42 protein-coding genes and 5 pseudogenes (2 of these 47 cut by a window edge) are annotated in these 57671 nt (G+C 67.8%); 22 read left to right on the plus strand and 25 right to left on the minus strand.

All coding sequences use genetic code 11. From position 1 onward, the window contains the following. From AB0H93_RS16510 to eccD, 9 genes are all read right to left on the minus strand, one after another. Positions 1-1306 carry the 5' portion of a hypothetical protein gene (locus AB0H93_RS16510; RefSeq protein ID WP_358573072.1) on the minus strand. 21584 nt of this gene lie to the left of the window's left edge, so 1306 of the gene's 22890 nt are visible here — the first part of the coding sequence; its start codon is at positions 1304-1306; its stop codon lies beyond the left edge, outside the window. Positions 1307-1471: 165 nt separating this feature from the next. Continuing rightward, on the minus strand, positions 1472-1828 hold the full coding sequence (locus AB0H93_RS16515; protein ID WP_358573074.1) for a hypothetical protein: 357 nt from the start codon (positions 1826-1828) through the stop codon (positions 1472-1474). Positions 1829-1890: 62 nt separating this feature from the next. Then, positions 1891-2364: a YbaB/EbfC family nucleoid-associated protein gene (locus AB0H93_RS16520; RefSeq protein ID WP_358573076.1), complete on the minus strand. Its 474-nt coding sequence runs from the start codon at positions 2362-2364 to the stop codon at positions 1891-1893. After that, entirely contained in the window at positions 2364-3872 is a 1509-nt protein-coding gene (locus tag AB0H93_RS16525; RefSeq protein WP_358573078.1) for a hypothetical protein, read from the minus strand. The genes AB0H93_RS16520 and AB0H93_RS16525 overlap by 1 nt, the downstream gene beginning before the upstream one ends. A 33-nt stretch (positions 3873-3905) precedes the next feature. Next, complete coding sequence (locus AB0H93_RS16530; RefSeq protein WP_358573080.1) at positions 3906-4280, minus strand: hypothetical protein; 375 nt, start codon at positions 4278-4280, stop codon at positions 3906-3908. Positions 4281-4287: 7 nt separating this feature from the next. Further along, positions 4288-4578, minus strand: coding sequence for a WXG100 family type VII secretion target (locus tag AB0H93_RS16535; protein ID WP_358573082.1), 291 nt, complete (start codon positions 4576-4578; stop codon positions 4288-4290). 40 nt (positions 4579-4618) lie between these two features. Further along, positions 4619-5011, minus strand: coding sequence for a hypothetical protein (locus AB0H93_RS16540; protein WP_358573084.1), 393 nt, complete (start codon positions 5009-5011; stop codon positions 4619-4621). A 143-nt stretch (positions 5012-5154) separates the two neighbouring features. Continuing rightward, entirely contained in the window at positions 5155-6585 is a 1431-nt protein-coding gene (gene eccB / locus AB0H93_RS16545) for a type VII secretion protein EccB (RefSeq protein ID WP_358573086.1), read from the minus strand. A gap of 53 nt (positions 6586-6638) precedes the next feature. Beyond that, complete coding sequence (gene eccD, locus AB0H93_RS16550; protein WP_358573088.1) at positions 6639-8036, minus strand: type VII secretion integral membrane protein EccD; 1398 nt, start codon at positions 8034-8036, stop codon at positions 6639-6641. A 139-nt stretch (positions 8037-8175) separates the two neighbouring features. Here eccD and eccCa point away from each other — a divergent pair, with 139 nt between their 5' ends. After that, positions 8176-12180 (plus strand): type VII secretion protein EccCa, encoded by a 4005-nt coding sequence (gene eccCa / locus AB0H93_RS16555; RefSeq protein ID WP_358573090.1) that lies wholly within the window; start codon positions 8176-8178, stop codon positions 12178-12180. Here eccCa and mycP read toward each other — a convergent pair whose 3' ends face one another. The 4 genes from mycP to AB0H93_RS16575 all read right to left on the minus strand — a co-directional run bounded on the left by mycP (position 12181) and on the right by AB0H93_RS16575 (position 18668). Further along, positions 12181-13404 (minus strand): type VII secretion-associated serine protease mycosin, encoded by a 1224-nt coding sequence (gene mycP / locus AB0H93_RS16560; protein WP_358573092.1) that lies wholly within the window; start codon positions 13402-13404, stop codon positions 12181-12183. Between the two features lie 38 nt (positions 13405-13442). Then, positions 13443-15605, minus strand: coding sequence for a hypothetical protein (locus AB0H93_RS16565; protein WP_358573094.1), 2163 nt, complete (start codon positions 15603-15605; stop codon positions 13443-13445). 440 nt (positions 15606-16045) lie between these two features. Continuing rightward, positions 16046-16336 carry an SAM-dependent methyltransferase gene (locus AB0H93_RS16570; RefSeq protein ID WP_358573098.1) on the minus strand — a complete coding sequence of 97 codons (291 nt, stop codon included), beginning with the start codon at positions 16334-16336 and terminating at the stop codon, positions 16046-16048. A gap of 1678 nt (positions 16337-18014) precedes the next feature. Continuing rightward, positions 18015-18668 carry a GntR family transcriptional regulator gene (locus tag AB0H93_RS16575; protein WP_358573100.1) on the minus strand — a complete coding sequence of 218 codons (654 nt, stop codon included), beginning with the start codon at positions 18666-18668 and terminating at the stop codon, positions 18015-18017. Positions 18669-18775: 107 nt separating this feature from the next. On the opposite strand from AB0H93_RS16575, the gene AB0H93_RS16580 reads away from it, so the two are divergent. From AB0H93_RS16580 to AB0H93_RS16595, 4 genes and pseudogenes are all read left to right on the plus strand, one after another. Further along, the gene (locus tag AB0H93_RS16580; protein ID WP_358573102.1) at positions 18776-22141 is read left to right on the plus strand and encodes a molybdopterin-dependent oxidoreductase; all 3366 of its coding nucleotides are present in this window, start codon (positions 18776-18778) and stop codon (positions 22139-22141) included. Between the two features lie 16 nt (positions 22142-22157). Continuing rightward, positions 22158-23117 (plus strand): ornithine cyclodeaminase family protein, encoded by a 960-nt coding sequence (locus tag AB0H93_RS16585; RefSeq protein WP_358573104.1) that lies wholly within the window; start codon positions 22158-22160, stop codon positions 23115-23117. After that, entirely contained in the window at positions 23117-24553 is a 1437-nt protein-coding gene (locus AB0H93_RS16590; protein WP_358573106.1) for a TIGR00366 family protein, read from the plus strand. Before AB0H93_RS16585 ends, AB0H93_RS16590 begins: the two co-directional genes overlap by 1 nt. A gap of 13 nt (positions 24554-24566) precedes the next feature. Further along, a pseudogene (locus AB0H93_RS16595) lies at positions 24567-25100 on the plus strand (Glu/Leu/Phe/Val dehydrogenase dimerization domain-containing protein); the annotation flags it as partial. 537 nt (positions 25101-25637) lie between these two features. Here the strand turns inward: AB0H93_RS16595 and AB0H93_RS16600 are convergent. Continuing rightward, complete coding sequence (locus tag AB0H93_RS16600) at positions 25638-26195, minus strand: TetR/AcrR family transcriptional regulator (RefSeq protein ID WP_358573108.1); 558 nt, start codon at positions 26193-26195, stop codon at positions 25638-25640. A 125-nt stretch (positions 26196-26320) separates the two neighbouring features. Here AB0H93_RS16600 and AB0H93_RS16605 point away from each other — a divergent pair, with 125 nt between their 5' ends. From AB0H93_RS16605 to kdgD, 13 genes and pseudogenes are all read left to right on the plus strand, one after another. Next, positions 26321-26794 carry a nuclear transport factor 2 family protein gene (locus AB0H93_RS16605; protein WP_358573110.1) on the plus strand — a complete coding sequence of 158 codons (474 nt, stop codon included), beginning with the start codon at positions 26321-26323 and terminating at the stop codon, positions 26792-26794. A gap of 197 nt (positions 26795-26991) precedes the next feature. Beyond that, positions 26992-27876, plus strand: a complete 885-nt coding sequence (locus tag AB0H93_RS16610) for a transposase (RefSeq protein WP_358573112.1) — start codon at positions 26992-26994, stop codon at positions 27874-27876. Positions 27877-28078: 202 nt separating this feature from the next. Continuing rightward, entirely contained in the window at positions 28079-28921 is an 843-nt protein-coding gene (locus AB0H93_RS16615) for an IS110 family transposase (RefSeq protein ID WP_358573114.1), read from the plus strand. Positions 28922-28931: 10 nt separating this feature from the next. Then, a complete protein-coding gene (locus AB0H93_RS16620; RefSeq protein WP_358573426.1) occupies positions 28932-29321 on the plus strand; it encodes a transposase in 390 nt (129 codons plus the stop codon). Positions 29322-29635: 314 nt separating this feature from the next. Beyond that, on the plus strand, positions 29636-31909 hold the full coding sequence (locus AB0H93_RS16625) for a LuxR C-terminal-related transcriptional regulator (protein WP_358573116.1): 2274 nt from the start codon (positions 29636-29638) through the stop codon (positions 31907-31909). A gap of 609 nt (positions 31910-32518) precedes the next feature. Then, entirely contained in the window at positions 32519-33208 is a 690-nt protein-coding gene (locus AB0H93_RS16630) for a helix-turn-helix domain-containing protein (RefSeq protein WP_358573118.1), read from the plus strand. Between the two features lie 169 nt (positions 33209-33377). Further along, positions 33378-34265, plus strand: a complete 888-nt coding sequence (locus AB0H93_RS16635; protein ID WP_358573120.1) for a LysR substrate-binding domain-containing protein — start codon at positions 33378-33380, stop codon at positions 34263-34265. A 222-nt stretch (positions 34266-34487) separates the two neighbouring features. Beyond that, entirely contained in the window at positions 34488-36056 is a 1569-nt protein-coding gene (locus AB0H93_RS16640; RefSeq protein ID WP_358573122.1) for a Xaa-Pro aminopeptidase, read from the plus strand. Positions 36057-36091: 35 nt separating this feature from the next. Next, entirely contained in the window at positions 36092-37270 is a 1179-nt protein-coding gene (locus tag AB0H93_RS16645; RefSeq protein ID WP_358573124.1) for an alanine--glyoxylate aminotransferase family protein, read from the plus strand. Positions 37271-37314: 44 nt separating this feature from the next. After that, a complete protein-coding gene (locus tag AB0H93_RS16650) occupies positions 37315-37494 on the plus strand; it encodes a hypothetical protein (RefSeq protein WP_358573126.1) in 180 nt (59 codons plus the stop codon). A 46-nt stretch (positions 37495-37540) separates the two neighbouring features. Further along, positions 37541-38248, plus strand: a pseudogene (locus tag AB0H93_RS16655) (MFS transporter); the annotation flags it as partial. Between the two features lie 103 nt (positions 38249-38351). Continuing rightward, positions 38352-38603 (plus strand): MFS transporter, encoded by a 252-nt coding sequence (locus AB0H93_RS16660; RefSeq protein WP_358573428.1) that lies wholly within the window; start codon positions 38352-38354, stop codon positions 38601-38603. Between the two features lie 26 nt (positions 38604-38629). Continuing rightward, positions 38630-39542, plus strand: a pseudogene (kdgD, locus tag AB0H93_RS16665) (5-dehydro-4-deoxyglucarate dehydratase). Positions 39543-39600: 58 nt separating this feature from the next. Here kdgD and AB0H93_RS16670 read toward each other — a convergent pair. The 6 genes and pseudogenes from AB0H93_RS16670 to AB0H93_RS16695 all read right to left on the minus strand — a co-directional run. Further along, a pseudogene (locus AB0H93_RS16670) lies at positions 39601-39893 on the minus strand (integrase core domain-containing protein); the annotation flags it as partial. A 728-nt stretch (positions 39894-40621) separates the two neighbouring features. Continuing rightward, positions 40622-41416 (minus strand): acetoin reductase, encoded by a 795-nt coding sequence (locus AB0H93_RS16675; RefSeq protein WP_132493965.1) that lies wholly within the window; start codon positions 41414-41416, stop codon positions 40622-40624. Positions 41417-41490: 74 nt separating this feature from the next. After that, positions 41491-42633, minus strand: coding sequence for a glycerol dehydrogenase (locus AB0H93_RS16680; protein ID WP_132493964.1), 1143 nt, complete (start codon positions 42631-42633; stop codon positions 41491-41493). A gap of 43 nt (positions 42634-42676) precedes the next feature. After that, positions 42677-43702 carry an NAD(P)-dependent alcohol dehydrogenase gene (locus tag AB0H93_RS16685; protein ID WP_358573129.1) on the minus strand — a complete coding sequence of 342 codons (1026 nt, stop codon included), beginning with the start codon at positions 43700-43702 and terminating at the stop codon, positions 42677-42679. Further along, positions 43699-44454: an iron-sulfur cluster assembly protein gene (locus tag AB0H93_RS16690; RefSeq protein ID WP_358573131.1), complete on the minus strand. Its 756-nt coding sequence runs from the start codon at positions 44452-44454 to the stop codon at positions 43699-43701. The genes AB0H93_RS16685 and AB0H93_RS16690 overlap by 4 nt, the downstream gene beginning before the upstream one ends. Before the next feature lies 1 nt (position 44455). Continuing rightward, positions 44456-45454 (minus strand): amidohydrolase family protein, encoded by a 999-nt coding sequence (locus AB0H93_RS16695; protein WP_358573133.1) that lies wholly within the window; start codon positions 45452-45454, stop codon positions 44456-44458. A gap of 180 nt (positions 45455-45634) precedes the next feature. Here AB0H93_RS16695 and AB0H93_RS16700 point away from each other — a divergent pair, with 180 nt between their 5' ends. Then, positions 45635-47134 (plus strand): helix-turn-helix domain-containing protein, encoded by a 1500-nt coding sequence (locus AB0H93_RS16700; protein ID WP_358573135.1) that lies wholly within the window; start codon positions 45635-45637, stop codon positions 47132-47134. A gap of 48 nt (positions 47135-47182) precedes the next feature. Here AB0H93_RS16700 and AB0H93_RS16705 read toward each other — a convergent pair whose 3' ends face one another. From AB0H93_RS16705 to AB0H93_RS16725, 5 genes are all read right to left on the minus strand, one after another. Then, positions 47183-47479 (minus strand): hypothetical protein, encoded by a 297-nt coding sequence (locus AB0H93_RS16705; protein WP_358573137.1) that lies wholly within the window; start codon positions 47477-47479, stop codon positions 47183-47185. A gap of 128 nt (positions 47480-47607) precedes the next feature. Further along, a complete protein-coding gene (locus AB0H93_RS16710; RefSeq protein WP_358573139.1) occupies positions 47608-48405 on the minus strand; it encodes an enoyl-CoA hydratase/isomerase family protein in 798 nt (265 codons plus the stop codon). Continuing rightward, entirely contained in the window at positions 48405-49682 is a 1278-nt protein-coding gene (locus tag AB0H93_RS16715) for a CoA transferase (RefSeq protein WP_358573141.1), read from the minus strand. Before AB0H93_RS16715 ends, AB0H93_RS16710 begins: the two co-directional genes overlap by 1 nt. A gap of 27 nt (positions 49683-49709) precedes the next feature. Then, positions 49710-51860 carry a hydantoinase B/oxoprolinase family protein gene (locus AB0H93_RS16720; protein ID WP_358573143.1) on the minus strand — a complete coding sequence of 717 codons (2151 nt, stop codon included), beginning with the start codon at positions 51858-51860 and terminating at the stop codon, positions 49710-49712. A 25-nt stretch (positions 51861-51885) separates the two neighbouring features. Then, the gene (locus AB0H93_RS16725) at positions 51886-53943 is read right to left on the minus strand and encodes a hydantoinase/oxoprolinase family protein (RefSeq protein ID WP_358573145.1); all 2058 of its coding nucleotides are present in this window, start codon (positions 53941-53943) and stop codon (positions 51886-51888) included. 200 nt (positions 53944-54143) lie between these two features. Here AB0H93_RS16725 and AB0H93_RS16730 point away from each other — a divergent pair, with 200 nt between their 5' ends. From AB0H93_RS16730 to AB0H93_RS16740, 3 genes and pseudogenes are all read left to right on the plus strand, one after another. After that, the gene (locus AB0H93_RS16730) at positions 54144-55979 is read left to right on the plus strand and encodes a GAF domain-containing protein (RefSeq protein WP_358573147.1); all 1836 of its coding nucleotides are present in this window, start codon (positions 54144-54146) and stop codon (positions 55977-55979) included. A 100-nt stretch (positions 55980-56079) separates the two neighbouring features. Continuing rightward, entirely contained in the window at positions 56080-57354 is a 1275-nt protein-coding gene (locus tag AB0H93_RS16735; RefSeq protein ID WP_132493955.1) for a hydroxymethylglutaryl-CoA reductase, degradative, read from the plus strand. Then, positions 57351-57671: pseudogene (locus AB0H93_RS16740) on the plus strand (hydroxymethylglutaryl-CoA lyase) (its annotated part continues 76 nt past the right edge of the window); the annotation flags it as partial. The gene AB0H93_RS16735 and the pseudogene AB0H93_RS16740, both read left to right, overlap by 4 nt.

A 57671-nucleotide genomic window follows, 5' to 3' on the forward strand; every position in this document is an offset into this window, starting at 1 on the left:
GCTGCTGGCCGGTCGTCTCCGTGGTACCGGAGGTCTGCTGCTGCGCCTCCAATCCCGTGTGGTTCCCGGCTCCCTGCTCGCCATAACCCGGCAACGTCGACCCGGAGTAGGCGGGCAGTTCCTCGCCCTTGCCGGTTGTCGGCGAGCCGCCGGTGGCGTTCGCCAGACCTGACGACTCGGTCTTCAGCGAGTTCGTCTCGGTGTTCGAGACCGGGCCGAGGGATTCGGTCTTCACCGAGCCGACCGCCGTCGCGTCGGCCGCCTTGCCCGCCGCCTCCCCGGCCTTGGCCAGGTCGTTGGCCTTCTGCTCGCTGATGTGCGCCCCACCGCCGAGCTTGGCGAAACCGCCGGCCATCGCGGAGGTGAACGAATAGCTGTTGGCCGCATCGTGCCCCTGCACCGCATCGGCGGCCTTCTCGCCTGCGTAGCCGCCGACGCCCTGCAGGCCCGCGTTGATCGTCGCGCCGGTCACCTGACCTGTGGCGGACTTCATGCCCTCCTTCACCGCCTCGCCGAGCGCTCCCTGCGCGGCGGCCTTGCCCAGTCCGTCCGCCGCCGACTGTGCCACCCCGCCGCCGACACCACCGAAGGCCCCGCTGATCGCCGCGCCCTTGAGCCGGTCCTCGTTCCAGTCGGTGCGCTGGCCACTCGCGATCTGGCCCAGCTGGGTCCCACCCTCGATCGCCATGGCGAGACCTTCACCGATAACGCCATTCACAGCGACGTTCTTGGCGACGTTCTTGGCCGCGGCCTTGGCGGACGACACGGTGACGTTCTTGACGACACTCGCTGCGATGTTCTTGGCGGCATACGTGGCGGCGCTCTTGACGCCGTTCTTGGCGATGTTCATGACGACGCCCTTGATGATCTGACCGATCGCGAACCGGACCGTCGCCACGATGCCGCCCGAGATCAGCCCACCGATGATCGGGATGAACGTCGTCGCGATCGCCAGCGCGACGAAGCCGAGTTGGACGCAGATCGAGATCTTCGCCGCCTGGATGTCCGCTGCCGTGTTGCGCGCCAGGTCAGACTGCTCCTGCGCGTACTGCTTCAACTTGAAGAGGCTGTCCTCGACCTTGGTCTCGGCGTAGTTGCGGTAGGCGTTCGCGAAGTCCCCGCGCATGTCGCGCGAGACATCGGCGGCCGAAGCCCGCATGGCGGCGTCGAGGACTTCGATTTCCGAAGCCATCTTCTTCCAGGCGTCCGCGATCCGGTTGAGCCCGTCCTCGTCGCCTTCGGGCCAAGCCTGTCCGCCGACCACGCGGAGGGCTTCCTGCAACCCGGCGGGGAGTTCTGTGGGCATGACCGCGTTCCTTCGATGTCGGAGGTCATTGCGGAATGGCTTGCGCAGCGGTGCGAACAGCGGAACCTCGGACGCCGTCCGGACTCCGATATCCCCCGGCTCATGCATGTACGGGCCCAACCCGGGCCGCGGGAGTCCTAGCTCAGCCGACCGGTGAAGTGCCGATCAGGATTTGGTATCCGGCGGCGGTGCCTGGTAGAGATCGGCCGCGGCAGCGCGGATACCCTCGGCGTTGCAGTCGTCCTGCTCCTGCAACAACCGGGCGGAGTCGGGCAGCGTCTTCTCGGCCACGCTCAGCAGGTTCTTGCCGGTTTTCTCCAGCGAGTCGGTCACCTTGTCGGCCGCCGGCTTGTAGTTCTTCTCGAACTCCGCGCCGATCTCGTCGTCGCTCCAGCACTTGTCGTCGGCCTGGAGCACGGCCTTGAGCTCGTCCAACGATCCCTGGAAACGCCGCACCGCCTCCGCGAGCTTCTGGGCGTCGGCCTTGACGCCGGGGGCGTTGACATACGTCTCGTCCGCCACGATCTACTCCTTGAAGTCATTGCGGAAGGGTTGACGGCTCCTTGCCTCCCGCGGCCGCACGGTCATCCGGACCTGGTGCGGTCCCAGTCGTCGTCGGCTTCGCCCTGCTCGCGCCGCCGGCCCGGGAAGCCTCCGAGGGGATCCTCCAGCGCCGGGCGCATGATCTGCCCGAGCATCTCGCCCAGGTCCGCCTCGCCGCTGGCCAGGCCGTGCAGATCGACATCGCCGAAGGCTTCGGCGGGCAGCAGTTCCTGCACCTTCGCGGCCGCCTTCGCCCGACCCTGCTGGATGGTGCGCAGCAGGAGCTCGCCCAGCTCGGCGGGGGCCATCGTGCGGTAGTCGGTCTTGAGGAACTTGATCTCGCGGAGTTCCGCCTGGCCGTCGAGCACGATCGCGACCACGCGGTCCGGTGACTCGACCCGCGTGGTGGTCTCGGCCAGCTCGCGCTGGAACTCGACCAGCTTCGCCTGCTGCTCTTCCAATGCCTGCAACGCCGAGCTCATGTCCAGCGGCGGGCGCGGCGCATCGGAGCTCATCAGGTGTCCTCCTTCTCTCGTTCCGGGTGCGCTCGACCGAGCGCACCCGGAAATCCGGCGCCGACCTGCCAGGTGCTCGGGTCCTCGCGCTCCGCGACGTTCCGCTCGCGTTCCTGGTGGCCGGGTTCTTGTTGCTCCTTCTGTCCCGGGCCGCCCATCGTGCGCGGGTTCATCGGCGGCATCCCGCCCTGCGGTCCGCCCGCTCCCTGGGTCGCGGGCCCGGTGCCTGGTTGTCCGGCCAGCCCGGGCCCGGTCTCCACCGGAGCGGTCAACGCACTGCCGTCGCTGCGCAGCCCGGTCGGCGACGGTGGCGGCGGAGCCGTCGCCGAACCGGGGAAGAATCGCGATGCCCCCAGTGCCGACGCAGCTGTCCCGGACGCCGGGGGATGTGCGGTCTGCGCGGCCGAGGGCAGGGCTACGGCGGTGTCGGTACGGGCCGACGGTGCCGCTTCAGGCATTCGATCGACACCGTCGCGCGCCGAATCGCGCTGCGAGCCGGGTTCGCCGCGCAAGTCCGATGTGGACATCTCGGGTCGCGTCCGGCTATTCGGGGCGTTGTTGACTGCTATTTCTTCTTCCTGAACGGAGTCATGGCTTGGGCGCTCACCGTCCTTATCCTCGCGATAGTCGGCCGAACCGTGCTTGTCGTCCCTTTCCTCACTCCTGTTGCGACTCTCGTCGGACTCGTCGCTGCGTTCCTGCCGTCCCTGCTTCTTCCGGCTCCGCCTGCTCTTCCCGAGCACCCCAGCAGCGGGCAGCGCCGCGGCCGGCAGCACCGAACTCCAGATGGAACCGGCCGAGCCCTCGCCCGGCCCCTCGACGGCCAAAGTCCCGTCCGAACCGGCGGCCGAATCGACCCCGGAGTCGCCCGCGCCGCCCGGTCGAAGTTGTCCCGGCTCGGCGAGTTGGTTCTCTCCTCCCGACCCCGCTCCCCCGCCGTCAGCGGAAGTCGGTCCGACCGTTCCGTCTCCGCCGTGGAAGCTCGCGTTGACGGCCTGCCCCGAGCCGCCGGGCACGTGGGACTGTTGTGCCGGTGGCGCGCGGAACCGGCGCCCCGTGCTCTGGTAGAAGCCGGCCAGCCGCCGCAGCACCTCCTGCGCCCTGGCATCCTGCTCGGCACGGACCCCGGGATCTGCGGGGAGACCGTCTCCGGTGCGTTGCGACCGGGCGTCCTCCACCTCCCGCTTGGCCTCCGCCAGCGCATCGCCGAGCTCGTTGAGCAGGCCCGCGTAGCTCGGCTCCGCGAGCACCCCGACGACCTGCTCGACCCGGTTCAGCAGCCGGTCCGCCGATTGCGCGAACATCTCGAAACCGGGCCCCTGCCAAGCCTGCTCCAGGTGCCGGAGCCGGCTGCGGAACTGCTCGGCCACCGAACGCAGGCGCGCGTCGGTGCGCTCGAACCGCTGCGCCGCGTCGTAGAAGCTGTGCGGATCGGCACCGGACAACGCCCGCACGGCCGCGTCCACATCGCCCGGGACATCGTCCGCGTCGGCAGCCGAGCTGGTCATCGCACCTCCTCCCATGGTCCAAAGTGGTCGAGTTCAGACTTGTTGAACGCCCGGCATGCCGGAGAAGCCCCGCACCGAACCATCGAACGCTTCGGCCAACCCGTCGCCGAGGGACTTCACCGCTGAGCCGTTGTGCTGGTCGAGCGCCTGGACGTCGGTGGCGAACTGCGCCATCCGGTCGGCGAGTTCCCGGAAGACCCGTTCCAGCCGCGCGCAGTGCGCGGCGATCTCGTCGCGTCGTTCGGCGAGCAGGTCCTGCAACCATTTCCCCGCCGGCAGGTCGCCCGGGCTGGGTGCGACCCCTGCCAGTTCGGCGCATCCGGCGCACTCGCCGGCGATGCCGGCGACCACCGACGCGGCCTTGCCCAGCTCGACGACGTCGACCCGCATGGCTGTGTCGTCGGTCATCGCGCGCTCAGTCGAAGCTCGACGCGAGCTTGCCGTCCATCTGCCGCATGTGGTCCTGCCCGGTGTCCACCGCGGAGGTGACGCGGTTCAGCGTCTCGTTCATGGCGGTGAACGCGGCGCTGATGTTGCCGGCCTTCGTCTGGTAGGTCTGCGACGCTTGGGCGTCCCAGGACTGCAGCAGGTTGCCCGTCTGGTTCTTCAGGTCGTCGATCTTCTGCGACAGCGCCTTGGTCGCCCCTCGCATCTTGTCGACGCCCGCCCTCAGCGCCGCGTACTGGTACTGGATCTCGTCGTCCACTGGTGTGCGTCCTTCCGTGCTTCGGGGCTGGTCCAGCCGACTAGTTGAGGAAGCGGTTCATGTCGGAGGGAGCCACGGGATCCACCCGCCCGGCGTCCTGCGGCGCCACGGGATCCACCCGCCCGGCGTCCTGCGTCCCGACCCGGCGGACCTGCTCCGCGATGTCCTGGTCCTGCGACTGGTACTTGGCGCTGGCGTCGCGGATCGCCTGCGCCATCGCGTGGAGCTCGTTCTCCACCGTCAGGCACTGGCGGTCCCACTCCATGTGCACGTCGTTGAGGGCCTGGATCATCGCGCCCTTGTTCTGCGACGCCACGGTCGCGATCTCCACGCCGAGCGACGTCCGCGTGCTCTTCACCTCCTCACCGGTGTTGTCGTGCTGGGTCGAGTACGCGTTGAGCCGCTCCGCGACCAACCGGGTCTGGTCAGACATTCGCCCGAACTCCTGTTCTCTCAGTCGCATCAACGGGTTTCACGTCGATTCGGGTGCTCCAGCACCCTGTTCAGGACAGCACCCCCGCGACACCGGTGGTGTTGGTGAGGGCATGTCGCCGTTGCCGGTAGGGGGATTACTCATCAGCTCCCGGGACGCACCTCGGTCGCGGTCCCCGGAGCCAACTCGGGGCCGTTGGGCAGCAACGCCAACAGCTCGCTGGGCACCGGCAGCGGATCGACTCCCGCGTAGCCCAGCGCCCCGACCGCGTCCGGGCCGGGCAGCGGGTACTTGATCCCGAGATCGGTGATCACGTAGTGGGCCCCCGTCGGGGCCCCCGGCGCCGGCAGGTCTCGGGCCAGCACCCCGAATGTCGGCGGGACCGAGACCTGGCAGGCCAGTGCCCCCGTCGGCTGCGGCGACCGGACGATGCCGGAGAAGCGTGCGTCGTCGCGCCGCACCATGACCACCTCGACCGGGACCTCGCCCCCTGACCCGACGGCGAACCGCGCGCACGGCACGTCGCGGTCGTTGCGGTCCACCGGGGTGATCTTCGGCGGGTCCACCGGCAGTTCCGGCGGCACCGCCGCCAGTGCGGACCGCGGCACCGAGCCCACCGCCGCCGCGTCGATCGCCACCGCGCCCGGCTTCGAGCCGGGATAGGCGGCGGCGAGGTCCGGGTCCGCCAGCAGCAGTCCCGCCCCGGTGCGGCTCAACGGCGCCAATCCGTCCGGCAGCAACACGTAGAACCGATCGTCCCCGAGGACTGGGTTGTGCACTTCGTAGACCTGCCCGACCCGCCCGGCCTCCCCCTTCACCGAGAGCGCCGGCTTGCCCAACTCGGGCACGTCAGGCGCGGTCAGGTCCGGCCCGCTCGGCAGCGCCTGCACCCACGACGAGGCCACCGGGAGCGGGCGAACGGCACCGTAACCGAGCGCGTCGATCACTGCTTGCTGCGGTATCCGGAACCGGCTTCCCCGCCACACCAAGTACTTCGAACCGTCCGGTGTGGACACCAGCAGGCCCGAATCCGGGCCCAGCGGGACACCCGCGATCTCGCGGACCTGCAACGCCGTCACCGGTGACGGCGTGTTCGACTTGTCGTAGCTGGTGTCAGCGCAGACGAACCACGGCGCGCGCGTCAGCGCGTCGGGTCCGGGCAGCGAATCGGGCGCGTTCGGGATGCCGACCGGAAGCCCGCGCGGCACGTCCCGCAACGAGTTGCTCGACACCGACACCACGTTCGCCTGCGGGCTGTTGACCATCAGCCGCGCCGACGCGAAGTTGAGCACCGGATGCAGGCTCCCGGCCAGGAAGAGGTACTTCGCGCCGGTCTCCTTCTCGACGATGATGCTTCCGGGCGCGCGCCACGACTTGTTCGCGCCCGGGGAGATGATCCCGGAGATGCCGAAGACGACGACCACCAGCGCCGCGACGAGGCACCCGATGATCGCGTTCACGGTGAATCGCCGGGTGGGTGGGTTCGGGTCGTCCGGGCGTCCGGACAACAGTGCGGAGATCAGTCTGCCCACGACGAAGAAGTAGGCCTGGACCTGGTCACGTCGGGATCGCATGAACGCTCGCCTCAGAACCGGTTCGGATGGAAGGAATGCGCTGCCCGCGGCCGCTAGCCGGCGAGCCCACGCACGAGGACGTAGACGTCGAGGACCGCCAGCAGCAACGGGATCAGCGTCACCGCCACCAAGCCCTCCAAGATGTCGATCGCACGCCCCCAGTACGGCTTGGGCCGCCGTCCTGGCATGGTCCGCGCGCACAGCAGGAGCACCAGCACCAGCACCAGCGCGACCGGGAACAGCACTGCCAACCGCAGCACGGGATCCGCACCGACCAGCAGCCACGCCCAGAAGGCCGCGACCCCGTAACCACCGGCGATCAGCACCGGCCACCGCGACCAGGCGCCTTCCAGCGAACGGGCCCGCAGCAGCAACAACCCGGCGGTGACGATGGCCAGCACCGCTTGCCACAGCTGCCACGTGGAGACGACCAGGGTGAACAGCACCACCTCGGTCACGGTGAGCGCGATGCTGAGGGCTACCAGGTACTGCGCCGCCACCGCCGAACGCTCGACCACGGTCTCGTGCGGAACCGGCTCGACGTCCTCGTCCAGTTCGTCGGCGCTGTTGGGCAACGCGGGGAGCGTCAGCCCCGCGAACCGGAACGACATGGTCGGCACGAAGCTCATGACGACCATGCAGAGCGCGAGCCCGAACGCCGCGGCTTGGTCGGCGCGCCACGCCAAGGCGGCGCCCAGCAGCAGCACCACGGTGATCAGGGCACCCGGCAACAGGATTCCCACGAACAGCAGCGCGGCGTCGGAGATCGCGAGCAGCGCGAGGACGGCCAGCAGCATGCCGAGGACCGCCGCGCACACCAAACCCATTGCCGGTGGCGCCGCGGGGTAGATCGCGACCGGCAGGAACCACCCGGACTGCACGGCGTAGGCCACGGCCAGGACGCCGAGGACAGATCCCGTGACGGTTGCGGACTTCGCCCGGGCAAGCGCTCCCCCCGCCACCAGCAGGCCGACGGCGCCGGCTCCGGCGAGCACGGTGGACAGCAGCGGGTTCTCCGCGACGGCGAGCGTCATCCAGCCCAGCACCAGCGCGAACCCCGCGAACGCCAACAACATCCATCGCGTCAACCGGTCGTTCCAGCGGTCGCGGCGGGCACGCATCTCCGCTGCGATCCCGTCCACGAGGTCGTCGAAATCCATCTCCGGCAAGGCTGCCGACCTCGGTCTGAGGAAGATGGTCTCGCCGTCGGCGAGCCCGAGTTCGGCGGTCGTCCGGTTCTCGTCCAGCGGGGGCTGCCCGAAGCGTTGCAACACCCACCCCTCGTGCTCCACCCCCTGGTCGGCCAGGTCTCGGCCCGCGTGCCGCAGGATCGCCGGCAGCAGATCCGCCAGCGGAACCTCGGTGGGGACCGCGAGTTCGACCGATCTGGATCCGATCGTCAGCCGTAGCCGGACGAGTCGGCTTGTGACATCCTTGGCAGTGCCTTTCATTTCGGTGTCCGGTTCCTCTCTGGCTGGCTGGCCGCAACCGCGACACGGCGAAAAGTAGCCGCGTCGAACCGCTCGCGAACCCGTTGTCCGGGCGCGCGGGGAATCCGTAGGGGAACGTTTCACCAGAAGGGCGATCACGTTGACCACGACGTTGTTCAACCGGCCCGCGCGCCGCGTGGGACCGAAGATGCCGGAGGGCGAACTCGCCCTCCAGGAGCCGCCGCCGGTACCGGAGTCGAAGAGCAACAGCCTGAGCACGGTGCTCACCTACCTGCCCATGGTGCTCATGTCGGGCAGCATGACGTTGACGTTCCTGCAACGCCCCGGCCCGATGACCTACGTCGCGGGCGGTGTCATGGTGGTCGCCATGGTGGGCATGGTCGTCAGCCAGCTCATCCGCGCGGCCAGCGAGCGCAAGCACAAGATGGGCGGCGACCGCCGGGACTACCTGCGCTACCTCTCGCAGCAGCGCCAGAAGGTGCGTCGTTCGCTGGCCGAGCAGCAGGCCTCGGCGGCCTGGACGCACCCGCACCCGGGGTCGCTGTGGTCGCTGGCGCTGAGCTACCGGCTCTGGGAACGTCGCGGCACCCACGAGGACTTCGGCGAGGTACGCATCGGCGTCGGACCGCAGCACTCCGCGCTGAAACTGGTGCCCCCGGAGACCAAACCGGTCGAAGACCTGGAACCGCTGTCGGCGCACGGGCTTCGCCGATTCCTGCGCGCCTACAGCAGGCTGCCCGCCGCACCGGTGCCGGTCTACCTGCGCGGGTTGGCGCGGATCCAGCTGCGCGGCCACGCCGAAGCGGCGCGCGCGATGACCCGCGCGATGGTCGCCCAGCTCGCCACCTTCCACTCCCCCGACGACCTGGTGATCGCGGTCTGCGCCGGTGATCGCGAGCGCCCGGCCTGGGACTGGGTCAAGTGGTTGCCGCACGCCCAGGACGCGCAGCGCCGCGATGGCGCCGGGCCGGTCCGGCTGATGGCCGACAACGTGACCGAGGTCGAGGATCTGCTGGGCGAGGACTTCACCGAACGGCCGCGCTTCGAGGGCGCCAGTCCCATCACCGCCCGCGAGCCGCTCGTCGTCGTCGTGCTCGACGGCGTCACCGTCCCCACCGGACACCGGTTCGCCGACGAGGGCTACCGCAACACCGTGGTCATCGACGTCGGAGGCGGGCTTCCCTGGCGGCCCGAACGCGACACCCTGCACCTGGACGTCGCGGAGGACGAGCTGAGCAGCGTCACCTTCAACCGCGCGGGCAAGGAGTCGGCCACCCGGCTCGGCGTCCCCGACGCGCTCGGGGGTGCGGCAGCGGCGGCGCTGGCGCGCACGCTCTCCCCGCTCCGCATCGGCGCGGCCACCGACACCAGCGAACCGCTGGCGACCGACTACGAGCTGACCACGCTGCTGGGCATCGGTGACGCGCACGGGTTCGACCGTGACGAGCTGCGACAGGGCCGGCCCGCGCGGCAGCGGCTGCGGGTGCCGATCGGCATCGACACCTCCGGTGTCCCGATCGAGCTGGACATCAAGGAGTCCGCCGAGGACGGCATGGGCCCGCACGGCATGCTCATCGGCGCCACCGGCTCCGGCAAGAGCGAGCTCCTGCGCACCCTCGTGCTCGGGTTGGCGGTGACGCACTCCTCCGAAGAACTCAACTTCGTGCTCGTGGACTTCAAGGGCGGCGCGGCCTTCCTGGGTTTCGACCGGCTGCCGCACACCTCCGCCGTGATCACCAACCTGGTCGACGAGATCGAACTCGTCGACCGCATGCAGGACGCCCTGACCGGGGAGATGAACCGCCGGCAGGAACTGCTGCGCTCGGCCGGGAACTACGCGTCGCGGCGCGACTACGAGAAGGCCCGCCGATCCGGCGCGCCGCTGGAGCCGATGCCCGCGTTGTTCGTCGTCGTCGACGAGTTCAGCGAAATGCTGGTCACCAAACCGGAATTCATCGACGTGTTCGCGATGATCGGCCGCCTCGGCCGCAGCCTCGGCGTGCACCTGCTGCTGGCGTCGCAACGGCTGGACGAGGGCCGCATCAGCAAGGTCGAGACGCACCTGTCCTACCGCATCGGGCTGCGCACCTTCTCCGCGATGGAGAGCCGCAGCGTCATCGGCGTACCCGACGCCTACGAACTGCCCACCGCACCGGGCAACGGCTACCTCCGCTCGGACACCCAGACCCTGACCCGCTTCAAGGCCGCCTACGTCTCCGGCCCCTACCGCGCCCCGCGCAGACGCGCCGGCCAGAAGGTCGTCGCGGAGCAGCTGGCCGAATTCACCGGCGAGCACGTGGCCCAGCGCCGGCTCGACGTCGAAGAACCTGTTGTGGCACAACCGCAAACCGGCGAGGAACGGCTGTCCACGATGGACGTGATCCTCGACCGGCTGGCAGGCCACGGCCCGGCGGCGCGCCGAGTGTGGCTACCGCCGCTGCGGGAACCCGCAGCGCTGGACGACCTGCTGCCCGCTCTGCAGGAGGACCCCGAGCTGGGTCTGCACGCGGTGGACCGGGATCCGGCGCGCACGCTGGTCGTCCCGGTGGGCTTGGTCGACCTTCCCGCTCAGCAACGCCGCGAGCTGCTCGCCGCCGACCTGTCCGGCGCGAAGGGGCACGTGGCGATCGTCGGTGCGCCCCAGAGCGGCAAATCCACGTTGCTGCGCACCCTGATCTGCGCCTTCGCACTGACCCACACCTCCACCGAGGTGCAGTTCTACTGCCTGGACTTCGGCGGCGGGTCGCTGGCCGCGCTGTCCGGCCTGCCGCACGTCGGCAGCGTCGCGAACCGGCTGGACCGGGACCGCATCACCCGCACCGTGCAGGAGATCACCAACCTGCTGCAACGCCGGGAGCAGCTGTTCGCCTCGCACAACCTCGACTCGATGGCCGCGTACCGGCGGGCTCGCGCCCAGGGCCGGTTCCTCGACGAGGACCCCTGCGGCGACGTCTTCCTGGTCATCGACGGCTGGTACACGCTGCGCAACGAGTTCGACGACCTGGAGACCCGGTTGCAGGACATCGCCGCACGAGGCCTCGGCTTCGGCATCCACCTGGTGGTGTGCTCCGCGCGGTGGTCCGACATGCGCCCGTGGCTGCGGGACGTGCTGGGCACGCGGTTCGAGCTGCGCCTCGGCGACCCGGTCGAGTCCGAGGTCAACGGCAGGCTGGCGGCCACCGTTCCGGCCGCGCCCGGCCGGGGCATCACCACGAGCAGGCGGCACTTCCTCGCCGCCCTCCCGCGGATCGACGGCCGTTCGTCCACCGAGGACCTCGCCGATGCGGTGGCCGACCTGGTGCAGGCCGTCGGCGGCCCCGGCGCGGTGCCCGCGCCCCCGGTTCGAATGCTGCCGCCGGAGGTCCCGGCGCGGCAGCTCCCCGAACTCCGCGTGGCGCACGAGAACGCGGTGTTCCAGGTGCCGCTCGGCCTCGACGACGTCGAGCTCGGGCCGCTGTGGCACGACTTCGACCAGACCCCGCACCTGGTCGTGTTCGGCGACACCGAGAGCGGGAAGACGAACATGCTCCGCTACCTCACCGAGGCGGTGACCCGCCGGTATTCGCCGGAGCAGGCCCGGGTGCTGTTCGCCGACCCCAGGCGGGAGATGCACGACGCAGTGCCCGCCGAGTACCAGATCGGGTACTCGGTGACCGCCGAGAGCCTCGCGAAGCAGATCGCGGAGGCGGCGGAAGCGCTGGCCGCACGGGTGCCCGGCCCGGAGGTCGGACCGGACCGGCTGCCGAAGCGCGACTGGTGGTCCGGTGGCCGGCTGTTCATCGTCGTCGACGACGCCGAGCTGGTGGAGAACGGCCTGACCAATCCGCTGCAGCCGCTGATCTCGTTGCTCCCGCAGGGCCACGACATCGGGTTGCACCTGATCATCGCGCGCAGCACCTCCGGTGGCGGCCGGGCGATGATGGACCCGGTGATGCGCCGGCTGTGGGAGCTCGGCACGCCGGTGCTGCTGTTCTCGTGCCCCAAGGACGAAGGCAGCTTCGTGGGCAACCTGCGGCCCAGGCAACTTCCGCCCGGGCGTGCCCAGTTCGTCAACCGCCGACGCGTGGTCCGGCTGGTGCAGACGCCGCTGCTCGACGGTGATCGATCTGGGAACGCTCCGGTGGCGGGCCCGGCGCGGAGCTGATCAGCGGTGTTCGGAGGCCCCGTCCGCGACGACGACCTTGCGGGCGGGCCGCCAGCCCCGGCGACGCCCGGCCGGGACGAGCATGGAAATCAGCCACGTGACGACGCCGAGCACGACCGCCGAGGCGGCGGTGACAACGACGATGCGTCCGGGCGTCGGGTCGGGCGCGGGCACGACCGGGTGCTCGACCCGTTCGGCGGTCCCACCGCCCGGTCGCGCATCGGCGCCCGCGGCGACCGCGGCGGTCACCGCCGCGTACGGGTTCACCATGCCCCAACCGGTGTTCGGGTCCGGAACGGTTCCTCCCGACGGATTCGCGGTCGCCAGCAGGCGTTGCGCGACCTGGTCGGCGTTGAGCTCCGGGCGGTACGCGCGGACGAGCGCCGCCGTGGCGGAGACGAAAGGAGTCGCGTAAGCGGTCCCCGAGCCCTGCCAATGCCCCGGCCCGCCGGGGCCGATGCTGACGACGCCCTCGCCGGGCGCGACGAGTTCGACCGACGCACCGGTCTCCGCATAAGCGCCGGGTTGCCCGGTTTCGTTGACAGCTCCCACCGCGAGCACCCCCGGGTAGGCCGCCGGGTAGGTTACCGAGCCGTCGTCGCCGCCCTTCGCCGCGGCGACGACCAGCGCGTCGCGGGATCGCGCGTATGCGACCGCGGATTCGAGGTCGGCGCTGGGCTGCGAGGTGGTGGTGGAGACGTTGATGACGCGGGCTCCCGAATCCGCCGCGATGCGGATCCCCTTCGCCAGCGTGCCGGGATCCCCGTTCGCCGGGCCGTCCAGGACGCGCACCGGCAGGACGCGTGCCTCCGGCGCGATCCCGGCGAAGCCGATGCCGTGCACCTGCTTCGCGGCGATGATCCCGGCGACGAACGTGCCCTGCCCCGAACAATCGGAGTCGGCCGCACCCGCAACGGCCTTGCCCGCCAACACGGAACCGGCCAGCTGCGGCGAGTTGGGGTCGACACCCGAGTCGACGACGGCGACGACGACCCCCTGCCCGCGCGTGACCTTCCAAACGCGCTGCGGGGCGAGTTGCAACTGCGCCCACGGGATGGCCCCGTCGGTGACGGTCGGCGGCGGGGCGCAGCCCTGGATCGACGACCTGTCGGGCGGTCCCGCGTTCGGCGCCGCAAGCGCCGGTTGCACCGCACCTCCCAACATCGCGCACGCCAAGCACACCACGGCGGCGGTGCGAGCGGAACGGCTGGCGAAAGCGTTCATCGGTTCGCTCCGAAGGAGTTGACGGAATTCTGCGGTGCTCACGAGGCCGTTGCGGAAATGGACTGCCCCGCCACGGCACCTGCGACGAGCCCCACGGGGCGCTGGAAGCGAGACGCCTGCACCTCACCCATCTCAGACGGCTCGGTGGCACGGTGAAGCCGCAACGCGTCACGAAGCTTCTCCGCTACGGCAAGATCGTGGTCGGTCAGCTCGCCGGCACCGCCTTTCTCGTCTGCGGCGAGTTCTCCCAGCAGCACGGCCGGACGAGCGTCTGCGCTGTCGTCAACGGCCAGCACCTTGAACCGACTGCGCTGGCAGAACACCAGCTCCTCGTTCTCTCCGGGGGTAGCGAGAGCCGACGTGCGGCGCGCGGTCCTGGACCAGATGCCGAAATCGACGGCCATGTCCACGGCGACGCGCTCGCCCGTGGGCACGGCGCTGAGCAAGCCCGGCTCCGACAGCAGCTCGCCGGGCGTGTAAGCATCCCGCACGTCCTGCTGCCACGACCAACTTGCCTGGCGGAAGACCGGCCCGCGCCGCACCGGCAGTCGCCGGAGCCCGGAGGTCAGGCACGCCAGGTATTCGGGGCAAGGCAGCACCCGATCCTCCCTGAGTGCCTCGTTGATCGCCGCACCGCCACGCGCACCGGCACCGAGGTAGAGGCGCACCGCGACGAGGTCGACGCGCGCGGCGGTCTCATCGTCGCCCCGCAGCGCCGGCGTGAGCGCGAGTGCTGCGTTCACAACACCCACCGCGTCGTTGAACTCGTCGACCGCCCATGCAAGGAATGCCGCCCGCTCGCCTTCGCGGCTCTTATGTCCGCTGGGGACCAGAGGAGGAACATGCGGAGCTGAGCGGACACCGGTGATTCGTGCGTCCAACCGCGCGGTCGTCGGCTCGGTACGCTCCGAAGACGGCGAAGCCGATGGTCCGGAACTCAGTGTGACCGGCCGAGCCTTCGCCGCAGTCGGGATCACCACGGTGGACTCTTCACCGGACTTGGTCTTCGCACGCGGTGGCTCCACGGCCAGCGCGCCGCGCACATCGAGTTCTACACCGGATTCTCTTGCTATGCAGCGGAGTTCATCGCGCAAGCGCTCCTCCTGCGCACCCATCGCGAGGATCCGAACACAGCCGCCGCACCGTTGCGCCAACCAGCCGAGCAGATCCCGCAGCAGGTCCATCCCCTCAGCCGCAGCGGATGGTGTCACCGCGATCGTCATCCGATGCGGCTCGAATGGTCCGTCCAGGGGGCCGGCGGTGTCATCGGGGCCCGTCATGACCAGGCCGGCCGGCACCACGCGAAGCCCAACCCGCTGTCCCGCCGCCGGGCGGTAGCGCAGCGCACCATCCGCGACCCATCCTAGGGGCGGTGGTGCGGCGGCCAGGACTTCAGCGGGCGCTCCAGGCGAATACCGGAGCAGGGTGGGCATCGTGGGCCACGTTCTTCCGCCAGGCACCTCTCGGACGACGACCGAGCCATCGGCCATCGGGACCCCGGGGGTTACGACGACACCGCGCCCCAGCGACTCGGCAAGTCCCTGCGACCAAGCCGCAACCTGGGTACCTGCTGCGCCCGGCACGAACCAAGCCGCGTCAGACAATTGCGGTGGCAGCCGGCGCAATCCGGCCACGAGCTGCTCGTGAGGGATTTCGTCCTCCCCGGGCCGTCCCAGCACCACGCGCGGTCGGCGCGCGTCCACCGGTACGTCCCACGCGGGATCGCCCAGGCAGGAAGGCCGCGAGCGCACGTTCCGCACCAGCAGCCCGGCGGGAACGTGTTCGAATACTAGGTCCTTCTCGACCAGGGGAAGACCGGGGAGCACCGCCTCCCAGCTCGGCGGCGGCAGCCGATACCCGAAGGGAGCGCTCGGCGCGCCTCGGCGGAAGCGGTTCCAACCCGCCGCGCCAGCAGCGCCGACCACGAACGCGGACCCGGGCGGAATGACAGCGAGCTGACCGGCGGGCGCGATGACCTCAACCCCGAAGGAGTCCGCCAGCACCTGCGCACAAACGTTCCCGAACGCGTCGGGACGCCCCGCCCCCGGCATGACCAACCAGAGCATCCGATGCGGCACGGGGCCGCCGAAGAGCTTCCCGCATGCCTGCCGCAAAGCCGTCGTCAGCCCCGGATCACTGGCAGCAGCCCCGGAAATCACCAGTGCAGCGACGCCCGGGGCCTGCGGCAACGCGTCGAACACGCCCCTTTCGCACGTATCGGCCGCCTCGCCGCGCTGACCGACCAGGCCGATCGATCCCCGCCACCGGAACACCAGGCTGCTGCCCTCGGTGTTCTCAACCGCATCGCGCGGAACGGCCGCCCATCGTTTCGAAGATGGTCCAGGTACTGACATGAGCCTCTGTTCCCCTGCAGCAGCGCGCTCCAGGCCGCCCCAACCGCCGGGACGCCTGCCGACATTGTTGGCGGAAGATGCCACCGCGATTCTGGACATCCACGCCCAGCCGCAACCACTGCCTGGGCAGACCATTCCCCAAGCCAGGGTTTTTCCTCACCGGCCATCGACAGCACGACCGCGACGATGCCGCGAAAAAGGGCGGAGTTACTCCTGCCACGGTACGAAAAGGCAGGCCTGTTCCAACATTTTGCCCGCCCAGTCCACTAGAGTCGACGGACCGGCATCTAGTTCAATTCCCTGCCCGGTCTGCAAACTCGGCATCGCTGATCATCCCGGGTACCTTGCTCGGCTGGCACCACCGATTCATCGCTGCGGGCGATGGCGCCGTACATGGCGATGTCCGCATCCGGGATGTTCAGGGCGATACCGTCGTCAGGGCGCCACCTGTCAATCTGGACGATCCCGGGCTCGACCTGTTCGAGGCCGTCGAAGAACCGGGCCGACCTAGGCCCGGGAGCGCCAGCGCAGGATCTCGCGATGCCCGTGGTACCCCTCCCCGATCGCAACACCTCCACGCTTCCAGATCAACATCGCCGCACCCCACCGAACCATGTCCCAACCGGTGGCGACATCCCCGGGTGCGCGGGCCGACTTCAGGCAGCAAGGTGTACTGAATCGGCGCCAGCTCAGTGACGACGAGCACTGCGAGCCGTCTTGGCATCCTGTACAGGACTTGGCAGCTAGCGCGTCCGTTCCGCCAGCCGGGCGCGGAACGGCTCTTGGTCGTGACCGGGGAAGAGCTCGGGGAAGAGCTGAAGCATGTTCGGGATGCGGGCGACGAGTAGGGATGTGGTCAACCTAGTCGAAGCCAGGAGTGAAGTTGACTGGACGGGGAACCGGAGCGGGCGAACCCGACGACGAACCAGACTTCGCTGAGGAACATACGAGCATGACCTTCGAAGAAGAACAGGCCGATCAGCCTGCTGTGAGCGGAGACGAATCGGCGAGGGGGAGCGGTCGACCAGGAGGAGGAACCAAAGAGGCCCTTGTGACGACTGATCACAGCCGTATAGCACCGTGGGGCTAGCGGCAGACAACGACCTGGTCTCCGCTCGATCAACACCAAGCGCACGGCACACCAGAACCACCCGCGCGGGTGAACGGCGGCACCTCCCACTACGCGACCCCATTTCGCACCCGCGAAACCGATCCTCCCGAAATCCTCCCAAAAATGCCGAAAAATCGAGACGGCACCCATCGGGACGATCACTCAAGATCCACACCGGCACACGAAAAAGCCCGCTGACCTGCACTTATGTGCAGGTCAGCGGGCTCTCTTCACGGTCGGGCTGACAGGATTTGAACCTGCGACCCCTTGACCCCCAGACATGTCCACAAGAGACACTCAACAGCGAAAACCCAGAAACCGCAGGATAAATAGGCGCAGATCGCTGACGTTGAGCGCAGTACAACGCAGTCCAGGACAGGACAATCCTCCCACTTTCCTCCCATCCACCAGCGTCAAAACGGATCACCTGAAGACGACTCCCATCCCCTTGACAAGAGCCGACCTTCACGCCTACCCATGCTGGGCATCGGGGCGCATACGTCACGCCAATTCGACCAGCAAAACAGAGATGAGCGACGACAACTGCGCTCAACCCATCACCGCACGCTCAAAACCAGCCTCCGACTCGGCCGAACGCGCTCGCGGTCGCCGATCGGTGCCTGCATGCCGTCGTGGTGTGTGCGTCGGGTGTCGCTGACTTCACGGGCGATGTCGGGGAAGTGGTGGCGAAACGTGGTGTTGGACAGGCCGAGCTGTCGCGCGACCGCGAGAACGCTGGGGCGGCGACCGGCGGCCTGGGCTTGCGCCAAGACGTGGTCGCGGGCGCTTCGAGCCGATAGCTCGCCGGATGACCGGCGCTCGTCGAGCCGGCGGGCCTGCTTCGTCGGCGGCCGGCCCGTTCAGATGGCCGTGTCCGTGGGCGTCGATCATGGCGAGGAGGTGTCCGCCGCGGGCGAGGGCCTGCTCGGATTCGACCTCCGCGCGGAACTCGGATTCGGAGGTCCCGACGTAGCCCTCGAACAGATGAAGCGCCCGTTTCCGGGTGTTCGAGGAACTGTTGGTGCCTGGCATCGGTGAGTCGACGCCAGCCACCGAGCGCACTGCAAGATGGATGAGATCGCATGGGCATGCGGCCAGCCTCAGGCCGAACGGCACCGTCGGCGACGGCCTGGAACCGGTATGAGTCAGTTGTCCGCGTCCACACCCGCCCAGTCGGCCCGGACATGACGCAGGTGACGTTGCACAATGGTCTCGAGTCGTCGAGTGTCGCGTTCGGCTATGGCGGCCAGGAAATCGCGGTGCTCACCGGCCGAATCGACCAACCGCCCGGCATCCGCGAGGCTTTCCAGCCCGTACAGGCGGGTCTGGTCACGCAAGGCCGCTACGGTGTTGACCAGACGCTGGTTCCCGCAGAGTGCGAGCAAGTCGAGGTGGAAGCGGCGGTCGGCATCGAGGAAGCGCACAATGTCGCCCTCCTTCGCCGCCTCCTCGATCTCGGCGGCCACGGCGGCCAGCCGGCTGAGATCCTCTTGAGTGGCGTTCTCGGCAGCCCGCAACGTGCCCGGCACCTCGACCAGCAGGCGCATTTCGTAGACCTCGTCGAGATCATGCTCACTCATCGCCACGACCCGGTAGCCACGATTGCGCACCGGCTCCATCAGCCCCTGGTTCACCAGGGTCAACATGGCCTCTCGCACCGGGCTGCTGGACACTCCGAGCTGGTTGGCCAGCGCGGCCGCGGAGTAGATGTCTCCCGGACGTATCTCACCCGACACGAGTGCCTGCCGGATCACCTCTAGCGCTTGGTCGCGCAGGTTCGTGTACTGCAGTCCCGCCAACTCAGCTCCCCTTCACCGGTTATGAGCCCTTGACTTCTCTCTCAACGAGATGCATCTTACTCGCTAACCGGTGATGGGTAACCGGTTACCGGCCACAGGAGTAGCTGATGGGTGAAGTACGGGGTTACTGCACGTTGTGCCGCTCGCGATGCGGCGCGATCTACACGGTGGAAGGCGGCTCACTGCTCGCGGTCCGCCCCGACGCCGAACACCCGACCGGCGCAGCGATGTGCCCGAAGGGTCGTGCTGCTGGCGAGATCGTGCACAGCCCTGGGCGGCTCACCCGTCCCCTGCGCCGGACCACCCCGAAATCCGATCCCGACCCGCGTTGGCGCGAGATCAGCTGGGATGAGGCGCTCAGTGAGGTCGCCGACCGCTTGGGGCAAATCCGAGACGAAAGCGGGCCTGAGGCCGTGGCCTTCTCCGTCACCTCCCCAAGCGGCACCCCGATGTCGGACTCGATCGACTGGGTCGAGCGGTTCATTCGGCTGTTCGGCAGCCCCAACACGTGCTACTCGACCGAGATCTGCAACTGGCACAAGGACTTCGCGCACGCATTCACCTTCGGCAGCGGGCTGCCCGCGGCCGACTACGCGGGCACCGACCTGGCTGTGCTCTGGGGGCACAACCCGGCCAAGTCCTGGCTGGCACAGTCCGCAGCACTGGCTGAGGCCCGCAGCCGGGGTGCCCGCCTGGCCGTGGTCGACCCGCGCCGGTCCACCAGTGCGATGCAGGCCGATCACTGGCTGCGGGTGCGGCCGGGTACGGACGCGGCGCTGGCGCTTGGCGTAGCCGGGCGACTGCTTGCGACTGAAGGTTACGACGAGGCGTTCGTCCGTACATGGAGCAATGCTCCGCTGCTCGTGCGGCTCGACAACGGCCGGTTCCTACGAGCGGGAGAACTAGATCCGGAGCTGACCGGCTACGTGGTGTGGAACGAGCAGTCCGGACGCGCCGAGCCATATGACCCGGCAAGAGCCGCCGTGTCGCCGGAGCGGTTCGCGCTGCGCGGAAAGCAGCGTGTTCTGACCTACACCGGCCAGGTCGACTGCGTGCCGGCGTTTGAGCGCTATACCGAAGCGTGCAAAGCCTGGCCGCTGGACCGCGCTGCGGCCGTCACCGGCGTCGAGTCAGGCCAGATCGCCGCCTTCGCCGACGACTTGGCACACGCGTCTTCTGTGGCATACGCGGCGTGGTCCGGCGTCGGGCAGCACGCCAACGCCACCCAGACCGAACGCGCTATCGCTACTTTGTACGCCCTGACCGGCAGTTATGACGTCCCCGGCGGCAACGTTGTCCTGCCGCGCCATCCGGTCAACCAGGTGACCACGCCCGACCAACTGTCGGCCGATCAGCGCGCTAAAGCCCTTGGCGCGAAACGGTTCCCGCTCGGTCCGCCTAATCAGGGCTGGGTGAACATGCGCGATCTGCGTCAAGCCATGCTCACCGGTCACCCTTACCCGATCCGGGCGCTGTTCTCCTTCGGTGGGAACCTCCTGCTCTCCCAGCCCGATCCCGTGCGCACCGCGGCCGCGCTAAGGGCTCTCGAGTTCTGCGTCCACCTGGACCTGTTCGAAAACCCCACTGCCGCCCGCTTCGCCGACATCCTGTTGCCTGTCAACAGCCCCTGGGAACATGAGGCGATCAAGGTGGGCTTCGAGATCACCCCACGGGCGCAGGAACAAGTGCAGCTCCGGCCCCGGATGGTCGAGCCCATCGGTGAGTCACGTTCGGATACCGAGGTCGTGTTCGACCTCGCGCGACGGCTGGGCATGGGGAAACAGTTCTTTGGCGGCGACATCGAAGCCGCATGGGATCACCAGCTGGCCCCGCTCGGAGTTCGTGTCGCGGACTTGCGCCTGCATCCCGGCGGGATTCGCATCCCACTGCGCACCCGGTATCGCAAGTATGCCGACCGCGACGCCGGTGGTGGGGTGACCGGTTTCGCGACCCCGACCCGGCGAGTCGAGTTCTATTCCGAGCGGCTGGTCGAACACGGCTACTCACCGGTCCCCGTGCACCGCCCGGCCGCCTCGGACCCGCGTTTCCCGCTTGTCCTCACTTGCGCCAAGAACGGCTATTTCTGCCACAGCCAGCATCGAGGGCTGGCCTCGCTGCGCAAGCGCTTTCCGGAGCCGACGGCCGACATCAGCGCCGGACTTGCCGCCGCGCGTGGCATCGAGAACGGCGATTGGATCGAGATCAGGACCCGCAACGACACCGTGCGGATGCGCGCCCGCATCGACGACTCACTGCACTCCGATGTGGTGGTCGCCGAGTACGGATGGTGGCAGGAGACACCCGATCTCGGTCTGCCCGGGTCGGATCCGCTGCACTCCGGCGGAACGAACTACAACCTGCTCATCGACGATGACAGCCATGACCCGGTCAGCGGTTCGGTGCCGATGCGTTCGACCCCATGCGAGGTGCGGCGGGTACCCGCGGCTGACTGGCACGGTCAGCGCGAGTTCGTCGTCGACACAGCGTTGCCGGTGACCCCAGAAGTCGTCTCGCTGCGCCTTCGCCCGGCGAAGGGCTTCCCGCTGCCGGACTATAGGCCTGGCCAGCACGTCACGGTCGCCGCCGACGACGACCCCGCGACTGCCCGCAGCTACTCCCTCACCGGCCCGGCCCGCGAACAACAGCGCACCGGCTACTCCATCGCGGTGCGCCGAGTCACCGACGGCCAACTGTCCACAGTGATCCACGAACGGTTCCGGCCCGGTACTCGGGTACTGGTCACATCGCCCGGCGGTCTTTTCACCCTCCCGCTTACGCACTCCCAGCCGATCGTGCTGCTGGCCGCGGGAATCGGGGTCACGCCTTTCCTCGGTTACCTGGAGACGCTGGCCATCTCGGACGCAGACATACCCGAGGTCGTTCTGCACCACGGCAGCCGTGACAAGGCGAGCCACGTGTTCGCGCACCGCATCCACGCCCTGGCTCAGTCGATACCCACCCTGCGCGTGGTCGACCACTACAGCAGGCCCGCTCCCGGCGACCTCGTCGGCAGAGACTACGCGGTGCGCGGCCGAATCACCGCCGCAGCAGTCGATCCCGACCTGATCTGCCGCCGCGCCCGGTTTTACCTGTGCGGACCCGAGGCGATGCTCGACGAAATCACCAACGGACTGCTCGCCCACGGAGTCCCCCGGTTCGACATCTTCGCCGAGAAGTTCCACTCGGCGGCGCGCGACGTCGTCGTTCCCGACGATGCCACCGCGACCGTCCGCTTCGCCCGCTCGAACCAGGAACTGCGCTGGCGCAAGGCCGACGGCACCCTGCTGCAACTGGCCGAACGGGAAGGAATCTCCCTGCCCAGCGGATGCCGGCTGGGGCAGTGCGAAAGCTGCGCCGTTCCCGTACTGAGCGGCAGTGTCGCCCACCTCGTCGCCCCGGCTGACGACCTGCCCGACGACCACTGCCTGACGTGCCAGTCGGTGCCGGCATCCGACCTCGTCCTCGACGCCTGACCAGAAGAGAGAGCCCATGCTGACCGTGAACGCCGAGCACACCGCCCGAGCCCTCACCTTCGACGCACTCATTCCCGCGCTGCGGGACGGGTTCGCAAGAGGCGCGCATACCCCCGACCGCCACCACCACACCATCGACGCCACAACCGACGCCACCCTGCTGCTGATGCCGTCGTGGAGCGACGGAGAGTACCTCGGCGTCAAACTCGTGAACGTCTTTCCCGCCAACAGCACCTCCGGCCTGCCGGCCCTGTCCTCGGCGTTCGTCCTGGCCAGCGCCACCACCGGCAAGCACCTAGCGGTGATCGACGGCAACGAGCTCACGCGCCGACGTACCGTGGCGACCTCGGCGCTGGCCGCGTCCTACCTCGCTCGCAAGGACAGCAGCGTCCACCTGATCGTCGGCGCCGGCCACATCGGCAGCCTTGCCGCCGCGGCCTACTCGGCCGTGTTCGACCTTCAAAAGGTCCTGGTGTACGACCAGAATCCCGCGGCCGTCGAGCGGCTGATCAACCAGCTGACCAACGACGGGATCAACGCGCGCCCGGCCACCGTCCTGTCCGCCTCCGTCGCGCAAGCCGACATCATCACCTGCGCCACCCTTGCCACGAGCCCGGTCATCCGTGGCGACTGGCTCCGCCCTGGCACCCACCTGGACCTCATCGGGAGCTTCCGCCCCACCATGCGCGAAGCCGACGACGAGTGCGTCCGCCGCGGCACCGTCTACCTCGACTCCCCGGTCGCACTCGAGGAGTCCGGCGACCTCACCCAGCCCATCGCCGCAGGCGTCCTCGATCCCGCCTCGGTCGCCGGCACCCTGCCCGAGCTCTGCCGCGGCGAGCTCCCCGCCCGCGCTGATGACGAGCAGGTCACCGTGTTCAAAACCGTCGGCACCGCCCTGGCTGACCTCACCGCCGCGGCACTCGTCTACCGCGCCTCGCGCCAGCCCGTGCAAAGAACCCACCAGGAGTCGTGATGACCGATACCACTCCCACCTCACGCAGCAACGAATCCGGCCTGCTGGCCAGGATCGCCACCCACAGCGCCGCCTGGTCTGAACGATGGTTCCCCAACACCCTGGTATTCGCACTGCTCACCGTCGCGGTCGTGGCCATCGCAGCACTGTGCATCGGGTCGTCGCCCACCACGGTCTCCTCGGTTTTCGGCAACGGGTTCTGGGACCTGATCCCATTCACGATGCAAATGGCCATGGTCGCCATCGGCGGGTACGTAGTGGCTACCTCTCGCCCGATCAGCCGCGTCATCACCAAATTCGCCCAGCTGCCGAAGACACCCCGCGGCGCCGTGGCCATGGTGGCCACCGTCAGTTTGCTCACGGCCCTGTTGAACTGGGGCTTCAGCCTGATCTTCAGCGCCCTGCTGGTGCGGCGGCTGGCCGAACGTAACTCACTGCGCGTGGACTACCGCGCCGCGTCCGCGGCGGCCTACCTCGGCCTCGGTGGCAGTTGGGCGCTCGGTCTGAGCTCCTCGGCAGCCCAGCTCCAGGCCAACCCGGCCAGCATCCCCAAGTCACTACTGCCGATCACAGGCGTGATTCCCTTCCGAGAGACCATCTTCACCTGGCAGTCACTGCTGGTCGCCACAGTGATCGTGGTCGTCTGTGTGATCATCGCCTTCTTGTCCGCACCGCGGGGTGAGCTTGTGCGCACCGCCACTGATCTCGGCATCGACCCGCGTGACCCGATCGAGGACGACACGCCACGGTCGCGGCCTGGCGAATGGCTCGAATACAGCCCGATCCTCACCGTGGTCGTCGTCGCGCTCGTCGGCGGGTGGGCGGTGCAGCAATTCGCCGGCCAGGACCCGATCGTCGCGATCTCCGGGCTCAACACCTACAACCTGCTGTTCCTCGCTCTCGGCCTACTGCTGCACTGGCGGCCCCGCCGGTTCCTCGCCGCGGTCACCAAAGCAGTACCTGCCACTGGCGGTGTCCTCATCCAGTTCCCCTTCTATGCCGGTATCGCCGCGATCATGACCAAGGCCGACGACGGCAGCGGTCACACCCTCTCCCACTACCTCGCGTCGGCCTTCACCAGCGTCGGTTCACCCGGGTTGTTCCCGCTCCTAATCGGCGGCTACTCGGTGGTCCTCGGCTTCCTCATCCCATCCGGCGGCGGCAAGTGGATCATCGAAGCGCCCTACGTCATGCAGTCGGCCTCCGACGTGGGTGTGAACCTTGGCTGGACTGTGCAGATCTACAACGCCGCAGAAGCACTGCCCAACCTGATCAACCCGTTCTGGATGCTGCCACTGCTCGGCGTGCTCTCGCTCAAGGCGCGCGACATCGTCGGCTACACCTTCCTCTACCTGCTGGTCCTGCTCCCAGTTGTGCTCGGCCTACTCACGCTGCTCTCACCCACTCTCGCGTACCACCCGCCCGTCCAGCCCTGAAAGGACCGAGACGATGACCCTCGACACCGAATCCTCATCGCTGTACAGCGAGATAGCCCGGCGCAACCCCCGCCGAGCCGGAGTTCCATCAAGCCGTCTTCGAGGTACTCGACGCCATCCAACCCGCGCTGCGCCGGGATCCCCGGCTGCGTAACGCCGCCCTGCTCGAACGGCTCTGCGAGCCCGAACGCCAGGTGATGTTCCGCGTCGTGTGGACCGATGACACCGGTAAGCCCCAGGTCAACCACGGTTTCCGGGTGGGGTTCAGCTCGGCGCTGGGCCCGTACAAGGGCGGGCTGCGTTTCCACCCCAGCGTCACCCTCGGCGTCGTGAAGTTCCTCGCCTTCGAGCAGGTCTTCAAGAATGCGCTCACCGGCCTGAGGATCGGCGGAGGCAAGGACGGTTCCGATTTCGACCCGGCCGGCCGGTCGGACGGCGAATCATGCGGTTCTGCCAGGCGTTCATGACCGAGCTGCACCGGCACATCGACCCGCACACCGACGTCCCCGCAGGAGATATCGGCGTCGGAGGCCGCGAGATCGACTACCCCCGCTCGATCATCCAGCGCCTCGTGGCGCACGGTGACGTCCACGATCAGCACCGTCTCCGGGCTGTGCTTGCGCGTGGTCGCAGACAACGCGGGATAGGGGTCGAGGTGGTCCACGACCCGCCCGGCCGCGGACTTGGAGACATCGAAGAGCAACGCGACCTGCCGCAAGGTCAGGTTGGTGCGTTAATACACCGCGACCAGCAGCACCCGGTCGTCCAGCGACAGGCCCCACCGACGACCGGCGCCGGTCTGCTCGGCGCCACGACCTCGCACGATGCCCACCAGTTTGCTGAACTGCCGCACCGACAGCCCCGTGAACGTCGGTATCCACGTCGGCTGGTCAACCCCGATCACCTGCACCCGTACATGATCCGCTACCACCCAGAGCCACGATTACGGGACAGGCTTTAGGAATCGGGCTGCCACTGTGTACCAACATCGCCTCTGCCCTCGATCTGAGTGCCTTTGCGATCGCCGTCGCCGCCTGCCCGCGCCTGGTACTTCTGCTGGCGGTCGAACTGACCCTGACATCGCCTATCCGGGCGCGTGCATGAGGAGGCGGGCGGCGTCTCGTGCCTGGTGCGCTGGTCCGGGGGTGCCGGAGATCGCCGCGGTGGTGATCGCTCCTTCGGCGAGCAGCGCGAGGTGCTCTGCTAGCTCGACGGGCCGGCCAGATGCCGTCACCAGTCCGGCGAGGTATTCGTGGAAGGCCTTCTTGTGGTGCCGGGCCTGCTCGGCGACCTCGGCCGAGACCGCGCCCAGTTCACCGAAGGAGTTGATGAAGGCGCACCCGCGGTAGTCCGGCTCGGAGAACCACTTGTACAGCCAGTCGAACACCGCGAAGATCCGTTCGTCGGGCGTTGCCAGTGCGTCGACGTAGTCGGCGAGGGATCGCCGCCACCGAGCATCGCGCTGCTTCAGGAACTCCAGCACGAGCGCCTCCTTGGACGGGAACAGCTGGTAGAGACGCTTCAGCGACACCCCGGAGGCGTTGCGCACCGCATCCATCCCCACCGACTGGATGCCCCGCGCGTAGAACAGCTCCTCGGCCGCCTCGAGTACCCGCTCCTGCGCCGTTTCCTGATCCAGCATCTACGCCCCCTTGCATGGAGAACCATCGTTCTCTACTCTAGCAGGCATGGTGAGAACGATCGTTCTCCCTGTCTTTTCGGACTCGCCGGACCTGCGGCGAGTCCCAGGACTCAACGGGAGTTGACATGACCGACACGACCCGTCCGCCGGTGCCGCCGTTCACCCGGGAGACCGCCATCGAGAAGGTTCGACTGGCCGAGGACGCCTGGAACACCCGCGACCCGCACAAGGTGTCATTGGGCTACACGGTGGATTCCCGGTGGCGCAACCGTTCGGAGTTCGCCACCGGCCGCGACGAGATCGTCGCACTGCTGACCCGCAAGTGGAACACCGAGTTGGACTACCGGCTGATCAAGGAACTGTGGGCTTACGACGGCAGCCGCATCGCCGTGCGCTTCGCCTACGAACACCGCGACGACGCCGGCAACTGGTACCGCTCCTACGGCAACGAGAACTGGGAGTTCGACGAGCTCGGCTTGATGCACACCCGCCACGCCTCCATCAACACCCTCCCGATCGCCGAATCCGAGCGCAAGTTCTTCTGGCCGCTGGGCCGACGCCCCGACGACCACCCCAGCCTCAGCGACTTCGGATTCTGAGAAACACTCCTCGAAAACGGTGACGGTCTTCGGGTAACCGCAACCCTTGGCGCCCAGCGTTCCCGGTGAAGTTCTGCGGGGCTGGTCAAACTCCTCGGGCGGAAATCCGGTCCGCGGACAGCCTCGTAGTCCGCGGTAGAGCCTAGTCGTGCGGGCGTTTTCGGCGCCAGCACGACCAGGCTCGCGCGTACGCCTCGATGCGCACGCCGGCTCGGAGGCTTTTCGCCGGCCGATCAGCGGTTGTCGAGCGCCATCCGGAGCCCGAGGGCCACCAGGACCGTGCCGGCAACCCGCTCGGCAACCAGATTCGGTCGCTGCTCAAAGAATTCTTCCCCGCCGCGATCGAAGCCTTCGCCAAACTCCCCGACGGCGGCCTGGCCCGCCCTGATGCCCGCACCGTCCTGGCCGCGACCCCCAGCCCGGCCGCCGCGGCCAAGCTGACCCGAACACAACTGCGCCGCCTGCTGGTCAAGGCCGGCCGCCGCCGCAATGTCGAGTCCGATATGGACCGGCTTCACAGCATCTTCCGCACTGAACAGCTGCGCCAGCCGGGCATAATCGAAGAGGCGATGGGGATCCAGCTCACCGCGTTGCTGGCCCAGTTCACCGCCGCCTGCAATGCCACCGACGAGCTTGCAGAGGCCGCCCGAGCCCATTTTGAACAGCACCCGGACGCCCAGATCATCACCAGCTTCCCCGGCCTGGGGCTGCTGGCCGGCGCCCGGGTGCTCGCCGAGATCGGAGACGACCGCTCCCGCTTCCCCGACGCACGCGGCCTGAAGGCCTACGCCGGATCGGCGCCCATCACCCGCGCCAGCGGCAAGAAAACCGTGGTCATGCACCGGCACATCAAAAACCGGCGCCTGGCCGCCGTCGGCAGCATCTGGGCACTGGCCTCCCTCAAAGCCAGCCCCGGCGCACGCCGCCACTTCGACGCCCGCCGCGCCACCGGCGACTGGAACCACCAAGCCCAGCGCCACCTGTTCAACAAGTTCCTCGGCCAACTCCACCACTGCCTCCAGACCGGTCAACTCTTCGACGAACACCGCGCGCTTCCACCTCCCCTCGCCGCTGCGGCTTGACTTCTAACCACCGTGAGATGTCTTTCTGGTGTGCCCCCGGTCGTCCGGAAAGATCGGGGTGTGCAGGCGGGGCAGAGATGGCTTTCATGCTGGCTGCCCGTGATGGTTCAGGATGCTGGGCCCTCTGCCCCGCCCCCTTGTTCTGACCGCTGATTAGGCACTGCGATCGATCGCTATGTAGGGCGTTGACGGCGGAACGGGGATGCATCGCACCGTCCGACACATCGGAGGATCGGTGGCAGTAAAGGTGGGAATCGATGTCGCCAAAGAATTCCACTGGGTCGCGATCGTGGTGGCCGAGAGCGGGAAAGTCCTTGTCGCCCAACGCATCGATAACGATCCCGACAGTATCGACGTCCTGATCGGCCAGCTGCGGCAGGCCGAGGCCGACCACGGCGAGCTCACTGTCGCGATCGATTTGATGGGCGGTGTGGCCAGCCTGCTGACCGCCATGCTCCTCGATGCCGGTATCCACCTGGTGCACGTGCCGGGCCTGGTGGTCAACCGAGCCCGCCGCGCCACCAAGGGCGGCGAGGCCAAATCCGACCCCCGCGACGCCCAGACCATCGCCGACCAGCTGCGGCTGCGCAGCGACTGGCGCGAGGTCACCACCAGCGACGACATCACGCTGGACCTGCGCATGCTGGTGAGCCGCCGCCGTGAACTCGTGGTGGACCAAACCCGCCGCCTGGCGCGGTTGCGGGAGACCCTCGCCGGCTTCTTCCCCGGCCTGGAACGCGCCGTGGACGTCACCAACCTCGGCGACCTGCGGCTTGTGCCCCGCTATGTCACCCCGGCCGAGATCCGCAGGGCCGGTCGGCGCCGCATCACCGAGCACCTGCTGCACGCTGGTGTCCGCCGCCCCTACGCCGAAGCCCTGGCCGACAAGACACTGGCAGCCGCCAAAACCCAGCAGACAGTCGTGCCCGGCGAGGCGCGGATGGCCGAGTTCGCCCGCGAGTTCGCCACCGAGGCCATCGCGGTCCGGCGCCGTATCGGGGAGCTGGACGCCCAGATCGCCGAGGACCTCGACCGCCACCCTTGACGCGGCCCTCATCCGCAGCCTGCCGGGGATGGGGGCCACCCTGACCGCGGAATTCCTCGCGGAGGCAGGAAATCTCACCCGATTCACCACCGCCGACCAACTCGCCTCGGCCGCCGGCCTGGCTCCGGTGCTGCAGCAGTCCGGCAAGATGCACTACCTGCGCCGGGCCACCGCCGGCAACAAGACCCTGAAGTTCGTCTTCTACCAGTCCGCGTTCTGCGCCATCCGCACCGACCCCGCCAGCAAAGCCTTCTACCGGCGCAAACGCACCGAGGGCAAACGACACCACCAAGCCCTCATCGCACTCGCCCGACGCCGCATCAACGTCCTGTTCGCCCTGCTGCGCACCCGCCAGCCCTACCAACCCGACTACAAGACCAACACGGCTACCGCTGCTTGACAAAAACATCAGGCAGCGCCCTGTGGCGGGTATCGACGGTGAGCCAGTGGAGCTCATCGCAGCGTGGCGGGCGAACGACGACAACCCCGCTTTGCACGCCGTCCGAGACCTGGTGGTCGAGGTGACCGACGGCTCCCGTCAGACGTCGCAGCCTGCAACGGCAGTGAATGTGCGGAATGGAATGCCACGTGATGGTTGAGAGGCGCACACGCTGGTTGGCGCATGTACCATTTAGATACTGTTGCGTCAAGTCAAATCAGCGTGGATGGGCATCCATGGCACTCGTCTCAGCAGAGGGCCTGCAAGCAGTCGCAGTGACGTCGTTCGTCGGGCGACGCGCGGAGCTGAGCGAGATCAGGCGCGGGTTGTCGGCTTCCCGGATGTTGACCCTCACCGGTGTGGGCGGGGTGGGCAAGACACGGCTGGCCATGCGCGCCGCATGGGAATTGCGGCGTTCGTTTCCCGACGGCGTCTACTGGGCGGAGCTTGCGAGCTTGGACGACGGACGCCTGCTGCCTCAGACCGTCGCTACGGCGATGGAGATTCGGGACCCGTTCACGGCATGGACCACGGACACGCTGGTGGACCGGTTAAGGGAGCGCCGAGTGCTGCTGGTGCTGGATAATTTCGAACACCTGTTGGATTCGTGTGCCGAACTCGTGGCGACGCTGCTGCCCCGGTGCCCCGGACTGCGGATTCTCGGCACCAGCCGCGAACCGTTGCGCACCCAGGGAGAGCGCGTGCTGCCCGTACTGGCTCTTGGTGTGCCCCCCGACGACATGCGATGTCCCGTCCAGGAACTGCGTCGATTCGAGGCCATCCGGCTCTTCGAGGACCGCGCGGCGGCAGCAGTACCGCACTTCGAAGTTGATGACCGCAACGGGCCAGCAGTGGCAAGGCTGTGCCGGCGGCTGGATGGGATCCCGCTGGCCGTCGAACTTGCCGCGGCGAGTCTGCGGGTGCTCTCGCCTGACGAGCTCCTGCGGCGTCTCGACGACCGGTTCCGTGTGTTGATCTCGGGCAATCGGGCCGCGCTGCCGCGGCACCAGACCCTACGAGCGTCGATCGATTGGAGTTTTGCTCTTTGCACCGAGCACGAACGAGCTCTCTGGGCTCGGATGTCGATCTTTCCGGGGAGTTGTGACGTGGCTGCGGTGGAAGCCGTGTGCGCGGATGCCGCATTGCCGCACAGCGAGATACTGACAGCACTGACCGGGTTGGTGGACAAGTCCGTCGTCATCCGCGATGCGCGGGAAACCGGTGTTTGTTATCGGTTGCTGGAAACGATCCGGCAATATGGCCGCGAGGTGCTGCACACGGCTGGGCAAGAGCAGGAGCTCCGGAAGCGGCATCGGGATTGGTACGTGAAAATCGCGGAGGAAACGCGGCGCCAGTGGTTCGGTCCCGCCCAACTGGATTTGGCCCAACAGGCACGTCTGAATGACGCCAACGTTCGCACTGCGCTTGACTTCTGCCTCTCCGTATCCGATGAATCCCACCAAGGGCTGCGCCTGGCCGACGCCTACCGCGACTTGTGGCGGGTCGGTGGACTCACCAGTGAGGGGCGACGCTGGTTCGCCCGCCTGCTGGACAAGGATGTCGAACCCAGCGTGCCGAGGATCCGCGCGCTCGCCAGCGCCAGCTACCTCGCGCTGATGCAAAACGACCTGGCGACGGCGAAGGGCAGTCTTGAAGAAAGCCGGAAGCTGGCCGCGGACTTTGGCCAGGAGCAGTCCGCGACTCTGTACCAGGTGTGCGAAGCAGTCGCGGCTATGCAGCAACACGACTTTTCCAAGGCTATTGTGCTGCTTGAGGAATTCGTGGCGCGGCACCAGGACACCGAAGAGCTCGACTGGCTCGCCTCTGCTCTGCTAAACCTCGGCATCTGTCACTCGGTCCTCAGCGACGGCGAACGCGCAATGGCCAACTGGACCAAGATGCTGGATCTGTGCGTGCACCACGGCGAGACTTGGCGCCGGACCTGGGCCCTGTGGGGCCTCGGATTCGCGGCATGGCGCGAAGGCGATTGGGACCGGGCAGAAGCTTTTGAGCTCCAGTGCATGGACGCGCAACGCGTCTTCGACGACACGACCTGCGCGGCCAACTGCCTTGAGACGATGAGCTGGATCGCGGCGAGTACGGAGCGGAGTGAGCAAGCCGCCCAGCTGGCTGGAGCCGCCCACACCCTCCGCCGGGACCGCAGCGGCCCACGTTCACAATTCCCCTTCCTCACCGAGTACCAGGACCGCACGCAAGCACAGGTGCGGCAATCCCTCGGCGAGGAGAGATACGCCCGGGCCTTCAAGAAAGGTACCCAGCTGACGTTCGATCAGGTAGCGACCCAATTCCTCGGAGAACCCGCCGCACGCAGGAAATCCGACCGAGAGGAAACGGCTGAACACCTACTGACGAAACGCGAACAGGAAGTCGCCAACCTCGTGGCGCAGGGAATGAGCAACAAGCAGATCGCGGAAACGCTCTTCATCTCGCAGCGCACCGCCGAAACCCACGTCGAACATATCCTCACCAAGCTCGGCTTCACCTCGCGCAGCCAGATCGCCGCGCTGGTAGCACAAGGCAAAAAATAAGGAGCGCGTAAGAACTACCGGCGTGCGGCACGCATATTCGTGGAGCGCGCCCGCACCACCCGTCCCGGCACTGCAGCGGCGCCAGGCAGCAAAGGAACCGCGCGATGAACCACCCGGTCTTCGACGTCAGTGGCCGGGTCGCGATCGTCACGGGTTCCAGCAAAGGCATCGGAAACGCACTGGCAAGGGGCCTGCTCGAAGCAGGTTGCACGGCCGTCCTCAATAGACGGAAACCTCCGCACTGAACAAGGCTAGTGCGGAGCTGGGCGAGATCACCGACGCGACCGTGCACGCCCAGCCCTTCAACGTGACCGAACCCGCGGCCGTCGCCGAAGGAATCGCCCAAGCAAGGAACAAGTGGGCCCGATCGACGTCCTCGCCGAAGGATCCGATGTGGACGCTCCAGTTGTTGGCACCCGGTCGCAGTGCACCCCGTAACCCCGTGCGGAGCGTGCCCCAAATGCGCGGGGGACCACCGCAACGTCTGCACCCAGACCCGGTCGGCCAGCTGGCAACGTGCTAATATCGCAAATATCAACCTAATATCGGATCAAAATGACATCTTTAGATCACCACCAAGCAATTCCTAGCACAAGGAGAACGGGCGGTTTGCTGGAGAAAAGCGAGCTCTCGAAAACGCTGGACCGAGGCCTCTCACTCCTCGAACTCCTCGGCGACGCAGGTCTCCCGCTGACCCTGACCGAGGTAGCGGAGCGAGCGGACTTGCACCGCACGATCGTCCACCGCCTTCTCCGCACTCTCGAGGCACACGGCCTCGTCGCACGGGACAAGCACCTTCGCTGGGCGCCGGGAATCGGCTTGGTTCGGCTCGCTGCCACGGTGCAACAGGACCTGCGCGTGGTGGCACAGCCCGTCATGGAGGCCCTCACCGATGAGATCGGCGCGTCGGTCAACTTGGCCGTCGTGGACGGCAGCGACATCGTCGTACTAGCCGCCATGAGTCCCCAGCTCTCGGACGCACACATTTCCTACCGAGTCGGACAGCGTCATCCGCTGTCGCGGGGCGCGGCCGGGTTGGCCGTACTGGCGGCAGGCCCGCCACTGGATGCCGAGCGCGCGGAGGTGGGCCGCGCTCGCACCGCCGGATACGCCGTGACCAAGGGCGAGATCGCCCCGGGCACGGTCGGAATCTCCTCAGCCGTGTGCGCCCACGGGGCTCCCGTAGCCAGCCTGGGCGTGTCCCTGTTCGACGATTCTGGACGCGCAGAGAAGGAGATCGAGCGAGTCGGGGCGCGCGTCGCCGCCGCCGCCGCGACCGTATCCGCCAGACTTCCCTGAAATCGCCACTGTTTGCTATTGTCATATAACGCACGGCATGTGCGATATTAGCACGCAAGCAAGGTCATCCGGAGGGGCGAAGAGAACGGCCCGTCGAAGCCCCACGCGCTGCTGCTCTCGCCAATCCGTCTTCAGCAGGCGCCTCCGTCGGCGGGCGGCGGAGGAAGACATGTTCTCGCTATTCCAGTTGAACGGTTTCGTCGCCGTGGCGGAGGAATTGCACTTCGGGCGTGCCGCCGAGCGACTCCGCATGACCCAGCCACCGCTGAGCCGCCAGATCCAGCTGCTGGAAAACGAGCTCGGCGTCACGCTCCTCGCGCGAGGCCACCGCGCCGTCCGGCTGACCAGGGCGGGCCGGGCCTTCCTGGTGGAGGCGCGGCGCCTGCTCCACCAGGCCGAGCAGGCCGCGCGGACGGCGCAGTCCGCGTCCACTGGGGAGATCGGCAGCCTGGCGCTCGGATTCACCGCGGCCAGCGCCTACCGCACCCTGGGCGCGGTGCTGGAAGTGGTCCGGAAGAACCTACCCGGCGTCGAGATCATCCTGCGGGAAATGAGGAAGAACGAACAGCTGGACGCACTCTCCGACGGCAGCCTCGACCTCGGAATGATGGTCCGCCCACCTATCAGGCGGGACGATCTCGAATCCCGAATCTACGTGCGAGAACCTCTGATAGCCGCTATTCCGATGGGGCATGCGCTCGCGAAGTCACCGGGACCGATCACGGTCGCCGATTTCGACGGAGAAAGCGTCATCATGTATCGCCCAGCGGAATCCAGATACTTCCACGACCTACTCACCAGCATTTTTCGAAATGCTGGATCCACTCCGGTCTTCTCGCACTACTTGAGCCAGATCCACTCCGTTCTTGCGCTGGTCAATGCCGGTTTCGGACTGTCGCTGGTCCCGGCCGCGGCCACGCAGCTCCGCTATCCTGACGTCGTCTTCAGAACCATCGAGCTACCCGGGTCTAACCAGGTCGAACTCAGCCTCGTCTGGCGACGCAACAACGACAACCCCGCGCTTGCGGCGCTGCTCGATAATTTGCCACGCAGATAGTGGATTCAAGCGTTGAATCCGATCATCCAAATGAAGTATTGGACACCTCGGAATCGACTCGCCTAACGTGTTTCCACACCGTTCGGACATCGACAGTTCCACCAAGAACATCTTCCGCAGCAAAGCGAGGAGTGCCAGGTGAGACTCATCAGTGATTGCGATCAAATCGCGAGCGAGTTCGAATTCCATCCGATCAGGCAGTTGCTCACCCCCGGTATCCGGATGGACGCGCCGAAAATGGTCACGCCCGTCATCGCAGACCGCAACGGCGAGCGGTTCCTGCTGGCCCGTGAGCAGGAGACCGGCAACCTCCGCGCCCACGGTGTACCGGCCGAGCGCCTTCGCTTCTTCGACCGGTACGTCAGCTTCGACAACATCGTGAACGGATCGTCCGCGGTCGAGTCGCTGGCCGATGCGGTCGCGCAACTGGCCGGATCCGACCCGATCGTTGTCGGTGGAGATCTGCCCTACAGCCGCTACCTGCACCTGCACCAGCGGTTCGGCGACCGGCTGCGCGTCGAACCATCCGCCTCAAGCGGTCCGGTGGTGCTCTACCGGCTCGCCGTACGCGACGTACAGGACCGCTTTGCGCGGCTGCGCTCGGGTGGCGCCGAAGCGGCGGCGCGGGTGCTCCGCGACCGCCCGCATCTACGCGCTCTGGTCACCGAGGTCGATCGTGCCCCGGCGGATACCCGCTTCGACCTGCTGACGGACAAGCTGGCCGAGCTGAACGCGGATGCGGTGCTTTCCGCCGCGCCACCGAACGTCAGTGAGCTGACCGGCCTGGCGCCACGAACGGGTCTCGCCGTCCTGTGGACCCGCTCCGCCGAGCATCTGCACTGCGTGGCACCTGCCGACGACCACACGATCCCCGGCGACGTGGTGGGCATCCACACCTCGGCAACGGAGGCCGTCCGCTCGGTCACGGACGGTGGCCGGCTCGCCATCGAGGAGCAATGGCTCGACACCAGCGCCGCCTTGTCCTTGCGCGACGCGGGATTCGAGCTCGCCCCCGCGTCCCTGGCCGCGTCTTTGTGGCGCGAGGAGCGGAACCGCACTGACCTGGCGTTCATGGTGATCGCCGCCCAGGCCAGTCGGTACTGCATCGAAGGCGCGCTCCAGCACGCGCAGCAGGCCCTCGACGACGGCGCCGTGCTCACCGAACGCGACGTATACCGGCGGTACCTCGAGCTGATCCCGGAATTCCGCGCCGCTTTCGACATCCCGTTCGCCATCGCGCCGTACTTCGCGAACTGCCATGCCGCCGACCGCACGATTTACCCGGCCATCCCGACGGAGCACCCGCTGACCGCGGACACCAAAACGCTCAAGTTCGACGCTGGCCTGAAGATCACTGTGGACGGCGTCGTCCTGGCCACTTCGGACATCGCTCGTTCCCTGGTCCGCTCCGCCGAAGGGCAGGAGGCGTACCGGATCTTCACCGACGTGATCCGCAATGGCGTCATTCCGGGCATACGTCCGGGCACGGTGTGCGAGAAGGTGCACCACGGCTGCGTGGAACTGGTGCTCGAGCACGAGGCGGAGCTCGTCGAGTCGGGGATCATGCCCGCGGGCATCGACCTGCACGCCGATTACGGGCGCCGCAACGTCGGCCACCTCATGGGCAAGCAGGAGTCCTTCCTGACCGAGCTGCGCCCCGGCCACACCTACATGCTGGGCGAGGGATCGTTCGGTGCCTGCGAGATCCAGTGGCCCTATCACGACCACTCCATCGCTTCCGAGGACCTCTGGTACATCGGCCGCGACGCGACGTACGCCATCAGCTCCTGATCCATCCGCCCACCCTCGAAAGCACGGGATTTCCCATGACCGCAGTGGCATTGCAGATGGAGCCAGGCCCGACCCTGGTGGACGACCGGGTCATCCAGGCGCTAGCCGCGCCACCGATGTACCACCAGAGCGCCGACTTCGCCGATGCGTTGGACGAGACCTGTGCCCTGCTCAAGCAGCTCTACGGCACCACAGACGAAGTCGTGGTGCTGCCGACGAGCGGCAGAGGAGCCGTCGAGTCCGCACTGGCCAGCGTGGACCCCATCGACAGACCCCTCATCGTCCCGACCAACGGCACGTTCGGCCGCATGATGGCCACTGTCGGGCAGTCGCTCGGGATGCAGGTCGTGGAGCTCAAGCACGATTCCGGCGCCCGGTTCGCGCTGAGTGACATCAAGGCCGAACTCGAACGACACGACAGGCCCATTCTCGGCATCGTGCACAACGAGACGTCCACAGGCATGGTCAACGACCTGGCCGAGTACGTCGATCTGGTGCACCGACGGGACGGGCTGATGCTGGTCGACGCGGTGTCCTCGCTCGGCGGCACCGCGATCGACTTCGACGACCTCGGCGTCGACCTCTGCGCCTCCGCTGCCCAGAAGTCGGTCGGCGCGCCACCAGGAGTGGCCTTCGTCGCCGTCAGCGAGCGCGCCCTCGGCGAAATCGGAGGCCGCACGCGGCCGCCGGTCGGCTACTACCTCGACCTCCTCCGGTGGTGGGACCAGTGGGTTCCCCGGGAGAAGGGCGGCAAGCTGAAGTCCGGATACCGCAGGCTGCCGTGGACCATGCCGACGAACCTGGTGGTCGCGCTGCGCCGGGCGCTCGAACTGACCGCCGAGGAAGGCGTCAAGGAACGCTGGGAGCGCCACCGGCGTAGCGGTGCAGGTCTGCGGGCGGCGATGGCCACACTCGGCATGCACCCGGTGGCGCCGTCAGGAACGGAGTCGAACACCGTGGGCGCATTCCGGCTACCTGGAGTGGCCTCCCCGACACTGCGCCGCCGGCTGGCGCAGCGGCACCGCGTGTACATCGCGGGAGGACTGGACGGCGACGCCTCCACCGTGATCCGGATCGCGCACATGGCGGAGTCCGCCCGGCCTGGGCCGCTCCTGCACACCATCGCCGCGATCGCCTACGAGCTCAACGATCTCGGCATCCAAGCCGCAGCCGACCCAACGCAGGAATTCCTCAAGGTCTGGCACGCCGAGTAACCGCCACCCCAGCCGCGCGATACCGGATGAACGGAGTCCCCAGCGTGAGCCAGCCAGTTGCCGACCCCGAGATCAGATACGTCGCCTCGGCGACCACGAACAAATCGTCTCTGCGCCGAGTCATGGCCGGCACCGCCGCCGGCCAGTTCGTCGAGTGGTACGACTACGGGATCTACGGATTTCTCGCCGTCCCCGGTCGCGGCCAACTTCTTCCATGGCGATGACACGAGCGGGCTGATCAGCACTTTCGCAGTGTTCGCTGTGACGTTCGTGTTCCGACCGTTCGGCGGCATCGTCGGCGGGGTCTTCGCCGACCGGTTCGGTCGCCGCAAGGTGCTGATCACCTCGCTGCTGGCCATGTCGCTGGCCACTGCGGCCGCCGGGTTGCTGCCCACCGCGGCAGCGATCGGCATCGCGGCGCCGCTGCTGCTGGTGCTGTTGCGCGTCGTTCAGGGCCTGTCCGCGGGCGGCGAACTCGGCAGCGTGATGTCGTTCGCCGGCGAGCACGCACCGGCAAATCGACGCGCCTTCGTAGTGTCTTTCGCGCAAATCGGCTCGTTTTCCTCGCTGCTCACCGGAAGTCTGATAGGCCTGCTGCTCACGGAAGCGCTGGCCAAAGAGCAACTGTACGGCTGGGGCTGGCGCATCCCGTTCCTCGTCGCACTCCCACTGGGCATCGTCGGCCTCTACATCCGTAAGAAGGTGGAGGAATCCCCGGCGTACAAGGAGATCTCCGAAGCCGGTGAGATCGCCAGCCAGCCGCTGCGCGAGGCACTGACCTCTCAGGTCGGCCGCCGAGCGATCCTGATTTGCGCAACGCTGTCGCTGCTCAACAGCTCCGGCTACTACGTGCTCACCAGCTACATGCCGTCATACCTGCAGAAGTCGCTGCGCTTCGATCCCACGACTTCGTTCGGCACCACAGCGGTCGGCATCATCGTGCTGCTGTGCACCGTGCCATTGGCGTCCCGCTGGTCGGACAAAGTCGGCCGCAAACCGGTACTGCTGACCTCGTCGATCGCGACGTGCATCGCGGTGTACCCCTGCTTCCGGCATGGCAATCATGTTCGCCTGCTTCGCCATGTACACCTCGATCATCCAATGTGTACTCGTCGAGCTGTTCCCAACTCGGATCCGGGTGACCGCCTACTCCATCGGATACAACATCTCGACCGCGATCTTCGGCGGCGCCGCTCCGCTGTTCCTCACCTACTTCATCGACATGACCGGCGACAACCGCGTCCCGGCCTACTACATCATCGCCACCGCGATCGGGACCCTGATCGCAACACTCACCATCCCCGAAACCGCCAACAAGAAGCTGCAACGCTGAAACACCGCGCAAAGGAACGTAATCACATGATGACGGGGTCTCCCGAGGACGTCATGCTGCGACTGGGCAGCGGTCTGCTGTGCTTCCCTGTCACGACGTTCCACAACGACTTTTCGTTCGACGAGAGGTCCTACTGGGACAACATCGGCTGGCTCTCCGAACAAGGCGCGACAGGGCTGTTCGCAGCCGGCGGCACCGGAGAGTTCTTCTCACTCACCTCGGACGAGGTCGATCAGGTGATCGCCGCCGCAGTGGCGGAAGCCCCGGACGACATCCCCGTGACCGGGGCTGCTGGCTACGGCACCGCGACCGCAGCGGAGATGGCGAAGGCCTGCGCCCGAGCGGGAGCGGCCGGGATCCTGCTGCTGCCGCGATACCTCACCGGCAGCCCGCAGGAAGGGCTCGCCGCGCACGTCCGCGCAGTATGCGAGGCCACTGATCTGGGTGTCATCGTGTACAGCCGGGCCAACGCCGTCTACCGCGAGAACACCCTGGCCGAACTCACCGAAACCTGCCCGAACTGGTCGGGATCAACGACGGCGTCGACGATCTGGAACTGATGACCCGGATCCACACCCGGCTCGGCGACCGCCCCACCTACCTTGACGGATTGCCCACCGCCGAGACCTTCGCCCTGCCCTACACAGAGCTGGGCGTCACCACGTACTCCTCGGCAATTTTCAACTTCGCTCCACGATTCGCCGTGGAGTTCTACGAGGCAGTCCGCGCCGAGGACCGGAAACGCATCCACCACGATCTCAACGAATTCGTTTTCCCTACCGCAATATCCGCGACAGCGGTGACGGTTACGCGGTCAGCATCGTCAAGGCGGGAGTCCGCGCGATCGGCCGACCCGCCGGCCCTGTCCGCACCCCGCCGCGGAACCTTACCCCAGCCGAATCCAACAAACTGACCGAACTCATCGCCAAAGGCAGCTGACCCGACGCCCCAGGGGTGAGGTGTGTCAAGGGTCTTGGACGGTCCTCAGTGGGTTTCCTCAGGCCGCGGTCGCGGTGCGGTGGTCTCGGTGGGCCTCGGCTGGGGTGCGGTAGCCGAGGCTGCTGTGGAGTTGTTTCCGGTTGTAGAACACTTTGATGTAGTCGGCGAAGCGGGCGCGGGCCCGGGTGGGGAACGGTTCGCGGTGGTACATCTCATTTTCAGCGAAGCGAAGACCGATTCGGCGGCGGCGTTGTCCCAACACAACCCGGTTCGCCCGACGCTGGCACGAACACGATTTTCCTTGCAAATTGGGGAAAACTCGGCGGAGGTGTATTGCGTGCCGCGGTCGGCTTCGCAGTTGAGCTGGGCCGCGACCCGGCGGCAGCCGTACGCGCCGCGCCCCTCGGTGAACACCCGGAACACGTGGTCACTGAGCCGACGGCGCCGAGCCTGGGTCGCCGCCTCGGTGGTAACCCGTTGCCGTCAACCGCCCGTCCGGGACGCAGCAGGATCGACGGCGCAGGATCACCGAGCTGCTCATGGCCGAGGGCACCCTGCGGATCGACGATCTCGTGGACTCAGTGGGCGCCAGCGCCATGACCGTGTAGAACTGGGACTGTCAGGGGAAACGGTGCAGCTGCGATGCGTGCGTGGGGCGTGGGGTAACTGATCGTTGGCGGGGAGGGTACGTCCTTCGAAGGTGACGACGAAGTGGTCGAGACCTGGCCCGTCGACCTCCGCCGGGCTGGCGACCTCCCGGCACTTCAGCGGCAGTCGTTGCAGCCGCACCCTTGACGCCCACTTCGGATAAGCGCTTCAGCTCCCCGGAGCGGAAAGCCACATCCAGGCGATCTGAGCTCGCTGGACCTCATACTTGGGACTGGGTTTGTTGGCGATGGCCGGGGCCGCAGTGCTCATGGCAGTGAGAGCCGAAGAAGAAACGGCGCGGATCGTGGGACAGCAACAACGGCGACGATGGAGGCGATTGAACGACCGGCTTCGCCGACCGGGGAATCCGGCCGCCCTGGGTGCGGGCTTGTCGGCGGTCTTTTCGCCGACAAGCCCGCCTACGCCAGCGATCAGGAGAACTGAATGCCGCCGTCGATCATCACCGACTGGCCGGTCATGTAGTCGGAGTCCGGTGAGGCCAGGTAGGACACGAAGCTCGCGACGTCCTCCGGCACCGAGACCCGGCCAAGGTGGATCAGCTCGGAGTACTTCTCGATGGCCGCGCCCTTGCGGAGGCCCTCGTTCTCCGCAAGCTTCTCGTCGATGTAGTCCCACATCGCGGTACCCACGATCCCGGGGCAGTAGGCGTTCACGGTGATACCGTGCTGCGCCCACTCCATCGCGGCGGCCTGGGTCAGCCCGCGTACCGCCCACTTGGAGGCCGAGTACGGGCCGAGCAGCGGGAACGGCCGGTAGGCCACGATCGAGGCCGCTCCGATGATCTTTCCGCCATCTCCTTGCTTGATCATCTGCTTGGCCGCCGCGGTGTAGCAGAGGTACACGCCGCGGAGGTTGATCGACATCAGGTGGTCGAACTCCTCGGGCGTGCTTTCCAGCAGTGGCTTGACGTTGGCGATCCCGGCGTTGGCGACCATGACGTTGAGCTGCCCGAGCTCAGCGGCCACCTGCTCCACCATGGACTGCACCGCGTCCGGGTCGGACACGTCAGCCACGACCGTCGTTGCCCGCCGGCCCGTCGCCGCGATCTCGTCGGCGACGCCCTTGAGCTGGTCGGTGTTGGCCTCGATGTCGTTGACAGCGACGTCCAGGCCGTCAGCGGCCAGGCGCAGCGCGATGCCCTTGCCGATGCCTCGCGCGGCACCCGTGACCAGTGCGACGCGCGGCGATTTACCTTGTTCGGACATTGCTTTCTCCAACCTGTAGTGGAATTGCGAGGTCAGGACTCCTGGGCACGGCCACCTCGCCGAGCCAGGGCCAGTCAGTGGCATGTCGTGTAGGGCACTGGGCTTGGCAACTTCGCGGCTTCGCGGACCTGCACGGAGAACCGGTCGAGGGATGCCAGTGCACTGGCGACATCGTCGCTGGTCACGTCGAAGGGCATCGAGTGGATGGTCTCGCCTTCCACCGTCGACGCGGCTGCGACGGTGCGCAGCGACTCCGTGTCATCAGACTTGAGGCCGACCTCGATGAGTGTCGTCGGCAGCCCGACTTGCGTTGTGAACTCAATAAAGTCACGGATGTCACTGGTCCGGGCGCCCTCGAGAACCAACTGGGTCAACGACCCGATGTTCACCTTCTGACCGTGGGCGAGTCCGTGCGTCGCACCGACCGCCGTGAGGCCATTGTGGATCGCGTGGGCCGCGGCAAGACCTCCCGACTCGAAGCCAAGCCCGGAAAGAAGTGTGTTCGCCTCAATCACCTTTTCGACCGCTGGCGTCACCTGGTTGTCCATGACAGCGTCGATGGCGGGAAGCGCGTTCTCCCAGAGAACATCCCAGCTCAACTTCGCCAATGCGGTGCCGGTGACGGTGGGCAGACCGCCGGCCATCGTCTTCGAGCCGGATTGCGCGGTCGCCCGGGCTTCGAGCCAGGTGGCCAAGGCATCACCCACCCCGGCGACCAGGAAGGACGCGGGTGCGTTCGCGACCACCTGCGAGTCGATCAACACGAGGTCCGGGTTGCGGGGGAAGAACCGGTACTCCTCGAACTCGCCGTTCTCGGTGTAAATTACTGACAGCGCGCTGCAGGGTGCATCCGTCGACGCGACCGTCGGACAGTTGGCCCAGCGAACACCTGCCAGGAAGCCTGCGGCCTTGACCGCGTCAATGGTGCTCCCACCGCCTACCGCCACGGCGACGTCAGCGCCGGTCTGCTTGATGACATCGACGAGACGGTCCACTTCAAGAGCGCTGGGAATGCCATTGAATTTCTCGCGCACCAGCGGCAGGCCCGCTTTCCGAAGCGATGATTCGATGTCGTGCCCGACGAATCCCCAAACCAGGTCATCCGCCACGAAAAGTGGTGACGAGCCAAGCTGCTCGAGGTAGTCCCCGACGCGGTGGAGAGCGCCTTTGCCCTGCACGTAACGGCCTGGGCTGATCATTGTTCGCATGCGTTCCATTGCGGCTCCCGGTGCGTGCGGCTTTCCTGTCGTTTCTGCTGGGTCAGGGCGTGAGGATGGCGCGGCCGCGGATGCGGGCGGCGTCGAGATCGTCGAGGGCGTCTTGGAAGCGGTCGAGCGGGTACTTGCTGGTGTGCAGCCGGACACGGCCCTGCGCGGCGAGGACCATCAGTTCGCACAGGTCGTTGTAGGAGCCGACGAGGTTGCCGATGAAGTTGATCTCGGCCGAGATGATGTCGATGGTCGGGACGTCGATGTTCTCGCCGTAGCCGACCACGTGGTAGTCGCCGGCGCGGCGGAGCATGCGGACGCCGTCGCGGGTGGCGCCGCCTTCGCCGACGAAGTCGATGACGGCTTCCGCGCCGTGCCCGCCGGTCAGGTCGAGCACCTGCTGGACGTGGTCGCCGTCAGCGACGACGCTGTGGTCGGCACCGATGGACACGGCAAGCTTCACCGCGTCCGGGTTGCGGTCCACGACGACGAGTTCTGCCGGGGTCAGCGCTTTCAGCACCTGGATCCCGATGTGCCCGAGCCCGCCCGCGCCGATCACCACGCAGCGGTCTCCGGGCCGCAGGGTTCTGGCTGCCTTCGCGGCGGCGTGGTAGGCGGTCAGGCCCGCGTCGGCCAGCGCCGCTACGTCGGCGGGTTCGAGGGAGTCGTCGATGCGGACGACGCTGCGGGCGGAGGTCTTGAGGTACTCGGCGTATCCGCCGGCGGTGTCGATACCGGGGAACAGCGACTGCTCGCAGTGCACGTCGTCGCCGAACCGGCACGCGCGGCAGAGACCGCAGGTGATCAGGGGGTGCACGATCACCTTGTCGCCTTCGGTGACGTTGGTGACGGCGCTGCCGACTGCGTGCACCCAGCCCGCGTTCTCGTGCCCGATCGTGTAGGGCAGCGCGACGCCGGTCTTCTCGGCCCACTGGCCTTCGAGGATGTGGAGGTCGGTCCGGCACACACCGGCGCCACCGATCCGGACGATCACGTCGTAGGGGCCGGTGACCTCGGGGGTAGGGACTTCGGTCAGGCGGAGCGGCTGGTCGTAGCCGACGACCTGGACTGCCTTCATGATCCGTTCTCCTTCAGCTGCAGGTGCTCGGCCGCGTGCGCGTGGGGAGCCTGGTCGGCGGCCGACTCCGGGTAGCGGGTGCGCAGCAGGCCGCGGCAGAAGTGCGCGTTGCCCTCGATCGAGATCCGGATCGCGCGGGCGAAGCGCAGGCGCAGCGGAGCTTCCGCGCGCGAGCAGGGGTGCCCGTGGTCATTCACAAGCACGGGAGCCGACGCAGCGATGCTCAGGCCGAGCGCTTCCCGCCGTTGCAGCAACGACCTCGTCGTGGGCGCGTCGGGGAGTAGATCAGCGATCGTGACGTCGTGCAGGTCCTCCTCGGTGAGCTCGGGATCCACCTTGAGCAGCAGGCCCAGCGAGCGCTCCATCGCCGCGGCGTGCGCCTTGCGGCGAAACGTCAGGCGCAGCTGCTCGAGGTCGTCCTTCGCCTCACGCGGGAACGTGCCGCGATATCCCGCGTCCGCGGCGAGACCGCGGTTGATCAGCTCCGAGTCGTGGTGTTCGTCGAGCACCACCACCACGTCGGTGACACCCGGCAGCGCCCGGAGCACGTCCTTGGCGTCGGATGCCATCAGGTAGGCGAAGTTCGGTGCGCAGAACGACGTCGGCAGTCGCAGGTGCGCGGTGACCACCCCGTCTGCCGTCGCCCCCAGCGACCGCACGAAACCGAGGTCGGTGATCGGTTCGTCCAGCTCCGGGTCGATAACCGTGTCCAGCGCCGCCCGCGCCGCCCGCTCCAGCAGTACCGGGTGCATCTCAGGCCACCGCCTGCTCTGCCAGGCCGAGGCCTTCCGGGACCTCGATGCCATACATGGCCGCCGCGTTGAGCCCCAGGATTTTCTTCTTCTGCGACACGGTGATCGGCGCGTACTCGACCATGTCCTCGGGGATCTGGAACTCCACGAACCGCTCTACCAACCACTTCGGCGTCCACAGCGCGTAGTCGCTGGAGAACTGGATCCGGTCCTCGTCGAGCCAGTACAGGAGCTCGCCGATGATCTGCGCGAAGTACCGCGGCCGGGTGTGGATGAACGGCATCGCCACGGCCAGCCCGGCGTGCACGTTCGGTTCCTGCGTCGCGATCCAGCAGAAGTCCTCCAACCTCGGAAGACCGCAGTGCTCGACGACGAAGTTCAGCTCCGGGAAATCCGTGGCGGCCTTGTCGACGTCGGCGACGTCGAAGGCGTCCCGGTCCAGCGGCCGGATCGTCGGTCCCTTGTGGATGTGGATGTTGCGGATTTCCAGTTCCTGGCAGGCTTCCAGGTATCGGTAGGTCCACGGGTCGTCCAGCTTGTAGCCGCGGGAGTCGCCGTGCCACTCCGCGGTGTAGAGCTTGACGCCCTTGAGCGAGAACCGCTCGGCGTCGCGCCGGAGCTGATCGAGCCCGGCCTGTTCGAAGCGCGGGTCCCAGCAGTGGTTGTAGGTCAGCTTGTCCGGGTGCTGCTGGGCGAGCGCGAACGCTTCCTCGGTCTGCCCGAAGCCGGTGCGGTAGAAGGCGCCGAGGTGGGCTGGCTGGAAGATGGCGTGGTCGACGTACCCGTCGGTGAACAGGTCGCGCATCAGGCGCTCACCGCCGTAGTAGAGGTACTCCTCGTACGACCACAGCTCCGACTCCGGGCTCAGGTTGCGGTGGTAGTCGTAAAAGCAGTCGATGAACTGCTTGCCGTGGATGTTGAGCTGGTTTTCGGGACGCGCGTCCCAAAGTGCGATGTGCGCGTCGACGATGAAGTATTTCTCGCCGTCCTTGCGATACATGTGTGCACCCTCCCCGTTTGTGGCGGCTGTGGCACGTCGGGTCGGAACGCTAGCCACGACGGCAAGTGCCGGGGAGCCCCCACGTGTCTCAGTTTGAGACACGCGGACCTATCAGGATCAGCGCATACAGCAGTACCGTGGCCGAGGTCGGCGCAACGACGCGTCACGTGGAGGCCGGAAATGGACGAACCCCAGCGCGCACCCCACACGGACCCGACAGAATGCCTCTCCTCCCCCAGCCAGGCCGCCGGAATCGCCCCGCGACTGCGCGCCTCCTGGCGCCGCAGCGAGCGCTACGGGCTGTCGGTGGACGAGATGCGCCCGGCGTTCACCGGATCGGTGGACACCGACTCGCTGCTGTACGAATGCGGCCATGAGGTGCTCCGCGGCCTGCAGGCAACGCTGGCCAACGAACCGGTCAGCATGATGGTCACCGACAGCGATGGCCTGGTGCTGAGCAGGATATGCGACGACAGCTCGATCAACCGTTCACTCGACCGGGTATACCTTGCCCCGGGGTTCTACTTCGCCGAACGCAACGCCGGCACCAACGGGCTGGGCCTCGCCCTCGCCGATCGCACTCCATCACTGGTGCGGGCCAACGAGCACTACTGCACCGGCCTGCGCGGCTACACCTGCGCCGCCGCACCCGTCCTCGACCCGATCAACGGCGGGATCGCCGGAAGCATCAACCTCACCACCTGGTCGGACTCCTCCTCCGAACTCCTGCTAGCGCTGGCCCAAGCCGCGGCCGGCAACACCACCGCGCTCATGCTGGCGCGCGGCACGGGGCGCAAGATCCGACCGATACCGCGCGGCGAGGTATTCCGGGTCTACGCCGACCGCCTCCAACAAGCGAGCCCCTCCTGCTCCGCGCTCTCGCCCACCTGGACCAACGCTGTCGCGCAAGCACGCACGGCATTCCAGCAGGGGCTGCGCGTCGCAGTCGTGGGCGAGCCTGGTGCGGGCAAAACCGCTCTGGCGTCCCTGGCCCGCCGGGAGCTGGCGCGGGAACGCGTGCTCAGCGCCCGACCTCCGGCACCGGAGGACATCGATGTGTGGCTGACGCTGTGGACTCCCGAACTCGGCAAGGACAACACCTGCATTATCGTCTCCGGCGTGGACGCGCTCCCGGCTTGGGCCACAACCGAACTGGCTCGGCTGTTCGGCACAGTGCACCGGGCCGCCGAACGGCTGCAGTCGTTCGTCATCACCGCCCGGACGGACGGCGCGATCCCGGAGGAGCTGCGCCCGCTAGTCGACACCGTGGTGGAGGCACCCGCCCTGCGCTCCCGTCCGGACGACATCCTGCCCCTCACCCGCCACTTCGTTCGACAGGACCGGGGCCGCGCCGCGGCCCTCACCTCGGCCGCGGAGCGCGCGCTGACCTCCTACGACTGGCCGGGAAACGTCCGCCAGCTCCGGAAAGTGATGCGCGAGGCGGCCGCAGGTGCCACGACGATCGACCTGCACCACCTTCCGGCCGAGGTCTTCACCAGCCCAGGCCGTCCGCTCACCCGGCTCGAGGCGGTCGAACGCGACGAAATCATCCGATGCCTGACCGAGCCGGGGACGACCGTGGCGCAGGCGGCGACCGAACTCGGCGTCGGTCGAGCGACGATCTACCGCAAGATGGCGCAATACCGCATCCGGATCCCCGAACAGGCCACGAACCGCTAGCAGCCGCGGACCAGGTACCCTCCGCTGGGCCGCAATTTCAATTGGAAATCAACTTGCCGATTCGCTAATTGGACCTTGTTTTGCACTACAAACAGCAAGCGCAGCAACGCGTAATCCATGCACCGTCACCGCTACTCGGCCCGCCCAGCGAATCAAGAACACTTGCCGCAGGCCATGCCCCCTACCAGGAGGGCCTCTCGAATGATGCGACTCCGCGTCGATAACCCCGATGATGAGACGCTGGCCGCTCACCTTGAACAGCTGCGTGATCTTGGGGTCGGCGAGAGCCTGCTCAGCGGCGACGGTTTCGCGCTCCCACTGGTTCCTCAGCTCGTCGCTGTCCACTTTGGAGTTATCGAGTGGACACGGAAGAAATACAACACTGTATTCTTGAGCGGCACCCGGACGCCGCGATCATCACCAGCTAATTCGATGCGAGCGGGGCCGGGCAGCGCCCTAATCACTGGTCCCTCTCAGTTAGGAGGGGGCATGGTGCCGTGGCGGGACGGGAAGTCCGGCGGACGGCGTTCGGCGAAGGCGCTGAGGCCTTCGCGGGCGTCGGGTGAGGTGAAGGCCTTCTGACCGTAGAGGGCTTCGCTGTGGAAGGCCTGGTCCTGCGGGAGGTCGCCGAGGCGAAGGACGGCCTCTTTGATCGTCGCGAGCGCGGTGCCGCTCTTGCCCACCAGCCGGTGAGCGCGGTCGAGCGCGGCCTCGAGCAGCTGCGACGCGGGGACGACGTCGTTGAGCAGGCCGTACCGCAGAGCTTGGGTAGCCGGGATCCGGTCACCGTGGAGCATCAGCTCCATCGCCCAGACGTACGGGATCTGCCGTGTGAGCCGGGTGAGCGTGCCACCGGCGGGCACGACGCCGACACCGCTCTCGGGCAGACCGAACTCGGCGGTGTCGGCACTTATGCGGATGTCGGTGGACAGCATGATCTCGAACCCGCCGCCGAGGCAGAGGCCGTTGATCGCGGCTATCACCGGTTTGAACAGCGCAGTGTGCTTCTGGTGCGCATCATCCCATTCGGAAATGTCGAAACGCCCCTCCGCCAGGGCGGGGATGGACTCGGTGAGGTCGGCGCCGACGCAGAAGGCTCGGTCTCCGCTGCCGGTGAGGATCGCGACGGCGAGAGAGTCGTCGTCGCGGACCTCGGCGAAGGCCTCGCCGAGTTCTTCGTACATTGCGAGTGTGAGCGCGTTGAGCTTGTCCGGACGGTTGAACCGGATGATCGCGACCGCGCCGTCGCGGTCGAGGGCAATGCCGCTCATCAGATCACCCCCTTCTCGCGCAGCTCGGCGATGCGCTCGTCGTCGAGGTCGGCGAGTGCCCGCAGGACCGTGTCGGCGTGCTCACCGACCTTCGGCGCGAGCCCACGTGGCTGAGTGGGCGTGCCGGCGAGCTTGATGGGCGAGCCGAACATGCGCAGCTGCCCGAACTCGGGGTACTGGACGTCGACGATCATGTCGCGCGCGGCGATCTGCGGGTCCTCGACGACCTCGCCGATGTTCTTGATCGCACTCAACGGCACGGAGTCACCGACGATCTCCTCCAACTCGGTCTTCGTCTTGTCCTCGAACCACTTGTGCAGCAGCGGCCGGACCCGTCGTTCGTAGACCTCGGGTACGAATCGCTTCGCCATGGTGTCGATTTCGGGGTCGTCAGCGAGCTCGGGCTGTCCGAACAGGTGGCAAGACAAACGCCAGAACTTGTCGGTATAGCCGCCGAAGAACACGAACCCATCCTTGCATGGGTAGAGCTCGTAGGGCTTGACGAAGGGATGTTCGTTGCCCAGCGGCCCGGGGACCTTGCCGTCGACGGTGTAGGACACGACAGCGTTCTCCGTGAGGCTGAGCACTGAGTCCTGTTGGGACACGTCGACCAGCTGTCCCTCGCCTGTCTTTTCTGCGTGCCGCAGTGCGGCCAGGGTGCCGATGACGGCGTACAGCGTCGCGGACAGGTCGCCAATGATGGTGCCGATGCGGGCGGGTGGCTGGTCCGGCAACCCGTTCATCGACCACAGGCCGCCGGTGGCCTGCGCGCTGTTGTCGTAAGCGGGCCGGCGCCGGTACGGTCCGGTCTGGCCGTAACCGGAGATCGCCGTGTACACCAGGCGCGGGTTCTCCCCACGCAGCACGTCGTAGCCGACGCCGAGCTTCTCCATCGTGCCCGGCCGGAAGTTCTCGACCAGGACGTCGGCGCGCCGCACCAGCTTCTTGAGCAGGTCCTTACCGTCCTCAGTGGATAGGTCGAGGGTGAGGCCGAACTTGTTCCGGTTGTACTGCGCGAAGAACGCGCTGAACTCCGCGTCCGGTCCGCCCGGCTCACCGGACGAGGACGTCAGCTTCGGCGGGAAGTCCCGGGTGTAGTCCGGGTCCTTCGGGTTCTCGATCTTGATCACGGTCGCGCCGAGGTCGGCCAACATCATCGAGCAGAACGGGCCCGCCACGACCCGGGTGATGTCCAGAACCACGATGCCGCGCAGCGCGCCCCGAGACAGCCCGCCAGGCAGCATGCCCACAATCGTGCCGTCGTCGTTGATGGTCATGTTCGCCCCTGATCCGTAGGTGACTCGTCAGCTCTCAGCCGCATCCACCCGAACGCGGGCCTCCAGGAGGGTGCCGCACGAGGGACTGTAGAACTCGTCGATCAACACGCGGCGGCCCTCGGTACGCGGGCGGACACGGACTCCGTACTCGGCCAACCGCTCGGCGGCGACGTAGGTGACCTTCCGCGCCTTGCCGCGCCAGTCTTCGCCGGTGCCCAGGCGAGCGCCGCTGGCTGGCACGTACCAGCCGTCGGCGTCGCGGCGTGGCGCGGAGGACCCGGCCGGCGACTTCGGCGGGACCTGCTGGGCGGGGGTGCCGCCGAGGCGTTCCTGGCGCAGCGCGGTGCGGGCTCGCCGGGTGGCGGCCTCGTCGACGGTGCCATCGGTGACGATCACGCCGTAGGTGCGCTGCGCGGTCTCGCCGGTCACGTAGCCGTCGCGGACGTCGGCGGCGACGAGCTGCGGGTCGCGCAGCAGCGGGTCGCCGTAACCGCCTCCGCCGGCGATCCACTGCACAAATACATCTCCGGCGCGGACCCTGACCGACTGCTGGTTGATCGCCAGCAACTCCCGGTCCGCCGCGCTCAGCTTGTCCGGGGCGGGCACCAGGCCATCGGCGAGCAGCGGGGCAACATCGGTCCGGCGCCAGACCTCGTGGCCGCTGCCGCCGCCGGGCAGCCCACCGCCGAAACCGTCGGCGACGACCTGGGCACTCGGGGCGAACACCGTCTGCGTGACCTCCCGGGCGCCGTGCAGCGTCCACGCGAAGCGCAGGCCCAGCCCGCCGCGGTGGGCGCCGTGCCCGGCGCTGTCGATGTTGAGCTGCTTCCACAGGTAGAGCACCGGGTACAGCATCTCGTTCATCTCGACGTCCGGCAGCATGTTGTTGACCTGCGTCATCATCCCCGCGCAGTCGAGGCCATCACGGTCCGGCTGGGCGCCGGCACCCATGCCACCGCCGTCCATGTTGAACAGCACGAAGTACTCGCCGTCATCGGTGGTGCCCGCGGAGATCCCGCCGGTCCACGAGTCGCCCCACACGCCCTGGGTGCGGTCGCGGATGGTGTCGTCGTCGCTGCCACGGCAGGCGTCGTTCATCAGCTTCGTGACGACGCGGCTCACCCGGGCGCCGGTGGTGAGGTGCCCGTTGCTGATCGGTGCCGGGGGCCGGGGATTCACGATCGACCCGGGCTCGGCGACGATGTCGAACGCGGTCATGACGCCTTCGTTGAACGGAACGTCCCACGCGAGAATAGGCACGATGGCGGTCGCCACGCTGCCGACCAGCGCACCGTAGCTGCAGTTGACGAAACCATCGGTCTGCTCGCTGGAGCCGGTGAAGTCGAAGGTGATCTGGTCGTCGCGTTTGGTCATGGTGCACGCGACGCGGTACAGCTCGTCGACGTGTCCGTTGTGCTCGGTCCACTCCTCGGCGGTGTAGGTGCCGTCGGGGATGCGGGCAATCCGGTCGCGCACGACCTGCTCGGCCAGCTCGAACGACAGCCTCGTGTAGTCACGGAACTGCTCGAGCCCGAACTCCTCGATCGTGCTCAGCAGCCGCCGGATGCCGGTGTTGTTGCTCGCCACCAGGCTGCGCACGTCGTTCCAGAACAGCGCGGGCACGCGGACGTTGTTGAGCAGGATCCGGCGCACCCACTCGACGGGCTCGCCCCGCTCGAAGATCTTGACGCCGGGCGGCAGCCGCAGCGCCTCGGCGTAGCAGTCGTGTGCGCCGGGCGCGAACCCGCCGGGCGTCATGCCACCGACGTCGACCAGGTGCGCTTGCGACTGAGCCCAGCCGATCAGCTCGTCGCCATGGAAGATCGGCGAGATCACGTTGGTGTCCGGCGGGTGGCTCGCGCCCGCGGTGTGCGGGTCGTTGCAGATGAACGCGTCGCCGGGTGCGAGCGGTTCACCCTCGATCGCCTTGACCAGGTTCTGCACAGCGACGCTGCCAGAGCCGATGTGGAACTGGACATAGTCCGAGTAGGCGTAGATGCGGCCGGTGGGGTCGAACAGTGCGGTGTTGAAGTCACCGGCCTCGGTGATCACCGGGGAGCCCGACGAGCGGATCATCGCGATGCCCATCTCCTCCACGATGGAGTCCAGGCGCATGCGGATCACTTCGAGAGTGACGGGGTCGAACCCGTCGGGCAGCGTGCGCGGGGTGCTGGTCATGGTCGTCTCCTTTGACGGGCGGGGGTCAGCGGTCGGCGAGGCGCAGCAGAAAGTCGCCGCTGTCGGTGAGCTCGACGGTGGCGCCAGTGGGCACGTAGACCGTGGTGTCGGGCTCCTCCAGCAGGCACGGACCGGTCGCCCGACCGAGCGCACCGAACCCGCGGTGCACGTTGATCTCGACGCGCTCGCCGGTGAGCGGCTCGATCACGCCGCGGCGGGTGAGCTCGTGACGCTCCTCGCCGGTGCCTGCGATCTGCTCCACCGTCTGCATGTCGCTGTGGCCGATGGCCCGGACCCGCGAGTTGACCAGCAGAATCTCGGCCTCGGTCCAGGCCGTGCCGGCGCCGAACTCTTGCTCGTAGTCGGCGATGAACTGGGCGCGCAGCGTATCCTTGTCCGCCTCGCCGAAGGTGCCCGCCGGCAGGCGGGTGGTGACCTCGAAGATCTGGCCCACGAACTTCATGTCCGCCTCGCGGTGCAGCTCGCGCCGGTCCTCGGGGATCCCCTCGGCCTCGAACCATGCTTGTGCGCGTTCCTCGAGGGCGGCGAACTCCTTGTCGAGCGCCGACGCGGGCTGGTCCATCGTCCACGGGCTCGTCTGCACCGCGGAGAACACCGAGTCGGCGTGCATGAGGCCGTGCGCCGAGAACACCGCGGCGTCGCGCGGGATCACGACCTCGCGGACCCCGGCCTCGGCGGCGATGCTGGCCGCGAACAGCCCGCACGCACCGCCGAAGCCGACGAGGGTGAACTCGCGCGGGTCGTGGCCGCGGTTCACGGTGATCTTGCGCAGCGCGTTGGACATCTGCGACGTCGCCAGCCGGTACACGCCTTCGGCCGCCGCGTCCTCGGTGATGCCCAGCGGCTCGGCCACGTGCTTGCGCAGGGCGGCCCGCGCCTGGTCCTCGTACAGGGGGACGGTGCCGCCGAGGTAGTAGTCCGGGTTGATCAGCCCGAGCACGAGTGCGGCGTCGGTGACCGCGGGCCGGGTGCCGCCCTTTCCGTAGCACGCCGGGCCCGGCAAGGAACCCGCGCTGTGCGGGCCGACGCGCAGCAGGTTCCGTCCGTCCACCCAGGCGAGGCTGCCGCCGCCGGCGCCGATGGTCTCGATGTCCACGGCGGTCAGGCTGGTGAGCAGGCCGCCGATCTCGGCGCGGGGCAGCAGCCGGAACTCGTCGTCCATGATGGCGGCCGCGTCGAGGCTCGTGCCGCCCATGTCCGCGGTCAGCACCCGCTGGCGGCCGAGCTGCTTGGCCAGCAGCCGCGCACCGGCGACGCCGCCGACCGGACCGGAGTTGAACATCGAGATCGGGGCCTTGCCGGTCTCCTCCACCGACAGGAACCCGCCGTGCACCTGCATGATCTGCACCCGAGCTCGCAGCCCCCTGCTCCGTAGCTCGTCGGCGAGGCGGTCGAAGTGCGACGCCACGATCGGCTTCACCGCGGCGTCCAGTGCGGTGGTGACCATGCGCTCGTACTCGCGGTAGACCGGCGTCAGCCTGCTGGAGAGCGTGTACGGGATGCCCAGGTGATGCTTGTCGAGGTACTCGCCGATCGCATTTTCGTGGGCGGCATTGCGGAACGACCACAGCAGGCAGACCGCGATGGCCTCGGCGCCGGTCGCCAGCACCGCGTCCACGGCCGTGGCAATCGCGTCCTCGGTGAGCGGGACGAGTACGGTGCCGTGCGCGTCGACCCGCTCGGCGACCTCGACGATGCGGCGACGCTCCACGATGTCCGGCGGCGCCGACATCTTGTGCGGGTCGCGCTCGTCTGTGCGGGCCGAGCGGGCGATGCGCAGGGTGTCGCGGAAGCCCTGAGTGGTCAGCAGCCCCACGGCGGCGTACTTCTGCTCATCCACGGCGTTCGTGACGATGGTGTTGCCCAGGACGAATCGGTCGACCGCGGCGAAGAACTCGGCCTCAGTCATCCCTGCGCGCTCCCGCAGCACGCCCAGCGCGCCGAGGATCCCTGTGGTCACGTCCTTGGTCGAGAACGCCTTACCACGGATTGCGCGCCCGTCGACGATCGCCACGGCGTCTGTGAACGTGCCACCGACGTCGATGCCCACGTGAAGCGTCATGCTCGCTGTCTCCTTTGACTGCGTCGGGGCGAATCGTTCCGGGCTGACGGATGGTATGCACGAAAGGTTCGTTTCGCGGAGACACCGTCTCACCCGCGGTGTGGACAGTACGAGCGCGAACCCGTCCAGACTATGTATTATTCGCCCAGGATTCCCGAGGTCGCCCTAGGCGATCGGCACATCGGATCGAGGTGAATCCCGTGACGGAGACGCTCCCAAGCGACGTTGTCGTCGGTCTGCTGCAGGCGGCTTCGGCCGAGCAGGAGATCGATGTGGACAGCCTGCTCACCGGCGTGACCCTGCCCGAACAGGACACCGCGCGAATCCGCTACGAGATCCGCCGCCTGCGTGCCACCTCGGAGCGCTGGCGGCGCCGCGGTCAGGAACTCGCGGCGCTGTTCTCCTCCGCGCGCGAGCTTGCCCAGCTTCGCGACGTCGATGAACTGCTCGGTCGGCTCGTCGAACGAGCGCACGACCTCGTCGGCACGGACGTCACCTACCTGTCCGAGTTCGACGCGAAGAGCCGCGAACTCCGCGTGCGCACCACGCTCGGGACGGTCGCACCGTCGTTCCTCGGCTTGCGAGTGCCTCCCGGAGCGGGCCTGGCAAGCCAGGTGGTCGAAGGACGCCGTCCCTACTGGACGTCCAAGTACGCCGCGATGACCGAAGCCCCGCACGACTCCGCGATCGACGCCGCCGTGGCCGCGGAAGGCCTCGTGTCCCTGCTCGGCGTCCCGCTACTCGCCGGCGACGAGGTGATCGGAGTGCTGTTCGCCGCCAACCGCGTCGAGCACGCTTTCTCCCCTGAGGAGATCTCCCTGCTGTCAGCCTTTGCCGACCACGCCGCCATCGTCCTGCAGACCGCTCGCCTGCTCGCCCGCACCCAGGACTCGGCCGACGACGCCCGCCGCGCCTACGGCGAGCTCGCCCGCCACGTCGAAGCGATGGAACGGGCCAGCGAGGTGCACAGCGACCTCACCAGCCTCGTGCTCCAAGGCGGTCAAGCACCAGACGTCGCGACCGCGCTCGGTCGTGCTTTGCGCTGCCACGTCACACTTCGCGACCCCGAACACCTCGACGGCCCCGTCGCCGACGCCGTCGACCGCAGCCGCCACAGTGGTCGGTGCACGCCCGCGAGCGACGGCACGTACGCCGTCGCCGTCCTCGCCGGGCCGACCCTTCTGGGCGCGCTGCTGCTAGAGCAGGGCGAGGTCGAGTTCGGCCCCGTCGAGCTGCGCACCGCCGAACGCGCCGCTCAGATCACCGCGCTGCTCAACCTCAAGCAGGACGCCATGCTCGAGGCCGAGCAGCGCGTCCGCGGCGACTTGCTGGCCGACATGCTCTCCGACGACCCCGACCGCCGCGCCGACATCGCCACCCGCGCCCGCGCACGGGGCATCCGGCTCGACGAGCTGCGGTCAGTGGTCGTGATCTCGGTGCCGGCCGAACTGCGCCGCGGGGCCGTCCGCGCCCTGCGCCGGACCGGCGGCCCGGTCGGCGAACATGCCGACCGAGTCGTGGCCATCACCTCCTATCCCGACCCAGCCACCGCGAGCGCACTCATCCACACCATGGTGCGCCGCACCGTACGGGCACCGGTTCTGGCGGTCGGCGCAGGCATCGCCGACGTCACCGACGACCTACGCACCCAGGTCGACGCGGCCTCGGCGTGCGTCCGGATCCTGCCCGCACTCGGGCTGAACGACACCGCCGTCACCACCGACGAGTACCTCCCGTACACGGCCCTGTTCGGCCCAAGGGAAGCACGCGTGACGAGGTACGTGCGGCGCATCATCGGGCCCGTCCTGGACTGGGACGCCAAACACGCGGGCAAGCTCCTGCCCACCCTCGCCGCCTACCTCGGCAACCGGATGAGCCCGGTCGCCACCGCCCGTGCACTCCACGTGCACAAGAACACCGTCCTCCAACGCCTGGAACGCACGACCGAGCTGCTCGGCGAGGACTGGCAGGAGCCCGATCGGCTCTTCCGGATCACCGTCGCGGTCCGCCTCGCCAACCTGGCCAAAAGTCCATAGCCTCCCAGTCAATGGTGGATGATCGGCCCATTCCCGGCCGATGCGCCGCGAACTAGCGTCCTCCCCCGTACCGCAGCCACACCAAGGTGGGAGGGGCGCCATGCCGCGCACCAGTCGCATCCAGGGTCTCCGGGACCTCTCCGTCGAGGCCCGACGCAAGTCCCTCGCCGAAGCCGCCGGCATCGACCCCGCGTCGATCGCCGCCTTCGACCCCGCGCACGGTCTCGGCACCGGGCTGGCAGACCACATGATCGAGAACGTGACCGGGATCGTGGGCATCCCGCTGGGTGTCGCGACGAACTTCGTGATCAACGGCACCGACGTGCTGGTGCCGATGGCGACCGAGGAAGCCTCCGTCGTCGCGGCTGCGAGCAACGCCGCCAAGATCGCGCGCGTGCACGGCGGGTTCACCACGTCCTCGACCCCACCCGTCATGCAGGCCCAGGTCCAGATCGTCGGCGTCGCTGACCCCGAGGCCGGGCGAGTACGGCTACTCGAAGCCCGCGACGAGCTGATCGCGCTCGCCAACGACCAGGACCCCAAGCTCGTCGAGTTCGGGGGCGGCGTCCGTGACATCGCTGTCCGGCTGGTCCCCTCGCGCGCCGGCACCTACGTGGTCGCGCACCTTCAGGTCGACGTGCGCGACGCCATGGGCGCCAACGCGGTCAACACGATGGCCGAGGCCGTCGCCGCCCGGGCGGCCGAGATCGCGCGCGGGAGCAGCTTGCTGCGGATCCTCACCAACAAGGCCGATCTCCGGCTCTCCCGTGCCCGCGCGGTGTTCGACGCGGACGCGCTCGGCGGCGCCGAGGTCGTCGACAACATCATCCATGCCGCCGCCCTCGCCGAAGCCGACCCCTACCGGGCCGCCACCCACAACAAGGGGATCATGAACGGCATCACCGCCGTCGTGCTCGCCACCGGCAACGACACTCGCGCCGTCGAAGCCGGCGCCCACTCCCACGCCGTCTCGCCCGCCGGGCTCTACACCTCGTTGTCCCGCTTCGAAAAGGATGCCGACGGCAATGTCGCCAGCACCCTCGAGCTACCCATGCCCGTCGGTCTCGTCGGTGGCGCCACCAAGGTCCACCCGGCCGCGCAGGCCGCGATCACCCTGCTCGGCGTCCGCACCGCCGCCGAACTCGCGGAGATCATCACGGCCGTCGGCCTCGCCCAGAACCTCGCCGCCATCCGAGCGCTGGCCACCGAAGGGATCCAGCGTGGCCACATGTCCCTGCACGCCCGCAACATCGCCTCCGCCGTCGGCGCGACCGCTGAGGAGGTCCCGGCCGTCGTCGCCCGGCTCATCGCGGACAAGAAGGTCCGTGCCGACCACGCCGAGCAACTCCTCGCCGAGCTCCGGGCCAGACGATGAGCGACTACGGGACCGAACGGCTCACTGGCCTCCCCGAAGCCGTCACCATCTGCGAGGTCAGCCCCGCGACGGGCTCCAGAACGAGTCCACACCGGTGCCCGCCGACGTGAAGGTCGAGTTCATCGAACGCCTTGCCGACACCGGGCACACCGTCATCGAGACAACAAGCACGGTCCATCCCAAGTGGTGCCACAGCTCGCCGACGCCGAAGAGGTCCTCCGTCGTCTCGACCGCCACCCCGGAGCCCGCTACCTCGTACTCGTGCCCAACCAGCGAGGCCTGCAGCGGGCGCTCGACCTCGGCGTCACCGACATCGC

This window comes from Saccharopolyspora sp. NPDC050642 (assembly GCF_040654735.1).
Classification (GTDB): domain Bacteria; phylum Actinomycetota; class Actinomycetes; order Mycobacteriales; family Pseudonocardiaceae; genus Saccharopolyspora; species Saccharopolyspora elongata.

Bases quoted from the DNA above. Each gene is read 5' to 3' on its own strand.
- AB0H93_RS16520 (WP_358573076.1), bottom strand. From the start codon at position 2,364: ATGAGCTCCGATGCGCCGCGCCCGCCGCTGGACATGAGCTCGGCGTTG.
- AB0H93_RS16525 (WP_358573078.1), bottom strand. From the start codon at position 3,872: ATGACCAGCTCGGCTGCCGACGCGGACGATGTCCCGGGCGATGTGGAC.
- AB0H93_RS16530 (WP_358573080.1), bottom strand. From the start codon at position 4,280: ATGACCGACGACACAGCCATGCGGGTCGACGTCGTCGAGCTGGGCAAG.
- AB0H93_RS16540 (WP_358573084.1), bottom strand. From the start codon at position 5,011: ATGTCTGACCAGACCCGGTTGGTCGCGGAGCGGCTCAACGCGTACTCG.
- eccB (WP_358573086.1), bottom strand. From the start codon at position 6,585: ATGCGATCCCGACGTGACCAGGTCCAGGCCTACTTCTTCGTCGTGGGC.
- eccD (WP_358573088.1), bottom strand. From the start codon at position 8,036: ATGAAAGGCACTGCCAAGGATGTCACAAGCCGACTCGTCCGGCTACGG.
- mycP (WP_358573092.1), bottom strand. From the start codon at position 13,404: ATGAACGCTTTCGCCAGCCGTTCCGCTCGCACCGCCGCCGTGGTGTGC.
- AB0H93_RS16580 (WP_358573102.1), top strand. From the start codon at position 18,776: ATGGGTGAAGTACGGGGTTACTGCACGTTGTGCCGCTCGCGATGCGGC.
- AB0H93_RS16585 (WP_358573104.1), top strand. From the start codon at position 22,158: ATGCTGACCGTGAACGCCGAGCACACCGCCCGAGCCCTCACCTTCGAC.
- AB0H93_RS16590 (WP_358573106.1), top strand. From the start codon at position 23,117: ATGACCGATACCACTCCCACCTCACGCAGCAACGAATCCGGCCTGCTG.
- AB0H93_RS16600 (WP_358573108.1), bottom strand. From the start codon at position 26,195: ATGCTGGATCAGGAAACGGCGCAGGAGCGGGTACTCGAGGCGGCCGAG.
- AB0H93_RS16605 (WP_358573110.1), top strand. From the start codon at position 26,321: ATGACCGACACGACCCGTCCGCCGGTGCCGCCGTTCACCCGGGAGACC.
- AB0H93_RS16610 (WP_358573112.1), top strand. From the start codon at position 26,992: ATGCGCACGCCGGCTCGGAGGCTTTTCGCCGGCCGATCAGCGGTTGTC.
- AB0H93_RS16615 (WP_358573114.1), top strand. From the start codon at position 28,079: ATGCATCGCACCGTCCGACACATCGGAGGATCGGTGGCAGTAAAGGTG.
- AB0H93_RS16635 (WP_358573120.1), top strand. From the start codon at position 33,378: ATGTTCTCGCTATTCCAGTTGAACGGTTTCGTCGCCGTGGCGGAGGAA.
- AB0H93_RS16640 (WP_358573122.1), top strand. From the start codon at position 34,488: ATGGACGCGCCGAAAATGGTCACGCCCGTCATCGCAGACCGCAACGGC.
- AB0H93_RS16645 (WP_358573124.1), top strand. From the start codon at position 36,092: ATGACCGCAGTGGCATTGCAGATGGAGCCAGGCCCGACCCTGGTGGAC.
- AB0H93_RS16660 (WP_358573428.1), top strand. From the start codon at position 38,352: ATGTACACCTCGATCATCCAATGTGTACTCGTCGAGCTGTTCCCAACT.
- AB0H93_RS16675 (WP_132493965.1), bottom strand. From the start codon at position 41,416: ATGTCCGAACAAGGTAAATCGCCGCGCGTCGCACTGGTCACGGGTGCC.
- AB0H93_RS16680 (WP_132493964.1), bottom strand. From the start codon at position 42,633: ATGGAACGCATGCGAACAATGATCAGCCCAGGCCGTTACGTGCAGGGC.
- AB0H93_RS16685 (WP_358573129.1), bottom strand. From the start codon at position 43,702: ATGAAGGCAGTCCAGGTCGTCGGCTACGACCAGCCGCTCCGCCTGACC.
- AB0H93_RS16690 (WP_358573131.1), bottom strand. From the start codon at position 44,454: ATGCACCCGGTACTGCTGGAGCGGGCGGCGCGGGCGGCGCTGGACACG.
- AB0H93_RS16695 (WP_358573133.1), bottom strand. From the start codon at position 45,454: ATGTATCGCAAGGACGGCGAGAAATACTTCATCGTCGACGCGCACATC.
- AB0H93_RS16700 (WP_358573135.1), top strand. From the start codon at position 45,635: ATGGACGAACCCCAGCGCGCACCCCACACGGACCCGACAGAATGCCTC.
- AB0H93_RS16710 (WP_358573139.1), bottom strand. From the start codon at position 48,405: ATGAGCGGCATTGCCCTCGACCGCGACGGCGCGGTCGCGATCATCCGG.
- AB0H93_RS16715 (WP_358573141.1), bottom strand. From the start codon at position 49,682: ATGACCATCAACGACGACGGCACGATTGTGGGCATGCTGCCTGGCGGG.
- AB0H93_RS16720 (WP_358573143.1), bottom strand. From the start codon at position 51,860: ATGACCAGCACCCCGCGCACGCTGCCCGACGGGTTCGACCCCGTCACT.
- AB0H93_RS16725 (WP_358573145.1), bottom strand. From the start codon at position 53,943: ATGACGCTTCACGTGGGCATCGACGTCGGTGGCACGTTCACAGACGCC.
- AB0H93_RS16735 (WP_132493955.1), top strand. From the start codon at position 56,080: ATGCCGCGCACCAGTCGCATCCAGGGTCTCCGGGACCTCTCCGTCGAG.